Source organism: Streptomyces sp. NPDC001770, assembly GCF_053596135.1.
In genome coordinates this window covers 56,298-111,998 of sequence record NZ_JBSFFN010000031.1, presented here as the reverse complement: position 1 = coordinate 111,998, position 55,701 = coordinate 56,298, and the positions used below count along the sequence as shown (strand labels likewise).

The 55,701-nt window shown below is 72.5% G+C and carries 52 protein-coding genes (2 of these 52 running past the window's edge); 28 read left to right on the top strand and 24 right to left on the bottom strand.

Translation table 11 applies throughout. The features are described 5' to 3' along the window. Window positions 1-168 carry the final stretch of a Zn-ribbon domain-containing OB-fold protein gene (locus ACWCSV_RS25510; RefSeq protein ID WP_450778487.1) on the top strand. Its footprint begins 216 nt before the window's first position, so only the last 168 of its 384 coding nucleotides appear in the window; the start codon falls outside the window, past its left edge; the stop codon is at window positions 166-168. A 93-nt stretch (window positions 169-261) separates the two neighbouring features. Here ACWCSV_RS25510 and ACWCSV_RS25505 read toward each other — a convergent pair whose 3' ends face one another. Continuing rightward, the gene (locus tag ACWCSV_RS25505; RefSeq protein WP_451145916.1) at window positions 262-957 is read right to left on the bottom strand and encodes a type 1 glutamine amidotransferase domain-containing protein; all 696 of its coding nucleotides are present in this window, start codon (window positions 955-957) and stop codon (window positions 262-264) included. 525 nt (window positions 958-1,482) lie between these two features. Between ACWCSV_RS25505 and ACWCSV_RS25500 the strand changes: the two genes are divergently transcribed. After that, window positions 1,483-2,244 (top strand): GNAT family N-acetyltransferase, encoded by a 762-nt coding sequence (locus ACWCSV_RS25500; protein WP_451145914.1) that lies wholly within the window; start codon window positions 1,483-1,485, stop codon window positions 2,242-2,244. A gap of 119 nt (window positions 2,245-2,363) precedes the next feature. After that, window positions 2,364-3,236, top strand: a complete 873-nt coding sequence (locus ACWCSV_RS25495; RefSeq protein ID WP_451145912.1) for an inositol monophosphatase family protein — start codon at window positions 2,364-2,366, stop codon at window positions 3,234-3,236. An 83-nt stretch (window positions 3,237-3,319) separates the two neighbouring features. On the opposite strand, the gene ACWCSV_RS25490 is transcribed toward ACWCSV_RS25495, so the two are convergent. Beyond that, window positions 3,320-4,147, bottom strand: a complete 828-nt coding sequence (locus ACWCSV_RS25490; protein ID WP_451145910.1) for a nucleotidyltransferase domain-containing protein — start codon at window positions 4,145-4,147, stop codon at window positions 3,320-3,322. An 86-nt stretch (window positions 4,148-4,233) separates the two neighbouring features. Here ACWCSV_RS25490 and ACWCSV_RS25485 point away from each other — a divergent pair, with 86 nt between their 5' ends. The 3 genes from ACWCSV_RS25485 to ACWCSV_RS25475 all read left to right on the top strand — a co-directional run bounded on the left by ACWCSV_RS25485 (window position 4,234) and on the right by ACWCSV_RS25475 (window position 7,796). Beyond that, window positions 4,234-5,652, top strand: a complete 1,419-nt coding sequence (locus ACWCSV_RS25485) for a phytoene desaturase family protein (RefSeq protein WP_451145908.1) — start codon at window positions 4,234-4,236, stop codon at window positions 5,650-5,652. 80 nt (window positions 5,653-5,732) lie between these two features. Further along, window positions 5,733-7,208, top strand: coding sequence for an AlkA N-terminal domain-containing protein (locus ACWCSV_RS25480; RefSeq protein ID WP_451145906.1), 1,476 nt, complete (start codon window positions 5,733-5,735; stop codon window positions 7,206-7,208). Between the two features lie 63 nt (window positions 7,209-7,271). Continuing rightward, window positions 7,272-7,796, top strand: a complete 525-nt coding sequence (locus ACWCSV_RS25475; protein ID WP_451145904.1) for a methylated-DNA--[protein]-cysteine S-methyltransferase — start codon at window positions 7,272-7,274, stop codon at window positions 7,794-7,796. 134 nt (window positions 7,797-7,930) lie between these two features. On the opposite strand, the gene ACWCSV_RS25470 is transcribed toward ACWCSV_RS25475, so the two are convergent. The 3 genes from ACWCSV_RS25470 to ACWCSV_RS25460 all read right to left on the bottom strand — a co-directional run bounded on the left by ACWCSV_RS25470 (window position 7,931) and on the right by ACWCSV_RS25460 (window position 10,134). Next, the gene (locus ACWCSV_RS25470; protein ID WP_327178988.1) at window positions 7,931-8,515 is read right to left on the bottom strand and encodes a TMEM165/GDT1 family protein; all 585 of its coding nucleotides are present in this window, start codon (window positions 8,513-8,515) and stop codon (window positions 7,931-7,933) included. 264 nt (window positions 8,516-8,779) lie between these two features. After that, window positions 8,780-9,511 carry an SIR2 family NAD-dependent protein deacylase gene (locus ACWCSV_RS25465; RefSeq protein ID WP_451145902.1) on the bottom strand — a complete coding sequence of 244 codons (732 nt, stop codon included), beginning with the start codon at window positions 9,509-9,511 and terminating at the stop codon, window positions 8,780-8,782. Between the two features lie 125 nt (window positions 9,512-9,636). Then, window positions 9,637-10,134 carry an NUDIX domain-containing protein gene (locus ACWCSV_RS25460; protein WP_451145900.1) on the bottom strand — a complete coding sequence of 166 codons (498 nt, stop codon included), beginning with the start codon at window positions 10,132-10,134 and terminating at the stop codon, window positions 9,637-9,639. Between the two features lie 194 nt (window positions 10,135-10,328). Between ACWCSV_RS25460 and ACWCSV_RS25455 the strand changes: the two genes are divergently transcribed. The 3 genes from ACWCSV_RS25455 (at window position 10,329) to ACWCSV_RS25445 (ending at window position 13,063) form a co-directional block, all read left to right on the top strand. Continuing rightward, window positions 10,329-11,057 carry a hypothetical protein gene (locus ACWCSV_RS25455; RefSeq protein WP_451145898.1) on the top strand — a complete coding sequence of 243 codons (729 nt, stop codon included), beginning with the start codon at window positions 10,329-10,331 and terminating at the stop codon, window positions 11,055-11,057. 49 nt (window positions 11,058-11,106) lie between these two features. Continuing rightward, window positions 11,107-11,754 carry a class F sortase gene (locus tag ACWCSV_RS25450; protein WP_451145924.1) on the top strand — a complete coding sequence of 216 codons (648 nt, stop codon included), beginning with the start codon at window positions 11,107-11,109 and terminating at the stop codon, window positions 11,752-11,754. 193 nt (window positions 11,755-11,947) lie between these two features. Next, window positions 11,948-13,063 carry a glycerate kinase gene (locus ACWCSV_RS25445; RefSeq protein ID WP_451145922.1) on the top strand — a complete coding sequence of 372 codons (1,116 nt, stop codon included), beginning with the start codon at window positions 11,948-11,950 and terminating at the stop codon, window positions 13,061-13,063. Between the two features lie 225 nt (window positions 13,064-13,288). On the opposite strand, the gene ACWCSV_RS25440 is transcribed toward ACWCSV_RS25445, so the two are convergent. Further along, window positions 13,289-14,050, bottom strand: coding sequence for a helix-turn-helix domain-containing protein (locus ACWCSV_RS25440; protein ID WP_451145896.1), 762 nt, complete (start codon window positions 14,048-14,050; stop codon window positions 13,289-13,291). A 348-nt stretch (window positions 14,051-14,398) separates the two neighbouring features. Between ACWCSV_RS25440 and ACWCSV_RS25435 the strand changes: the two genes are divergently transcribed. Genes ACWCSV_RS25435 through ACWCSV_RS25415 form a run of 5 tightly spaced genes read left to right on the top strand, consistent with a single transcriptional unit; the run spans window position 14,399 to window position 19,265 of the window. After that, on the top strand, window positions 14,399-15,196 hold the full coding sequence (locus ACWCSV_RS25435; RefSeq protein ID WP_451145894.1) for an ABC transporter ATP-binding protein: 798 nt from the start codon (window positions 14,399-14,401) through the stop codon (window positions 15,194-15,196). Then, the gene (locus tag ACWCSV_RS25430) at window positions 15,193-16,020 is read left to right on the top strand and encodes an ABC transporter ATP-binding protein (protein WP_451145892.1); all 828 of its coding nucleotides are present in this window, start codon (window positions 15,193-15,195) and stop codon (window positions 16,018-16,020) included. Before ACWCSV_RS25435 ends, ACWCSV_RS25430 begins: the two co-directional genes overlap by 4 nt. Beyond that, the gene (locus tag ACWCSV_RS25425; protein ID WP_451145890.1) at window positions 16,017-16,907 is read left to right on the top strand and encodes a branched-chain amino acid ABC transporter permease; all 891 of its coding nucleotides are present in this window, start codon (window positions 16,017-16,019) and stop codon (window positions 16,905-16,907) included. The genes ACWCSV_RS25430 and ACWCSV_RS25425 overlap by 4 nt, the downstream gene beginning before the upstream one ends. Continuing rightward, window positions 16,900-18,018, top strand: coding sequence for a branched-chain amino acid ABC transporter permease (locus ACWCSV_RS25420; protein ID WP_451145888.1), 1,119 nt, complete (start codon window positions 16,900-16,902; stop codon window positions 18,016-18,018). The genes ACWCSV_RS25425 and ACWCSV_RS25420 overlap by 8 nt, the downstream gene beginning before the upstream one ends. Further along, window positions 18,015-19,265 (top strand): ABC transporter substrate-binding protein, encoded by a 1,251-nt coding sequence (locus ACWCSV_RS25415; protein WP_451145886.1) that lies wholly within the window; start codon window positions 18,015-18,017, stop codon window positions 19,263-19,265. Before ACWCSV_RS25420 ends, ACWCSV_RS25415 begins: the two co-directional genes overlap by 4 nt. Before the next feature lie 95 nt (window positions 19,266-19,360). On the opposite strand, the gene uriT is transcribed toward ACWCSV_RS25415, so the two are convergent. Continuing rightward, window positions 19,361-20,809: a uridine transporter UriT gene (uriT, locus tag ACWCSV_RS25410; protein WP_451145884.1), complete on the bottom strand. Its 1,449-nt coding sequence runs from the start codon at window positions 20,807-20,809 to the stop codon at window positions 19,361-19,363. Further along, entirely contained in the window at window positions 20,806-21,798 is a 993-nt protein-coding gene (gene uriH / locus ACWCSV_RS25405; RefSeq protein ID WP_451145920.1) for a uridine-preferring nucleoside hydrolase UriH, read from the bottom strand. Before uriH ends, uriT begins: the two co-directional genes overlap by 4 nt. A gap of 484 nt (window positions 21,799-22,282) precedes the next feature. Here uriH and ACWCSV_RS25400 point away from each other — a divergent pair, with 484 nt between their 5' ends. The 4 genes from ACWCSV_RS25400 to ACWCSV_RS25385 all read left to right on the top strand — a co-directional run bounded on the left by ACWCSV_RS25400 (window position 22,283) and on the right by ACWCSV_RS25385 (window position 25,258). Next, a complete protein-coding gene (locus tag ACWCSV_RS25400) occupies window positions 22,283-23,449 on the top strand; it encodes a LacI family DNA-binding transcriptional regulator (RefSeq protein WP_451145882.1) in 1,167 nt (388 codons plus the stop codon). Beyond that, window positions 23,433-24,359 (top strand): ribokinase, encoded by a 927-nt coding sequence (gene rbsK / locus ACWCSV_RS25395; protein ID WP_451145880.1) that lies wholly within the window; start codon window positions 23,433-23,435, stop codon window positions 24,357-24,359. Before ACWCSV_RS25400 ends, rbsK begins: the two co-directional genes overlap by 17 nt. An 88-nt stretch (window positions 24,360-24,447) precedes the next feature. After that, on the top strand, window positions 24,448-24,714 hold the full coding sequence (locus tag ACWCSV_RS25390) for a UBP-type zinc finger domain-containing protein (RefSeq protein WP_451145878.1): 267 nt from the start codon (window positions 24,448-24,450) through the stop codon (window positions 24,712-24,714). Between the two features lie 85 nt (window positions 24,715-24,799). Continuing rightward, window positions 24,800-25,258, top strand: a complete 459-nt coding sequence (locus ACWCSV_RS25385; RefSeq protein WP_327178999.1) for an SRPBCC family protein — start codon at window positions 24,800-24,802, stop codon at window positions 25,256-25,258. 105 nt (window positions 25,259-25,363) lie between these two features. Here ACWCSV_RS25385 and pssA read toward each other — a convergent pair whose 3' ends face one another. From pssA to ACWCSV_RS25345, 8 genes are all read right to left on the bottom strand, one after another. Beyond that, window positions 25,364-26,227 carry a CDP-diacylglycerol--serine O-phosphatidyltransferase gene (gene pssA, locus ACWCSV_RS25380; RefSeq protein ID WP_390961881.1) on the bottom strand — a complete coding sequence of 288 codons (864 nt, stop codon included), beginning with the start codon at window positions 26,225-26,227 and terminating at the stop codon, window positions 25,364-25,366. Then, the gene (locus ACWCSV_RS25375) at window positions 26,214-26,861 is read right to left on the bottom strand and encodes a phosphatidylserine decarboxylase (protein WP_451145875.1); all 648 of its coding nucleotides are present in this window, start codon (window positions 26,859-26,861) and stop codon (window positions 26,214-26,216) included. The genes pssA and ACWCSV_RS25375 overlap by 14 nt, the downstream gene beginning before the upstream one ends. 180 nt (window positions 26,862-27,041) lie before the next feature. Continuing rightward, on the bottom strand, window positions 27,042-28,247 hold the full coding sequence (locus ACWCSV_RS25370) for an acyl-CoA dehydrogenase family protein (protein WP_451145873.1): 1,206 nt from the start codon (window positions 28,245-28,247) through the stop codon (window positions 27,042-27,044). Between the two features lie 24 nt (window positions 28,248-28,271). Then, window positions 28,272-28,775 carry a MaoC family dehydratase gene (locus tag ACWCSV_RS25365; RefSeq protein WP_451145871.1) on the bottom strand — a complete coding sequence of 168 codons (504 nt, stop codon included), beginning with the start codon at window positions 28,773-28,775 and terminating at the stop codon, window positions 28,272-28,274. Window positions 28,776-28,777: 2 nt separating this feature from the next. Next, window positions 28,778-29,749: an HpcH/HpaI aldolase/citrate lyase family protein gene (locus ACWCSV_RS25360; protein WP_451145869.1), complete on the bottom strand. Its 972-nt coding sequence runs from the start codon at window positions 29,747-29,749 to the stop codon at window positions 28,778-28,780. After that, the gene (locus ACWCSV_RS25355) at window positions 29,746-31,758 is read right to left on the bottom strand and encodes a protein meaA (RefSeq protein ID WP_451145867.1); all 2,013 of its coding nucleotides are present in this window, start codon (window positions 31,756-31,758) and stop codon (window positions 29,746-29,748) included. The genes ACWCSV_RS25360 and ACWCSV_RS25355 overlap by 4 nt, the downstream gene beginning before the upstream one ends. Window positions 31,759-31,767: 9 nt before the next feature. Beyond that, window positions 31,768-33,144 (bottom strand): crotonyl-CoA carboxylase/reductase, encoded by a 1,377-nt coding sequence (gene ccrA, locus ACWCSV_RS25350; RefSeq protein ID WP_451145865.1) that lies wholly within the window; start codon window positions 33,142-33,144, stop codon window positions 31,768-31,770. A 393-nt stretch (window positions 33,145-33,537) separates the two neighbouring features. Beyond that, window positions 33,538-34,332, bottom strand: a complete 795-nt coding sequence (locus tag ACWCSV_RS25345) for a GNAT family N-acetyltransferase (RefSeq protein ID WP_451145863.1) — start codon at window positions 34,330-34,332, stop codon at window positions 33,538-33,540. A gap of 192 nt (window positions 34,333-34,524) precedes the next feature. Between ACWCSV_RS25345 and ACWCSV_RS25340 the strand changes: the two genes are divergently transcribed. Next, window positions 34,525-35,334, top strand: a complete 810-nt coding sequence (locus tag ACWCSV_RS25340; RefSeq protein WP_451145861.1) for a restriction endonuclease — start codon at window positions 34,525-34,527, stop codon at window positions 35,332-35,334. A 58-nt stretch (window positions 35,335-35,392) separates the two neighbouring features. On the opposite strand, the gene ACWCSV_RS25335 is transcribed toward ACWCSV_RS25340, so the two are convergent. Together ACWCSV_RS25335 and ACWCSV_RS25330 are read right to left on the bottom strand one after the other, a co-directional pair. Then, window positions 35,393-36,223, bottom strand: coding sequence for a TetR family transcriptional regulator (locus ACWCSV_RS25335; RefSeq protein WP_451145859.1), 831 nt, complete (start codon window positions 36,221-36,223; stop codon window positions 35,393-35,395). Window positions 36,224-36,325: 102 nt separating this feature from the next. Then, window positions 36,326-38,107 (bottom strand): 3-hydroxyacyl-CoA dehydrogenase family protein, encoded by a 1,782-nt coding sequence (locus tag ACWCSV_RS25330; RefSeq protein WP_451145857.1) that lies wholly within the window; start codon window positions 38,105-38,107, stop codon window positions 36,326-36,328. Between the two features lie 374 nt (window positions 38,108-38,481). Here ACWCSV_RS25330 and ACWCSV_RS25325 point away from each other — a divergent pair, with 374 nt between their 5' ends. Further along, entirely contained in the window at window positions 38,482-39,150 is a 669-nt protein-coding gene (locus ACWCSV_RS25325) for a HEAT repeat domain-containing protein (protein ID WP_451145855.1), read from the top strand. A 189-nt stretch (window positions 39,151-39,339) separates the two neighbouring features. On the opposite strand, the gene ACWCSV_RS25320 is transcribed toward ACWCSV_RS25325, so the two are convergent. Further along, window positions 39,340-40,926 (bottom strand): alpha/beta hydrolase, encoded by a 1,587-nt coding sequence (locus tag ACWCSV_RS25320; protein WP_451145853.1) that lies wholly within the window; start codon window positions 40,924-40,926, stop codon window positions 39,340-39,342. 150 nt (window positions 40,927-41,076) lie between these two features. On the opposite strand from ACWCSV_RS25320, the gene ACWCSV_RS25315 reads away from it, so the two are divergent. After that, the gene (locus tag ACWCSV_RS25315; protein ID WP_451145851.1) at window positions 41,077-41,235 is read left to right on the top strand and encodes a hypothetical protein; all 159 of its coding nucleotides are present in this window, start codon (window positions 41,077-41,079) and stop codon (window positions 41,233-41,235) included. A 111-nt stretch (window positions 41,236-41,346) separates the two neighbouring features. On the opposite strand, the gene ACWCSV_RS25310 is transcribed toward ACWCSV_RS25315, so the two are convergent. Further along, window positions 41,347-42,450, bottom strand: a complete 1,104-nt coding sequence (locus ACWCSV_RS25310; RefSeq protein WP_451145849.1) for an Rv2578c family radical SAM protein — start codon at window positions 42,448-42,450, stop codon at window positions 41,347-41,349. 220 nt (window positions 42,451-42,670) lie between these two features. On the opposite strand from ACWCSV_RS25310, the gene ACWCSV_RS25305 reads away from it, so the two are divergent. Next, window positions 42,671-43,123, top strand: coding sequence for an SRPBCC family protein (locus ACWCSV_RS25305; RefSeq protein ID WP_451145847.1), 453 nt, complete (start codon window positions 42,671-42,673; stop codon window positions 43,121-43,123). A gap of 346 nt (window positions 43,124-43,469) precedes the next feature. Then, window positions 43,470-46,034 carry an MFS transporter gene (locus tag ACWCSV_RS25300; RefSeq protein ID WP_451145845.1) on the top strand — a complete coding sequence of 855 codons (2,565 nt, stop codon included), beginning with the start codon at window positions 43,470-43,472 and terminating at the stop codon, window positions 46,032-46,034. Between the two features lie 62 nt (window positions 46,035-46,096). Here the strand turns inward: ACWCSV_RS25300 and ACWCSV_RS25295 are convergent, their stop codons facing one another. Next, entirely contained in the window at window positions 46,097-47,023 is a 927-nt protein-coding gene (locus tag ACWCSV_RS25295) for a LysR family transcriptional regulator (RefSeq protein ID WP_451145843.1), read from the bottom strand. A 171-nt stretch (window positions 47,024-47,194) separates the two neighbouring features. On the opposite strand from ACWCSV_RS25295, the gene ACWCSV_RS25290 reads away from it, so the two are divergent. Then, entirely contained in the window at window positions 47,195-48,196 is a 1,002-nt protein-coding gene (locus ACWCSV_RS25290) for an aldo/keto reductase (RefSeq protein WP_451145841.1), read from the top strand. Window positions 48,197-48,621: 425 nt separating this feature from the next. Here the strand turns inward: ACWCSV_RS25290 and ACWCSV_RS25285 are convergent, their stop codons facing one another. The 3 genes from ACWCSV_RS25285 to ACWCSV_RS25275 all read right to left on the bottom strand — a co-directional run bounded on the left by ACWCSV_RS25285 (window position 48,622) and on the right by ACWCSV_RS25275 (window position 51,737). Next, window positions 48,622-49,704, bottom strand: coding sequence for a magnesium and cobalt transport protein CorA (locus tag ACWCSV_RS25285; protein ID WP_451145839.1), 1,083 nt, complete (start codon window positions 49,702-49,704; stop codon window positions 48,622-48,624). A 118-nt stretch (window positions 49,705-49,822) separates the two neighbouring features. Continuing rightward, the gene (locus tag ACWCSV_RS25280) at window positions 49,823-50,275 is read right to left on the bottom strand and encodes a VOC family protein (protein WP_451145837.1); all 453 of its coding nucleotides are present in this window, start codon (window positions 50,273-50,275) and stop codon (window positions 49,823-49,825) included. Between the two features lie 106 nt (window positions 50,276-50,381). Continuing rightward, window positions 50,382-51,737 (bottom strand): M64 family metallopeptidase, encoded by a 1,356-nt coding sequence (locus ACWCSV_RS25275; RefSeq protein ID WP_451145835.1) that lies wholly within the window; start codon window positions 51,735-51,737, stop codon window positions 50,382-50,384. A gap of 601 nt (window positions 51,738-52,338) precedes the next feature. On the opposite strand from ACWCSV_RS25275, the gene ACWCSV_RS25270 reads away from it, so the two are divergent. The 4 genes from ACWCSV_RS25270 to ACWCSV_RS25255 all read left to right on the top strand — a co-directional run. Next, window positions 52,339-53,202 carry a metallophosphoesterase family protein gene (locus ACWCSV_RS25270; protein ID WP_451145833.1) on the top strand — a complete coding sequence of 288 codons (864 nt, stop codon included), beginning with the start codon at window positions 52,339-52,341 and terminating at the stop codon, window positions 53,200-53,202. Window positions 53,203-53,292: 90 nt separating this feature from the next. Beyond that, window positions 53,293-54,126 (top strand): M55 family metallopeptidase, encoded by an 834-nt coding sequence (locus ACWCSV_RS25265; RefSeq protein ID WP_451145831.1) that lies wholly within the window; start codon window positions 53,293-53,295, stop codon window positions 54,124-54,126. Next, window positions 54,119-55,459, top strand: coding sequence for a M20/M25/M40 family metallo-hydrolase (locus tag ACWCSV_RS25260; protein WP_451145829.1), 1,341 nt, complete (start codon window positions 54,119-54,121; stop codon window positions 55,457-55,459). The genes ACWCSV_RS25265 and ACWCSV_RS25260 overlap by 8 nt, the downstream gene beginning before the upstream one ends. 20 nt (window positions 55,460-55,479) lie before the next feature. Further along, a protein-coding gene (locus ACWCSV_RS25255; RefSeq protein WP_451145827.1) for a prolyl oligopeptidase family serine peptidase crosses the window boundary here: on the top strand, window positions 55,480-55,701 show its start. The gene runs 1,827 nt beyond the window's last position; 222 of the gene's 2,049 nt are visible here — the first part of the coding sequence; the start codon lies at window positions 55,480-55,482; its stop codon lies off the right edge, out of view.

The window sequence follows — 55,701 nt, the reverse complement described above, 5'->3', positions numbered from 1 at the left end:
CTGGTCCGCTTCCCGGAAGGGTTCGTCTTCCGCTGCCAAGTCGTCGGGGCCGCACCGCACCTGGTGGAGGTGGGTGCCCGGGTGCGCCCGCTTCCCGCCGAGGAGCCGGAAGCGGGCGACGTGATCCTGGAGCTCTGCCAGCCGCCCGTCCACCGCGACTGGTACTGACGCCCCGCACAGCGGGCGCCCGAGCCGAGCCGATCCGAGCCGATCCGAGCCGATCCGGGCCGAACGGAGCCTGGACGGGACGGAACAGAACGATCAGCCGAGCCTCTTGACCAGCTCGGCGGCCAACGGCGCCGAGGAGGCGGGGTTCTGACCCGTGACCAGGTTCCGGTCGGTAACCACGTACGGCGCCCACGGGTCGCTCTCCTGGAAGTCCGCGCCCAGTTCCACCAAGCGGTCCTGCAGCAGCCAGCGCGCCTTCTCCGCGAAGCCCGCCTGGGTCTCCTCCGCATTGGTGAACCCGGTCAGCCGGTACCCGGCGAACGTGGGGGAGCCGTCCGGGCGCTTCGCGGCGAGCAGGGCGGCCGGGGCGTGGCACACCACGCCGAGCGGCTTGCCCGAATCCAGCGCGCGGGTCAGGAGTTCACCGGACACGGGGTCGACGGCGAGGTCTTCCATGGGGCCGTGGCCGCCGGGGTAGAACACCGCGTCGTAATCGTCCAGCCGGACGTCGTCCAGGGCCAGCGGCGTACGCAGCTCGTCCATGCCGGCCAGCGTCGCGGCGATCCGGTCCGCGTTCTCCTGCCCGCCGTTGACCTCCGGGGCGAGACTCCCGCGGTCCACGGTCGGCTCGACCCCGCCGGGGGTGGCGACGACGACCTCATGGCCGGCCGCCTTGAACGCCTCGTAGGGAGCGACGGCCTCCTCGGCCCAGAAACCGGTGGGGTGCTTACTGCCGTCCGCCAGGGTCCAGTGGTCCGCGCCCGTCACCACAAACAGGATCTTCGCCATCTCGCACATCTCCGGGGGTCGTGGGGGTTGCGTCGTCGGTTGCCGACCCCTCGACCGTAGGACGGACTCCGCCGGTGACGCCAACCGGCGGACGCGGGCGGGCCCGGCCGGTGGTGCGCATGCGGGAAAGCGAAGGCCGTGGGAACCGGCGGTGCGCCCGTCCCGGAACGGAGACTGAGCGTCCCGGAAAAAAGATTGCGTGCCCGGAGCCGCAGTGGCACGCTTTCCCCGCCCCACGGCGTACGGGTCCCCTCCTGGCCCGTACAGACGGATCGCGAAGGAATGAGCCAATTGTCCACGACGTCCCTCAGCGGCCGTCGTCGGTACTGACAGGTCCGCCTCGGCGGCACCTGCCGGCCGGTACCACGCCACTCGGCACGACGGCCCCACGATGCGGTGCCCGGCGCACCGCCGCCTCTCCCTGCCCGGAGCAGGCGCGACAAACAAGAACACGCGATTCCGCGCGCCCGTCACGGGCCGTGCGGCGCGTTCCCTCCCTGTCACCTTCGTGAGGTCACCAGCATCATGGACACCAACGTCCAGAGCTTCGCCGTCGTCAATCTCCGGCGCCGTCCCGTCGTCGTGGAGACCGGCGGATTCGTCGCGGGATTCGACCCGGCGACGTCCAGTCCGTACATCAACTACGCCACCCCGCTGCCCGGCGCCCGGCCGACCCCGGACGACGTGCGGGCCCTCGTCGGCGCCTTCCGCGGGCGCGGGCTGCTGCCCCGCCTGGAGTTCGCACCGGACGCCGCCCCCGCCGTGGAGGCGGCGCTGCGGGGCGCCGGTTTCACCGTCGAGGAGGTGCACCCCTACCTGGTCTGCACCCCCGCCACGCTGATTCCGAGGCCTGTCGGCAAGGGTCCGGACCTCCTCGTGGAGACGCCGGTCTCCGAGAAGGAGTACGCGGCGATCGACGCCGCCCTCTCGGAATCCTTCGACGGGGCTTTCGCCCCCACCACGCACGGCACCGCCCGGCTCCGGCGTACCCAGGAGAGCGGCGGAGGCGTCCGATTCGTCCGGGCGTCCGACGGCAGCTGCGCGGGCGGCGCCTCCTGCTCCGCCCCGGCGGTGGGGACCGCCGAACTCGCCGGCGTCGGCACCCGCCCGGCCTTCCGGGGCCGGGGCATCGCCGGCGCGGTCACGGCCGCGCTGACCGGGGCGATGTTCGACCGGGGCGCCGAGTCGGTCTGGCTGGAGTTCTCCGGTGAGGGCTCACGCCGCGTGTACGAGCGCCTCGGCTACCGGCCCCGGGGCACCCGCCTGTACATGAGGCTCGAAGCCTGAAGGGCCCCGGGGCGGGGCCTGCCCGCGTTCCGGGCGGCCCCGTCCCCGGACAGGGGGTTTCACGGGCCGGAAACCCGTCCGCCTTCGGGGGTACGGCCGGACCGTGCTTAGCTGGAGACATGATCGATGACTTTCTCGCCGAGAACGCACGGAACCCACGGAACACCGGAAGTGCCGGGAGTGTCGGGCAGGTGGCGCTGGTCGAGGAGGCGGTACGCGAGGCGGTGGCCGCCGAGATCATGCCCCGCCACCGCAAGCTCGCCGCGGACGACATCATCGAGAAGAGCGGTCCGCACGACCTCGTCACCAGCGCCGACCGGGAGGCGGAGAAGCACCTCACCGCCGCGCTGACCCGCATCCTGCCGGGTTCGGTGGTGGTCGGCGAGGAAGCCGTGCACGCCGATCCGGCCGTGTACGGCGCGCTGTCCGGGGACGCACCGGTGTGGATCGTGGACCCCGTGGACGGCACCCGACAGTTCGTCCGCGGCGAGTCCGGATTCTGCACCCTCGTCGCCCTCGCCCACCACGGTGAGCTCATCGCCTCGTGGACGTACGCTCCCGTGCTCCAGGAGATGGCCGTCGCGGTACGCGGCCGGGGCGCCACGCTCAACGGGGCGCCGCTCCGGTCCGGCTCGCCCGAGCCCGGCGCCGTACTGAGGGTCGCGATGTCCCACCCCGACTTCACCACCGACGAACAGAAGCGCGCCCTGCTCGGACTGCGGACCGAGGGCATCGACGCACGCGCCTGCGGTTCGGCCGGACTGGAGTACCTGGCCGTAGCCCGGGGCGACCTCGACGCACTCGCCTTCAACTGGGAGTTCGCCTGGGACCACGCGGCGGGGCTGCTGCTGGTCGGCGAGGCCGGCGGGTCCCACGCCACGCTGTCCGGCGCGCGGTTCAGGCTGGCCGGCGACAACGACCTGCCGTTCGCGGTCGGCCGGGACGAGGCCACCGTCGCCCGCGTCCGCGAGGCCCTCCTCAGCAACGTCTGACGCCACGGCGCCGCAAGGTCCCACGGCGTCCCGAGATCCCACAGCGCCCGGTGGCGCGGCCTCGCCGCACCGTGCGCCCCCGCTCAGGCCCTCCCGCGCGCCAGTACCGCGCGCACGTCCCGCACCACGTCCCGGGCCGTCTCCACCGCCCCCGGGCCGAGATCGCGCAGCGCGCGGGCCACCCGTTCCGCGAAGCCGGGCGGAGTCTCCGGCAGCGCCGCCGCGGCGGCCAGCGCGCCCTTCTCGTTCAGGCACCAGATGCGGTGGTGCCCGTGCAGCGCCTGGGCGAGAATCCCGAACGCCCGGGACAGGCAGAGGGACACGTGGAGAGTGTCGCCCGCCGGGGCGGACTTCGCGGCCGAATCCACCAGGAACTCCGCCTCCCACGCCCCGTCCGCCAGGGCCCGCCGCAACGGCTCCGGGTAGTTCCGGATTTGCTTCTGAAGTGCCGTCAGTTCGCCTGCCGGATCGGCGAGTACGCGCCCGAGAGCGACCTCGCCCGGATAGCACGGCGACCAGAAGCCCAGCGGATGCCCCGGCTGCACCCCGACTTCGTACCGCCCCTCCCGGCAGTCGGCCCAGACCGCTTCCACCCGGTCCAGGTCCCGCAGGATCCAGTCCACGGCGACGCCGCCGACCCGCAGCCAGCCGCCCCCGTTCACCCAGGGACCCCAACTGCCCGGCCCCTCGACCGTCGCAGGCGCTCCCTGGACCTCGGAGGCGAGCGCGGTCAGCGCGCCGGGATCGGGCGAACCCCGGTAGTAGAGGCCCAGATCCCAGTCGGAGCCGGGGCGATGGGTGCCACGGGCCCGGCTGCCGCCGAGGGCGACGGCACGGACCCCGTCCACGTCGACCAGGCGGGCGGCCATGGCGGCGACGGCGGAGGCGGTCTTCTGCGCGGAGTCGGTCATCGGAGCGGAGGGTACCCACGCGTACGCCGCCCGCGCGCGGGAATATCCTGGGTCTCCTGCCCGCCGCCCCGCGAAGGAGTCCCAAGGTGTCGCAGATGCTTGACGCAGTCGTCGTGGGGGCCGGGCCCAACGGACTGACCGCCGCCGCCGAACTGGCCCGCCGGGGCTACGCGGTGGAGGTCTTCGAGGCGGCCGACACGGTCGGCGGCGGCGCCCGTACCCGGGAGCTGACCCTCCCCGGCTATCGCCACGACCCCTGCTCCGCCGTCCACCCGCTCGGCATCGGCTCCCCGGCGTTCGCCGGGATGCCGCTCGCCGACCACGGGCTGGAGTGGATCCAGCCGGAACTCGCCCTCGCCCACCCCTTCCCGGACGGCACGGCCGCCGTGCTCAACCGGTCGGTGGGTGAGACCGCCGCCTCGCTCGGCGCCCGGGACGCGGGCACCTACCGACGGCTCGTCGCCCCCTACCTCGGACACTGGGAGACCCTCGCCCAGGACTTCCTGCGCACCCCCTGGCTCGGCCTGCCCCGCGACCCGTACCGCTGGGTGCGCTTCGGCCTCGACGCCCTCCAGCCCGCCACGCTGCTCTCCCGGCGCTTCCGCGACGAGAAGGCCCGCGCGCTCCTCGCCGGGCTCGCCGCGCACGCCATCGCCCCCACCTCCGGGGTGGCCACCGGCGGGATCGCCCTGATCTTCGCGCTCGCCGCGCACGCCAACGGCTGGCCGGTGCCCCGGGGCGGCTCGCAGTCGATCTCCGACGCCCTCGCCTCGTATCTGCGCAGCCAGGGCGGCACCATCCGTACCGGCATCGAGGTCAAGCGCCTGGACGAGCTGCCGCCCGCCCGCGCCTACGTCTTCGACACCTCGCCGACCGCGCTCGCCAGGATCGCCGGACTCGGCAACGCCTACCGCCACTACCGCTACGGCGCCGCCACCTTCAAGATCGACTACGCGCTCTCCGGCCCGGTCCCCTGGACGGCCGAGGAGGCCCGGCGCGCCGGGACCGTGCACGTCGGACCGACCGCCCCCGAGATCGACGCCGCGCTCCGCGCCGCCGTCGACGGCCGCGACCCCAGCGTCCCGTTCCTGATCACCGCCCAGCCCAGCCTGGCCGACCCCACCCGCGCCCCCGAGGGGCGCCACGTCTTCTGGGCGTACGGACACGTGCCGGCGCGCTGGGAGGGCGACGCCACCGAGGTCATCGAGCGCCAGCTGGAGCGCTTCGCACCCGGATTCCGCGACCTGGTGCTGGCCCGGGCCGTCGCCGGACCGCGGGAACTCGCCGCGCACAACGCCAATTACGTCGGGGGCGACATCGCCTGCGGCGCCTTCGCCGGACTCCAGACCGTCATCCGCCCCAAGCTCGCCCGTGTCCCGTACGCCACTGCCCACCCGGCGGTCTTCCTCTGCTCCTCGGCCACACCGCCCGGCCCCGGCGTCCACGGCATGTCCGGCCACCACGCCGCCCGGGCGGTCTGGCGCAGCCTGCGCACCGCACGGTGAACCCGGGCGGCGGAATCCCGCGCGACCTCCATGTCGGATTTCCGCCAGCCCCGGGCTCCCGGGTGACCGATGCTTGAAGCATGCACACCGACACCGAGCGCTGCGTGCGGGCCGTCCAGTCCAAGGACGCCCGCTTCGACGGATGGTTCTTCACGGCGGTCCTGACCACCCGGATCTACTGCCGTCCCAGCTGCCCCGTCGTGCCGCCCAAGGTCGAGAACATGACCTTCTACCCCAGCGCGGCCGCCTGCCAGCAGGCCGGGTTCCGGGCCTGCAAGCGCTGCCGGCCCGACACCAGCCCCGGCTCCCCGGAGTGGAACGCCCGCGCCGACTCCGTCGCCCGCGCCATGCGCCTCATCCAGGACGGGGTCGTCGACCGCGAGGGCGTCCCCGGGCTCGCCGCCCGCCTCGGCTACTCCGCCCGCCAGATCGAACGCCAGCTCCTGGCCGAACTCGGAGCCGGCCCGCTCGCCCTGGCCCGCGCCCAGCGGGCCCAGACCGCGCGGGTCCTCATCGAGACGACCGCACTGCCGATGGCCGAGGTGGCGTTCGCCGCCGGGTTCTCCTCCATCCGCACCTTCAACGAGACGGTCCGCGAAGTCTTCGCCCTCGCCCCCGGCGAGCTGCGTACCCGCGCCGAACGCGGCAGCAGGACCGCCACCACACCCGGTGTGATAGCGCTGCGTCTGCCGTACCGCGCCCCGCTCAACCCCAGCAACCTCTTCGGCCACCTCGTCGCCACCGCCGTCCCCGGCGTGGAGGAGTGGCGCGACGGCGCCTACCGGCGCACCCTCTCCCTCCCGCACGGACACGGCATCGTTGCGCTCTCCCCGCGCCCCGACCACATCGCCTGCCGCCTCCAGCTCACCGATCCCCGCGACCTCACCCTCGCCATCAGCCGCTGCCGCCGCCTGCTCGACCTGGACGCGGACCCGGTCGCCGTGGACGGCCAGCTGCGCACCGACCCGCTGCTCGCCCCCCTGGTGGACGCCGCGCCCGGACGCCGGGTGCCGCGCACGGTGGACGGTGCCGAGTTCGCCGTACGCGCCGTACTGGGCCAGCAGGTCTCCACCGCCGCCGCCCGCACCCACGCGGCCCGCCTGGTCACGGCGTACGGGAAGCCCGTGGAGGACTCCGAGGGCGGGCTCACCCACCTCTTCCCCACACCGGAGGCGCTGGCCGGGCTGGACCCCGAGGCGCTGGCCCTGCCGCGCACCCGGCGCACCACGCTGACCACCCTCGTCGGCGCGCTGGCCGACGGCTCGCTCCGGCTGGACGCCGCCGACACCGACTGGGACGAGGCCCGCGCCGCGCTGACCGCGCTGCCCGGGTTCGGGCCGTGGACCGTGGAGGTGATCGCCATGCGGGCCCTCGGCGACCCGGACGCCTTCTGCCCGACCGACCTCGGCATCCGCCGCGCGGCCGAGCGGCTGGGGCTGCCGTCGACCCCGGCGGCGCTCACCGCACGGGCGGCCGGGTGGCGGCCCTGGCGGGCCTACGCCGTGCAGTACCTGTGGACCGTCGACGGGCACCCCATCAACCGACTGCCCGAGTGACCCCGGCCCCTGACCCCGGCCCCGACGAGCGTCCCGACCTCCGAACCCCGAAAGAAGCACCCCATGCGCACCACCGTCCTCCCGCACACCAGGACCCACACGCTCCTCGACAGTCCCTACGGCCCGCTCACTCTCGTCGCCACCGACGGCGTCCTCAGCGCCCTGTACATGACCGACCACCGCCACCAGCCGGCGCGCGAGACGTTCGGGGAGGAGGTGGACACCGGCTCCTTCGCCGAGGCGGTCCGCCAGCTGGGGGAGTACTTCGACGGGACCCGCACCGAGTTCGACCTGCCCCTGCACCTGGAGGGCACCCCGTTCCAGCGGACCGTCTGGACGGAGCTCCAGCGCATCCCGTACGGCGAGACGCTCTCCTACGGCGAACTGGCCGGCCGGCTCGGCAAGCCCGGCGCCTCCCGCGCGGTGGGCCTGGCCAACGGCCGCAACCCGGTCTCGATCATCGTCCCCTGCCACCGCGTGATCGGTGCCTCCGGGAGCCTCACCGGATACGGCGGCGGGCTCGACCGCAAGCAGCGCCTGCTGGCGTTCGAACGCGGCACGGAGAACGCCACCCTGGCGCTGTTCTGAGAGCCGAGGACTGAGGGCTGAGGGAGCTGAGGACTGGGTCCGAGGGCCGGGGCCGAGGATTCCCGGCACGCATGAGCCCGGTGACCGTCTCGGCGGTCACCGGGCTCCCGCGCGTACACGCCCGTAAGGGGACGTCAGCCGGTGAAGATCTCGGTCACCGTCCAGATCGCCAGCCCGAGCATGCAGATTCCGCCGACCCGCTGGACGGTCTTGAGCGGCACCCGCTTGGCGATGAACCGGCCGGCCAGCAGCGCCAGGGCCGAGACGGACATCAGCGCGGCGGCGGAGCCGATCGCCACCGACCAGGCGCCGTTGCTCGCTGCGAGGTTGGCCGTGGTGATCTGGGTGAGGTCGCCCCACTCGCTGATGAAGACGGCCATGAACGCCGTTCCGTAGACCGGCCAGAAACCGGTGACGGTCTTGACCTCCTCGTCCTCGTCCTCGTCGTCGCCCCCGCCGCGCAGCAGCATGAAGGCGCCGAAGGCGAAGAGCAGGGCGGAGACCAGTTTGACGATCCAGTCGGGCAGCAGCCCGAGGAGACCACCCGCGCCGACCGCGATGGCCACGTGGACGATGAACGCGGACGACGTACCGAACCAGACGTACAGGGGCTTCATGCGCGTGCCCATGGCGAGCGACGCGAACATCGTCTTGTCCGGCAGTTCGGCGAGGAAGATGAGCCCGAAGGCGGTGATGATCGCCAGGGGGTCGAGGTGCATTCCGGGTGGCTTTCTGTGAGAGCCGGGCCCCGGGCCTTCGCGAAGCGCCGCACGGGCTCTCGGAGGACCACTCGGCCCGGCACGACGCAGCACCCGCAGGGCGCGGGTGTGTCATACCTGACCGAAGGTCTCGCCCACCCGCCATGATCAACGATCAACGGGCCCGGCCACCGGGAATCCGGAGACTCCAGTGTGTCGACGACCGGTTTTCGGGGCTACTCCCCTTCGCAGCCCTCAACACTACCCCACCCCCACCGGCGGGGCTCAACCGGCACCGCCCGCCGCCAGCCGTTCCAGCAGGGCCGGGAGCGCCGCACCGATCGGCTCCCGCACCACCTCGTCGGCCCGGTCGTCGTACGGGGTCGGCTCCGCGTTCACGATGATCAGCCGGGCTCCGTGGTCGGCGGCCAGACCGGCGAGCGAGGCCGCCGGGTGCACCTGGAGCGTGGTACCCACCGCGACGAACACCTCGCACCCCTTGGCGATCGCCACCGCCTGGGCCAGCACCTCCGGGTCCAGCCGCTCGCCGAACATGACCGTCGCGGACTTCAGGACGCCCCCGCAGCCCGTGCACGCCGGATCCGGCTCGCCCGCCTCCACCCGGCGCAGCGCGTCGGCCATGGGGGAGCGGGCGTGGCACCGGGTGCAGACCACCTCGCGGGCGGTGCCGTGGAGCTCGACGACCTTGCGGGCGGAGAGGCCCGCCTCCTGGTGCAGGCCGTCGACGTTCTGCGTGAGGACCCGCACCGCCGTACCGGACCGCTCCAGACCCGCCACCGCGCGGTGAGCCGCGTTCGGCCCGGCATTCCACGCCGCGCTGGTGCGGTGCATCTGCCAGGCGCGGCGGCGGATCTCCGGATCGGCCATGTAGAAGTCGTAGGTGACGAGCTTCTCGGCCTCCGGGTCCCGCGTCCACAGCCCGTTCGGGCCCCGGTAGTCGGGGATGCCGGAGTCCGTGGAGACGCCGGCACCGCTGAGGATCGCGACGAGAGTCATGCGGGGAGCCTACGGAGCGGCGGTCCGTCCGACGACCGGATTTCCCGGCCCTGCCGGGCCGCCTCCCGCGCCACGTGCCCGCCTCGTTCTCGACGGCGACCGGTTTCCCCGGCGCGGACCGCCCGTCAGAGGGCGGGCGGCCGTCCGTCCTCCAGCTCCACCGCTCCGTCACCCGAGTCGAGAGCCGCCAGCGCGGCCTCCACCCGCAGCCCGAGCGACCCGAGGAGGTGCTCGGGGAGAGCGGAACGCTCCACCAGCTTCCAGGACAGGAGTTCCTCCTCCTGGAGGACGATCGCCGCCAGCTGCGCCTCGCTCAGCACCCCGCCGTCGAACAGGTATGCCGCGATCGGCGGACGGGCCGCGCCGCGTACCCAGTCCACCACCAGGAGCCGCCCCGGCTCCAGGTCGAGGCCGATCTCCTCGGAGGTCTCGCGCCGCGCCCCCGCCCGGGGGCCCTCGCCGGTCCCGGACTCGATCGTCCCGCCGGGCAGCGCCCAGCCCTCACGGTAGTTCGGCTCGACCAGCAGGACCCGGCCCGTCGTGTCGCGGAAGAGACAGGCGGCGCCGGCCAGGATCCGGGGCAGGCCGGCGATGTAGGTGGCGTAGTCGTCAGTTGTGGTCACCGCGCCAGATTAAGGGCTGTCCCGCAGGTGGTGTCCGCGCGTCGTGGGAGCTTTTGCCCCGCCGCCTATGGGCCGGTGGGGGGATTTCTGACGGGTTGTCGGTCACGCCGGTCCCATCCTGTGGATCACCTGTGACATCCCTTGGGTGCCCTTCCCATTAGTACGACAATCGTTCTGGCTTCGAGGAGTCACGCATGTCCATCTCCGCCTCCACCCGCACCCACGCCCTCCGCGCCGGCACCCTCGTGGCGGCCGCCGGCATCGCTCTCACCTGCGCCCCCGAGGCCTTCGCCATCCCCGGCGACAGCGGCGACCTCAACATCGTCGAGATCCGCAACGCGGGTCGCGACGGCCGTGCGAACGGCGGCTCGATCTGCCAGTTCAGGCTGTCGGCCAACAACTTCGAGACCCTCCAGTCGGTCGCCTGGACCATCACGGAGCTGCCGCTGACCGTCCCGCCCGGGAACGTGCTGGCCGGCACGCTCCCCCTCTCGCAGGGCAGGGCCCGCAGCCCGCAGTACCAGCTGCCGGACGGCACCTACCAGCTCCAGTGGATCGTCCCGGGCAGCCTGACCAAGCAGCGGACCTTCGTCGTCAACTGCCCCGACGACGGCCGCGGCGGCCGAGGTGGCGAGCGCAACCAGACGGCTGGTGGCCAGGCCGCCGACAACCAGGCCGCTTCCGGCACCACGGCTGCCGACACCGGGATCGCCGACACCCCGGCCGCAGCCTCGGGCAACCGGCCCTCCGGCGGAGTCCCCGCGGGCGGCGGTGGCGTTCCCACCCTGGAGACCGCGAGCTACGACGGTGACTCGGGCCCGGGTGCGGGGACCACCGCCGCCGTGGCGGCGGGGGTGGCCGGACTCGGCGGCCTCGTCCTGGCCCGCCGGGCGGCTCGCCGACGCGCCCGTGGCGAGGCGTAACACTCCGCGACGGCGGCGCCGAGGGCCGAGTCGCGCATGCCGTCTCACCCTGACGCTGTGCGCGACCTTCTCCCTCGTGGCAGGCATCGTCCACGTATGCGGTGATGCGTCCGGCGATACGACGGCGCATGCCGCCGCCCGCGGCTCCGATGCCGCGGGCGGCGGGTCGCCGCCGTTCCGGAGGGCTCCGCACCGCATGCCCGAGCGCATCCCGGAATCCCACCCCCCGTTGAGCCCCTCCCGGGCGGTGAAGGTCGCGATCCCCGCGATCTACATCGAGGCCCCGCTCGTCGGCCTGAAGCTCGACGCCAAGGGCCGGCTGGGCGCCCCACCGGTCAACCGGCCCAAAGTGGCGGGCTGGTACCAGGACGGGCCGTCGCCGGGGGAGGCGGGCACGGCCCTGATCGTCGGTCACCGGGACACCGCGACCGGCCCCGCCATCTTCCTGAACCTGAACGCCCTGCGCAGGGGCGATGCCGTCAAGGTCCAGCGCGCCGACCGGCGGACGGCCGTCTTCACCGTCGACACCGTCAAGACCTACAAGAAGAGCGAGTTCCCGGACGACAAGGTGTACGGGACGACGAACCGCCCGGAGCTGCGGCTGCTCACCTGTGGCGGACGCTTCGACAAGAAGACCGGCTACTCCGCCAACGTCGTCGTCTTCGCCCATCTCACCTCTCTCTCCGAAGTCGCCTGAAAGAAGAGACATCCACGGGCTCCCCACGACGGGCCGCGCGCCTCGCGCGCGGCCCGTCGGGCGTGTTCCGGGACGGCCGCGGGTCCTACGGGGACCGGAGCATGGGCAGATCAGGCGGGCTGCGGATAGGGTCGAGCGGCACGAGAGTCTGTTCGACAGTGAGGGATGCAGGGTGGCGGACGGAGCAGCAGAGATGGTGACCGCGCGGGTGCTGGTCGCGGCGGACAAGTTCAAGGGTTCCCTCACGGCGGCGCAGGTCGCGGAGCGGGTGACCACCGGACTGCGACGCGTCGTCCCCGGACTGGACGTGGAGACGCTGCCCGTGGCGGACGGCGGCGACGGAACGGTCGCCGCCGCGCTCGCCGCCGGATTCGAGCGCCGGGAAGCCCGGGTGACCGGTCCGCTCGGTGAGCCGGTCGACGCCGCGTACGCGCTGCGCTCCACCACGGCCGTGGTGGAGATGGCCGAGGCGTCCGGGCTCCAGCACCTGCCGCCGGGCGTGTTCGCCCCCCTCACCGCGACCACCTACGGCTCCGGCGAACTGCTGCGGGCCGCACTCGACGACGGCGCCCGGACCATCGTGTTCGGCGTGGGCGGCAGCGCCACCACGGACGGTGGCGCGGGCATGCTGACCGCGCTCGGAGCCCGGTTCCTGGATGAGGACGGCGCACCGGTCGGCCCCGGCGGCGGTGGCCTCGCGCGCATCGCGGAAGCCGACCTCTCCGGACTCGACCCCCGCCTCGCCTCCGTGGACCTCGTCCTCGCCAGCGACGTGGACAACCCGCTGACCGGGGAGAAGGGCGCCCCCGCCGTGTACGGACGCCAGAAGGGCGCCACCGACGAGGACATCGCGGTCCTGGACGCGGCGCTCGCCCGCTACGCCGCCGTGCTCGGCCCGGAGCAGGCCGCGCTGCCCGGTGCCGGAGCGGCCGGCGGTATCGGCTACGGCGCGCTGGTCGGGCTGGGGGCCCGTTTCCGCCCCGGTATCGAGGTGATGCTCGACGTGCTGGGGTTCGCCCCGGCGCTGGCCCGCGCCACGCTCGTCGTCACCGGCGAAGGATCGCTCGACGAGCAGACCCTGCACGGGAAGGCCCCGGCCGGTGTCGCGGCCGCGGCCCGCGCCGCCGGTGTGGAGGTCGTCGCGGTGTGCGGCCGACTGGCGCTGACAGCGCAGGAGCTGGAGAAGGCGGGCATCGCGCGCGCCTACGCCCTGGCGGACCTGGAGCCCGACCCCGCCGTCTCCATGGCCCAGGCCGGACCCCTGTTGGAGCGTGCGGCGGAGTCCATCGCCCGCGACCACCTCGGCTGACCGACGGGCTGTCACCGCGGCCCGGTGCGGCGCCATGTGCGCGCCGCACCTGGCCCGCCCGCAGGGGCGACCGAGCCACGGGCCGTCCCGCGATCCGTGGCGGGTGCGCGACGACAACTGCGGCATCCCGCCGCGTCGTCGGGACGTCCGCATGCATCCCGTATGCGGATGTCCCTTCGCCGTGCGATGCACCGCATCCGCCGTCGCGTACTGATCCACCACGGATCACCGGGCAGCCCTCAGCCTGAACGCGTCCAGCGCCAGGGTCAGTTCGACCAGCTCGCGCGGCCGTGACAGCGACCGCGCCGTCAGCCGCTCCAGTCGTCGCAGCCGGTTGAGCACCGTGTTGCGATGGCAGTGCAGCCGGACCGCCGCCCGCCCCGCCGAGCCGCCGCACTCCAGCCATGCGTCCAACGTCCCCATCAGTACCTCGCGTTCGGCCTCGGGGAGCGCCGGCAGCAGACCCAGTACGTCCGTGACCAGCAGGTCCGCCAGCTCCGGCTGACTCGCCAACAGTGCTGCGGGCAGCCGCTGCTCCAGTGTCACGGCGGTGGTCCCGCCCGGTGGACAGGTCAGCAGGGCCGCCTCGGCGAGCCGCCGGCCCACGGGCAGCCCGGCCAGGCCCTCGACGGCCGGGCCGACCCCGGCCCGGCCCGCGTGCAGTTCGTTCAACCACCGCGCGATTAGGGCGGGTTCGCCCTCTCCGAGGGCCACGACGGCGAAGTCCCGCTCGGGCCCCGGACACCAGAGCCACCGGAGCCGGTCGGCCACCTGGCCCGTACCCCGGCCGTCGGCCCCCGGGCGCGGGCCGTCGCCCCCCGGGCGCGGACCGTCGCGCCCGGCGGCGGGCAGCACCACCACCGCGTACCTCCCGAGCTCCGGCAGGTCCAGGGCGGCCGTCGCCCGCCCGGCCAGCTCCGGCGTCACGGGCCCCGCCAGCAGTACGCCGAGCAGGGCCCGGACCGGCTCCTCCTCGCACCGCGCCATCCGCTCTCCCCTTCCCGCGGGCCGGGAGGCCGCGCGTCGTGGCGAGGATGGCACCGGCCCCCGCCTCCCGCCGACGGGGGAGCGCCGCCTCTGTGCGCGCGCACAACCCGGCGCCGCCCTCACTGGTCGCCCGCATCGAGTCCGCCGTACGCCGTGGACGCACGGCGGGGCCGGTGCTGGTCTGTGGAGCCCAGGGGCTGCCCGTAACCCCTGCCGGATGCGCCGCACAGGTCCGCCACGGACCCGCGCGCGGCCTTCGGTCACGACGGACCCGGCCGGACCCGGAAACGGCCGGGCCGCAGGACGGCCCGGCTCCACCACGACGAGCAGGCGGAAGGAGGAGGACGCATGGCAACGCTGGAGATCCGCTCGCTGTCCGTGGGCTACGGCCCGGTACGGGCCCTGCGGGACGTCTCGGTCGACGTGCCGGCCGGCACGATCACCGCCGTACTCGGCGGCAACGGCGCCGGCAAGACCACGCTGCTGCGGGCCGTCTCGCGGACCCTCGGCTTCCACCGCGGAAGCGGCACCGGCACCATCCACTTCGACGGCCGCCCCCTGGACGGGCTGCGGCCCGCACAGGTGGTCGCCGCCGGAGTGGTCCAAGTACCGGAAGGGCGGCAGGTGTTCGCCCGGATGACGGTGGCAGACAACCTGCGGGCCGGTGCCCTCGGAGCCCGCGGCGGACGCAAGGAGACGGCGAACACCCTCGCCCGCGTCCACGAGCTGTTCCCGGTGCTCGCCCAGCGCGCGCACCAGAAGGCCGGACTGCTGTCCGGCGGCGAACAGCAGATGCTGGCGATGGGACGCGCCCTGATGGCCGGCCCGCGCCTGCTGCTGCTCGACGAGCCCTCCCTCGGCCTCGCCCCCCTGATGGCAGCGAAGATCGCCGAGACCGTCCAGGAGATCAACGCGGGCGGCACCTCCGTGCTGCTCGTCGAGCAGAACGCGGCCATCGCCCTGCGCCTCGCCTCCACCGCGTACGTCCTCGACGTCGGCGAGGTCGCCCTCGGCGGCCCGGCCGACGAACTCGCCGCCACCGACGAGGTGCGCCGCCGCTACCTCGGCGTCGTCGACGAGACGGCGGCCGAGGACGCGGACGCGGTGGCAGGCGCCTCCCGCACCCTGCGCAGGTGGTCGGCGTGACCACCGCATCCACCCCCGCAACCACCCCCGCCCCCGGGGCGCCGGGCACCACCTCGCCCGCCCCGCTCACCGTCCGCGACGTGACGGTCAGGTTCGCCGGGCTCACCGCCCTCGACGCGATCTCCTTCACCGTCGAACCCGGCAGCGTGCACGCGGTCATCGGCCCCAACGGCGCGGGAAAATCAACCACGTTCAACGTGCTCTCCGGCGTCTACCGGGCCACCTCCGGCACCGTTCACCTCGGCACCACCGAACTCACCGGGCTGCCGGCCCACCGGATCGCCGCCCTCGGCGTCGCGCGCACCTTCCAGAACCTCGCGCTCCCGCCGCACGCCACCGTCGCCGAGAGCCTGCTGCTCGGACGGCACCGGCTGATGCGCACCGGATTCGTCGCCGCCGGACTCCGGCTGCCGTCCGCCGCCCGGGAGGAGCGCCGTCACCTCGAACGGGTCCACGAGATCGCCGCGTTCATCGGCCTCGAAGCCGAGCTGGACCGGCCCGCGGGCTCCCTGCCTTACGGAGCACAGAAGTTGGTCGAACTCGGCAGAGCGCTCTGCATGGAACCCGAGGTGCTGCTCCTGGATGAACCCGTCGCCGGCATGACCGCCGACGAACGCCGCCGGACCGCCGCCGTGGTGGCCGGAGTCCGCGACAGCCTCGGCATCTCCGTCGTACTCGTCGAACACGACATGGGCGTGGTGATGCGGCTCGCGGACGCCGTGACCGTACTCGACTTCGGACGCGGGATCGCCGACGGCACCCCCGCCGAGATACAGAACGACCCCGCCGTCGTCCGCGCCTACCTGGGAGAAGAACAGGAATGACCACCTTCGTCGAACTCCTCCTGGGCGGCCTCTCCATCGGCTCGGTCTACGCCCTCATCGCCCTCGGCTTCGTCGTCATCTTCAAGGCCACCGAGGTCGTCAACTTCGCCCACGCCTCCCTGCTGCTCGCCGGCGGATACGTGACCGCGGTGCTCCACGACGACATCGGCTTCTGGCCCGCGCTCGCCGCCGGCACAGCGGGCGCGGCGGTCGTCGGCGCCGCCGTCGAGTTCCTCGTCATGCGCCGCTACCGGGGCAGCGACCACAGCGTGCTGGCCATCGTCACCATCGGCGTCGACATCCTCCTCACCACCGAACTCACCCGGCGCATGGGCACCGACGTGCTGCCGCTCGGCGACCCCTGGGGCAGCGGCGTCGTCACCGTCGGCGGGGTCACCCTCGCCCAGACGAGGATCGCCGCCTTCGTCGCCGCCGCGCTGCTCATCACCGTGTTCCTGCTCGCCTTCCGCTTCACCTCCTGGGGCGTCTCGATGCGCGCCGCCGCGGAGAACCCGCGGACCGCCGCCCTCATGGGCATCCGGCTCGGCCGGGTCTCGCTCGCCGCGTGGGCGGTGGCCGGGGCACTCGCCGCCGTCGCCGCCCTCTTCCTCACGGTGTTCCCGACCCCCGGACTCGAACGGGCCACCTCGCTCGCCGCGCTCAAGGCGTTCCCCGCGGCGATCCTCGGCGGCCTCGACTCGACCACCGGGGCCCTCGCCGGCGGACTCCTCGTCGGTGTCACCGAGTCCTTCGCCACGGGCTACCAGAGCGATCTCTCCTTCCTCGGACGGGGAATCGGCGACCTCGCGCCCTACCTGGTGATGCTGATCGTGCTGCTGATCAGGCCCGCCGGACTCTTCGGCACGAAGGAGCCGGCCCGTGTCTGAGACCACGTCCGAGCGGACCCCCACCCCGACCACCCGGGCCCTCTCGGCCCGTACGTACGGCGAACGCCTGCGCCGCCCGCGCCCGTACCTCTGGCTCACCGGCTCGGTCCTGATGCTGGTGCTGCCGTTCTACCTGGACCGCTTCTGGCTCCAGGCCGGACTGTTCGCCATGGCCGCCGCGATCGGCGCGATCGGGATCAACCTGCTGACCGGGGCGACCGGCCAGCTCTCCATGGGACACGGCTTCTTCCTCGCCGTCGGCGCGTACGGCTACTGCGTCTTCGCGGGGGAGCCGAGCGAGGCGAACGGCCACAGCCTCACCGGACTCGGCCTGCCCACCTGGCTCGCCGCGATCCTCGCCGTGGCGCTGGCCGGGCTGGCCGGCGGGATCTTCAGCCCGATCGCGGCCCGGCTGCGCGGCGCCTACCTCGGCATCGCCACCCTCGCGCTCATCTTCATCGGCCAGCACGTGCTGTTCAACGCGGGATCGCTCACCGGCGGCTTCAACGGCCGTGCCGTTCCCCCGCTGTCGGTCTTCGGGTTCACCTTCGACGAATCCGAACTCGTCGTCGCCGCAGTGCCGTTCGGTTCCTCCGAGAAGCTCTGGTACGTGGCCCTCGCCGCTCTCGTGCTCAGCGGGCTCTTCGCCCGCGGCGTGCTGCGCGGCAGGCCGGGCCGGGCGCTCAACGCCATCCGGGACCACCGGATCGCCGCCGGGGTGATGGGCGTCCCGGTGGCCCGGTACCGCGCCGGGGTGTTCGTCCTCTCGTCCATGTACGCGGGCCTCGCGGGCGTCCTGCTCGCCCTGGTCTTCCAGCGGACCGTCCCCGAGTACTTCGGCATGGCCCTCTCGCTCGAATACCTCGCCATGATCGTCATCGGTGGTCTCGGCACCGTCGCCGGCGCGGTCGTCGGCGCCGCCTTCGTCTCCCTGCTCCCGCAGGTGCTCACCCACTACAGCGAGTCCCTCCCGCTGGTCTCCGCCCCCGGTACGGGCGGAATCGCACCCGGCGAGGCGTCCCGCTATCTCTACGGCGCCGCGGTCGTCGCGGTGGTCCTGTTCATGCCCGGTGGCCTTACGCGTCCGAAGAAATCAGGGGAGAAGAAATGAGAAAGCGTGTCATCGGAGCCGTCGTCGCGGCTCTTGCCCTCACCCTCGCCGGGTGCAGCGGAAAAGCCACCGAGGGGAAGGACAGCGAGTCCGACAAGGGCGGCATCAAAACCGGCCAGGGCGTCAGCGACTCCACCATCACCCTCGGCGCGCTGACCGACATGACCGGGGTGTACGCCTCGCTCGGCAAGAGCGTCACCCAGGCCCAGCAACTCTGGGTCGAGCAGACCAACGCCGCCGGCGGGATCTGCGACCGGAAGATCGAGCTGACCGTGCGCGACCACGGCTACGACCCGCAGAAGGCCATCGCCGGCTACACCGAGCTCGCACCCGAGGTCCTGGGCTTCACCCAGTTCATCGGCTCGCCGTTCGTCGCCGCCGTCGAGCAGCGCATCGACGGCCAGGACCACGGAGTGGTGCTGCCACAGGCCTGGTCGGCCAATCTGCTCGGCTCCCCGTACGTACGGGTCATCGGGGCCACGTACGACATCGAGACGATCAACCTGATCGACTACCTCCTCACCGAGAAGCGCATCGCCAAGGGCGACAAGATCGGTCAGGTGTACTTCGAGGGCGACTACGGCGAGAACGCGCTCGCCGGTGCGAAGTACGCGGCCGGACAGTCCGGCCTCACCGTCGTCGAGCAGAAGATCAAGCCCACCGACAACGACATGACCGCGCAGGTCTCCGCGCTCAAGCAGGCCGGAGTCAAGGCGATCGTCGTCAGTGCCGGCCCCCGTCAGGCCGCCTCGCTCGTCGGGGTCGCCGCCGCGACCGGCTTCAAGGTCCCGGTCGTCGGCAACAACTCCGCCTTCGCACCGCAGCTGCTCGCGACCCCGGCCGGCCCCGCGCTGCTGGCCGACTACTACGTCGCCGCCTCCACCCTCCCCATCGGCGACCCCGGCGCCGGACCGGCGAAGCTGGCGAAGGAGTACGCGGCGGCCTACCCGAAGGACGGCCTCGACAACGGCGTCGTCGCCGGGTGGACCGCCGCCTCCGTCTACGGCGAGGCGCTGAAGAAGGCCTGCGACGCCAAGGACCTCACCCGCGACGGCGTCGACAAGGCCCTGCTCACCATCAAGGGCTTCGGCTCCGACTTCGGGATGTCCCACGACTTCACCGACCCGAAGGCACCCTCCACCCGGCAGAGCGTCATCATGAAACCCGACACCAAGGCCCCCGGCGGCCTCAAGGTGATCCGCCCGGCGGCGGTCTCCCCCGCGGCCGAGTCGTACACCGTGAAGTAGTCCCCGCGTGGAGAAGTCCGCGGCCCCCGGCCCGGCGCACGGCATCGGACCGTGTACGAGCGGGGGCCGCGGACTTCTCCGGGTACGGGGCGGAGCTACCCGCCGACCTCGGCCCGCGCGGGCTTCGGGATCAGGAAGGACACCGCGAGAGCGATCACGATGAGCACGATCCCGGCGATCATCGCGGACGAGTAGCCGGCCGTCGAACCGGCCGACGACGGACGGACCGCACTCTGGACGGCGTCCAGAACGACGAAGCTGAGGCCCGCGCCGAGGTTGAACGCCCCCGCGTTCAGGCCCGGCAGGAAGCCCGGGTTGTCGTCGGGTGACAGGACGATGCCCAGCCCGTTGAGGATGATGTTCCCGATGCCCGCGTACGTGATGCCGACCAGCAGGGAGCCGATCAGCAGCCAGGCACGCGAACCGGTGTGCAGGGTGCTCGCGAGGACCGCGACGGAAATCACGGAGCCGATCAGACCGACCCGCAGGACGCGGCCGTACCCCCAGGTGGCCGCGGCGCGGCCGGCCAGCGGGCCCATCGCGAACCCGGCGAGGGCGTAGGGGGTGAGCGTCCACCACGCGGAGCCGGTGGCGGACATCCCCAGGCCCGCCTCGGCGTTCTGGGCGAAGGCGGGCACCAGGCCGTTCATGACGGCGAAGACACCCGTCATGGTGAGCAGGGTGCAGGCGAGCAGCGACCAGGTGGCGCGGCGCCGCAGGTGGTGCAGGGCGACCAGCGGGTGGGCGGCCCTGCCCTCATTGCGCCAGAAGAGGGCGAACGCGGCGACCCCGACGACCGCCATGATCACGGCGTATGCCCAGTCGGCGTCGCCCAGCTTGCCCGCCTCGTCGAGCGCGAGCAGCACGGTGCCGACCGAGACCGCGAGGAACAGAGTGCCCGGCCAGTCCATGCGGGTGTTGCCCGCGGTGGCCTTCGACTCGGGGGTGAGGGTGGCGACGAGTACGGCGCCGAGCGCGGCGACCACGGCCATGGTCCAGAAGACGGAGCCGAAGCCGAAGTGGTCGGTGAGCGAGCCGCCGGCCACGGAGTCGAGGCCGGCGATGCCGCCGTTGACCGCGGTGATGACGCCGAGCAGGGTGCCGTACGTCTTCGGCTCCCGGACCTCGTTGCGCAGCATGATCAGACACAGCGGCACGACCGGCCCGCTGACGCCCTGGAGCACACGGCCGACGAAGAGCACCGGGACGTTCGTGGCCAGGGCGGAGATCACGCAGCCGACGACCATCAGCGCGAGCATGCCCGTCAGTACCCTCCGGCGGCCGATCAGGTCGCCCAGGCGCGGCAGGAAGAGCGAGAAGACGGCCGCGGAGGTGAAGAACGCGGTCTGGGTGCTTCCGATGGAACTCGACGTGGTGTGCAGCGACTCGGCCATGTCCGTCAGCGCGGGGCTGAGCATGCTGGCGTTCAGCTGGAAGGCGAAGCAGGCCACCAGCAGGGCGGCCATCAGCGCGCCGACGCGTGCCGGACGGCCGTGGCCGTGGCCCTTCGCGCCGAGCGTGACGGGTGCGGTGGAGGCGGTCACGCCCGCTCGCCCTCGGGAGAGGGAGCGGGCCGGTCGCCGTCCGGGTCGCCGCCCTCGCCGATACGCTCCAGCGCGTCGACCACCAGGCCCCAGAAGCGGTCGCGGTCGAGCGTGACGGCGACCTGGGTACGGCAGTCCTCGGGTGCCGGCCGGCGGAAGTCCGCGACGGTCATGCCGAGGGTGAGCGAGCCGTGCAGCTCGATGTCGACCGGGACCCTGCGCGTCGTCATGACGTCGGGGTCGATGACGTAGGCCACGGCGCACGGGTCGTGCACCGGCGGGTGCTCGAAGCCCTGCGCCTCCAGGTACATGTCGCCGAAGAAGTCCAGCAGCTCACCGACGAACCGGGCCGGGCGGGTGTCGACGGCGGCGATCCGCTCGCGGACCTCCGGGGTGGCCAGCGCCTGGTGGGTCAGGTCGAGGCCGACCATGGTGACCGGCCAGCCCGCGTTGAAGACGATGTGCGCGGCCTCGGGGTCGATGATGATGTTGAACTCGGCGACCGCGCTCCAGTTGCCCTCGTGGTAGCCGCCGCCCATCAGGACGACCTCGCGGACCCGTTCGGCGATGCGCGGTTCCTTGCGGACCGCCATGGCGATGTTGGTCAGTCCCGCGGTCGGCACGATCGTGATCTCGCCCGGCTCGTGCGACATGACGAGGTCGATGATGAGGTCCACCGCGTGCCGCCGGTCCAGTTCGGTCCGGGGCTCGGGCAGCACCGGGCCGTCCAGGCCGGAATCGCCGTGGATGTCGGGGGCCGTCTCGATCTCGCGGACCAGGGGGCGGGGGTTTCCCGCCGCGAACGGCACGCCGGTGATACCGGCGATCCGGGCCACCGACAGGGCGTTGCGGGTCACCTTCTCCAGCGTCTGGTTGCCGACCACGGTGGTCACGCCGACCAGCTCCACGCCGGGGCTGCCGTGAGCCAGCAGCATGGCAATCGCGTCGTCGTGTCCGGGATCGCAATCGAGGATGATCTTCCTGGTCAACATGAGCCCCTTTGCTCGGCTGTGACGGTGTGCGGGTGCGCGCCGGACGGACCGGCGGCAGAACCTTGGGAACGATCACCGGCCCGTCCCGGGCACCGGGCCCCGGCGGGGCCGCACGGCCGGTCCGAGAAGCACGTCGTGCCCGCCGGTGTCCGTACCGGCCGGGCGGGGACGACGGGGAGTGCGTCCGCCCGGCCTCTCCCGGCGTCGGAGCCGGGTCGGCACCACCCTGCGGGAGGACGGTGCGCACGCTCGGGTCGCAAGGTCGGGAAGACGTTGGGAAATCGTTCTCCCAAGAGACTGCTCAACCCCGACCCGAATTGTCAATGCATGAGGCACGCATCACAGTCACTGCTGGTCGGAGCGGGCTGAGGGCGTTTCAACAGCCCTTCACCGGGGCGTTTTCGAGTGATAACGTTTGCCCTCGTCAACGATGACGAGGGTTCGCCGCAGGGCGGGCCGTGGCCGGCAAGGAGGCTGCCCGGTGGGCGAGGTGACCCTCAAGGACGTCGCGGCGCTGTCCGGTTGCTCGGTGGCGACCGTCTCCCGTGTCATGGCCGGAACGCGGCCGGTCGGTGAGGAGATCGCAGCCCGCGTACGGGCCGCCGCCGAGACCCTCGGCTACGTGCCCAACCAGGTCGCGCGCTCCCTGCGCAGCCGGTCCACGGGCACCGTGGGACTGGTGCTGCCCCAGATCACCAACCCGTTCTACCCCTCGCTGGTGCGGGAACTCACCTACGCCCTGCACGGCTACGGGCGAGCGGCACTGCTCGCCGACTGCGACGACGACCCCGGTGTGGAGGCCGGCCGGATCGCCGACCTCCTGGGCAGGCGGGTCGACGCCATGCTGGTGGTTCCCGTCGACGAACACCTCAGCCGGACCGCGGTCGCCGACGCGGCCGCCAAGGTGCCGCTGGTGCTGCTGGACCGCGGCTGCGGGCCCGGCGTCGCGGACCTGGTCGCTGTCGACAACACCGCCGGCATCGCCCTGGTCCTGGACCACCTGGCGGCCACCGGCAGGCGCCGGCCCTGTTTCATCGGCGCCGCGGGCACCGACTCGGCCGCGGCCGAACGCCGGGCCGCCTTCGGGGCGAGCGCCGGCACTCTCTTCCCCGGCGGCGAGCGGGCCCCGGTCGAACTCGGGGACTTCTCCGTCGCCTGGGGCCGGACCGCCGTCGACCGGCTGTGGCCGTACCGCCCCGACGCCGTGGTCTGCGCCAACGACCTGATCGCCATCGGGGCGCTGCAGCGCCTTCGCGAGCTGGGCGCCGACGTGCCCGGCGACGTCGCGGTGACGGGCTTCGACGACGTGCCGATGGCCTCGCTCACCGCCCCGGCGCTGACCACCGTCCGTCAGCCGGTCCACGAACTGGCCGCCGAGGCCGTCGCGTTACTGGCCGGAAGGCTGGACGCCGGCCGCGTGGACGGCCCGGCCGCCGCGCGTACCCCCGGTGTCCGAAAGGTGCGCACGGTACGACTGGCACCGGAGCTGGCGGTACGGGGCTCCAGCGTCCCGGCGGCCGGGGGGACACCCCCGGCCTCCGCACCCCGCCGGCCGCACACGCCCAGCCGGGCCGCGGCACCGGACTCCCGCCCGGTGACCCCCGTGCCCCCGCAGCGGCCCCGTGACCGCAATGACCCAACACCGTGAGGAACAAGCAGTGATCGCCGTCGTCGGAAGCCTGAACCTCGACCTTGTCGCCCCCGTGCCGCGGCACCCCGTGCCCGGAGAGACCGTGCTCGGCGGGGACATCGCCCAGCACCCCGGCGGGAAGGGCGCCAACCAGGCCGTCGCCGCGGCCCGCCTCGGTGCCGGTGTCTCCTTCGTCGGCCGGGTCGGCGACGACGACGCAGGCCAGGTGATGACGAGCGCCGTGGGCGGCCAGGGCGTCGACATCACCCACGTGCGCACCACCGCCGGCACGGCCACCGGCCGGGCGATGATCGCCGTCTCCCCGGCCGGAGAGAACAGCATCATCGTCAGCCCTGGAGCCAATTCCCGTCTCGGTGCCGCCGACTGCGAGGCCGCCGCCGACGTGCTGCGCCGGGCGGCCGTCACCGTCCTCCAGCAGGAGGTACCGGACGAGGCCAACCACGCCGCCGCCCGTCTCGCCGGCGGGACGGTGCTCTACAACCCGGCGCCCGTGACACCGGGCACCACTCCGCCGCCCCACGTCGACCTGCTCGTGCCCAACCGCACCGAGCTGGCGGCGCTCACGGGGACGGACGTCCCGCGCACCACCGAGGAGGTCGTCGCGGCCGCCCGCCGGCTGCGCGGAGCCGGAGCGGTCGTCGTCACCCTGGGCGGCGACGGCGTCCTGCTGCTGGAAGGCACCGCGCACCTGCACCTGCCCGCCTTCCGGGTGCACCCGAAGGACACCACGGCGGCGGGGGACTGCTTCTGCGGCGCCCTCGCGGTCGGACTCTCCGAGGGCCGCTCCCTCACGGAGGCCGTCCGCTGGGCCTCGGCCGCCGCGGCGCTGAGCACCACCCGCGCGGGAGCCCAGTCCTCCCTTCCGGCACGGGACGAGGTCGAGGAGTTCCTCAGCCGCCAGAAGTGATCGGTACCGGCCGCCCGGGGAGCTTCGACCGGCACGCACCGTACCTCCCCGGCCTGCCGCCCCGCGGCCCCGGTCGTACGCTCGACGTATGGCTCTCTGCGAAGAACTGGACCGAGCGAGCCCGGACCCCGCCCCCGCCCCTCCCGCCGACGCCTGCGCCGACTGCCTGGCCGTCGGCCGGGACGACTGGGTGCACCTGCGGCTCTGTCTGACCTGCGGCCGGGTGGCCTGCTGCGACAGCTCGCCGCTGCGGCACGCGACCGCCCACTACGAGGCCTCCGGGCACCCCGTCATGCGCTCCCACGAGCCGGGCGAGGACTGGCGCTGGTGCTTCCGCCACGAGGTGCTCGGCTGACCGCACAGGCACCCGGAGGCGGGCGTTCCGGGTGCGCCGGGGGAGCGCGCACCGAAGACTGGGCGCATTCCCCGAGGAGGAACTCATGGCCACGCAATTCGAGGCGATCGTCGAGATCGACCGTCCGATCGACGACGTCTTCGCCTATCTCGCCGACGGCGAGAACGACAGGGACTTCAGCCCGCGCGTGCAGAAGATCGAGAAGACTCCGGCCGGCCCCACGGTCGTCGGCACCACGTTCCGCTCGACGGTCAAGGACGCCGGAATGACCACCCAGCGGGAATTCGCCATTACGGAACTGGTGGCTCCGACCCGGGTCCGCTGGCAGGAGAAGTCCAAGAACATCGTCGCCGCGGCGGACGGCGGGTACGACCTGGAGGCCACCGGGAACGGCGGGACCCGGGTGCGGATCTACAACGTCCTCGAAGGCCACGGCATCGGCAAGCTCCTGGTCGGCTTCGCCGTCAAGGCCGCGCGCAAGGACGCCCCCGCCTTCGGGCTCCGTATCAAGAAGGCCGTGGAAGCCGCCGTCCCGGCCTCGTGAGCGCGGCGGGAGCGTCGCGTGAGCCGCCTGGAGCGCCCCGGACGTGCGAGAGGCCCGGATGCCATGGGCATCCGGGCCTCTCCGCGTACGTGCGTACGGCGACGGCTACGGCAGCTGCGCCGCGCGCGCCTCCCGACGGTTGCCGCGGAAGGTGTTCACGCGCCGCGCGGTCGCGAAGAGCGGAATCACCGCACCCAGCACGACCTGGAGCGCGCAGCCGGTCTGGAGGAGCAGCTGACCGCCCGGGGCGTCGAACGCCCAGGCGACGAGGAGCCCCATCGCGGCCACGATCCAGCCGAGCATCGCCACCGCGAGCACGCCCCGCGGCTTCGGGTACTCGACCCGGCTGACCATCAGCCACGCCACCCCGACGATCGCGAGGAGGGTGGGCACGAAGGGCAGCTCCAGGAGCACGATCGAGACGACCGTGAGCGCTCCGAAGGGGCTCGGCATGCCCTGGAACATGCCGTCCTTCAAGGTCACGCAGGAGAACCGCGCAAGCCGCAGCACCACCGCGAGCAGCACCACGATCGCCGCGAGCGCCGAGACCCGCTGGTGCGCGTCGTCCGCGACCATCCCGTAGACCAGGACGAAGTACGCGGGCGCGAGACCGAAGCTGATGAGGTCGGAGAGGTTGTCCAGCTCCGCACCCATCGGCGACGACCGCAGCTTGCGGGCCACCAGACCGTCGAAGAGGTCGAAGACGGCTGCCATCAGCATCAGGATCACCGCGGTGGCCGCGGAGTGACGCGCCATGCCCGACTCGTCACTGCCCGTGAGGTGCGGGATCAGAATGCCCGTGGTGGTGAAGTACACCGCCATGAACCCGCAGGTGGCGTTGCCGAGCGTGAGGGTGTCCGCTATCGACAGCCGCAGTGAGAGGGGCATGTCCTGGGTGCCGTCGCCGTCACCCTCGTCGGCGGCCTCGGGCACCCAGTCGGCCTGGGTGTCCGGATCAACCACGGTCAATTCGAGTCACCCCCGCGGTGGTGGCCTGGCCGACCTCGACCGCGACCTCGACGCCTTCCGGCAGGTAGATGTCGACGCGCGAACCGAAGCGGATCAGGCCGATGCGCTCGCCCTGCTCGACCTTCGTGCCCTGGGGGATGTAGGGCACGATGCGACGCGCGACCGCGCCGGCGATCTGGATCATCTCGATGTCGCCGAGCTCGGTGTCGAAGTGCCAGACAACGCGCTCGTTGTTCTCGCTCTCCTTGTTGAACGCCGGGACGAACCCGCCCGGAACGTGCTCGACCGACGTCACGGTACCGGCCAGCGGAGCGCGGTTGACGTGGACGTTGAGCGGGCTCATGAAGATCGCGACGCGGGTGCGCCCGTCCTTCCACGGCATGATGCTCTGCACCACGCCGTCGGCCGGGGAGATGACCCGGCCCTGCGCGATCTCGCGCTCGGGGTCGCGGAAGAACCAGAGCATGCCCGCCGCGAGCGCGGTGGTGGGCACGGCCACGGCGGCCCAGCGGCCGGACTTGCGCGCCCGGGCGAGGCTGAGCGCCGCGGTGGCGACGGTCGGGAGGAGCCACGGCGATGCTCCGCGAGCGATGCGGACCCCGCCGCGGTGTGCGGAGGTAAGGCTGTCGGGCATGAATGACCTTCGTAGCGGATGATGCCGCGCTGGCAACGGGGGACGGCGGCTTTCCGTCGATGCTATCGGTTGGTGGCCACAACTGGGCAAGCCAGCAGCCGAGTCGGACGGCTGGTAGACCCCGCCCCAGGATCACTGGATGTGATCTTCTTCGCGGCCAAATCGCCCCGAAAGGGACGATCAACCCTGCAAGCGGTACTCCTCCAGGAGTCGGCGGCCAATGATCATTTTCTGGATCTCGGCGGTACCCTCACCGATCAGCAGCATCGGTGCCTCGCGGTAGAGGCGCTCGATCTCGTACTCCTTGGAGAAGCCGTAGCCGCCGTGGATACGGAAGGCGTCCTCGACGACTTCCTTGCAGTACTCGGAGGCGAGGTACTTCGCCATCCCTGCCTCCAGGTCGTTACGTTCCCCGGAGTCCTTTTTGCGGGCCGCGTTTACCATCATCGCATGCGCCGCTTCGACCTTGGTGGCCATTTCAGCCAATTTGAACTGGATGGCCTGGTGCTGGGCGATCGGTTTTCCGAAAGTTTGACGCTGCTGAGCGTACGAAACGCCCAATTCGAATGCACGTTGAGCGACGCCGCAGCCACGCGCCGCCACGTTCACCCGGCCGACCTCGACTCCGTCCATCATTTGGTAAAACCCTCGCCCGGTGGTGCCACCAAGGACCCGATTGGCCGGAATGCGTAGTCCGTCCATGATGAGTTCGGTCGTGTCGACCCCCTTGTAACCCATCTTGTCGATCTTCCCGGGAATGGTGAGCCCGGGCCTGACCTCCCCGAAGCCGGCCTCCTTCTCCACCAGGAAGGTCGTCATCGACTTGTGCGGCGGCGTTCCCTCGGGGTGTCCTTCGTCACTCCGGCACAGGACCGCCACCAGGGTCGACGTCCCCCCGTTGGTGAGCCACATCTTCTGGCCGTTCAGGACGTACTCGTCGCCCTCGCGCACGCCCCTGGACGTGATCGCGGACACGTCCGAGCCCAGAGCCGGCTCCGACATCGAGAAGGCGCCCCGCACCTCGCCCAGTGCCATGCGCGGCAGGAAGGTGTCCTTCTGCTCCTGCGTGCCGTGCTGCTTGAGCATGTACGCCACGATGAAGTGCGTGTTGATGATCCCCGACACGCTCATCCAGCCGCGCGCGATCTCCTCCACGCAGAGCGCGTACGTGAGCAGCGACTCACCCAGCCCGCCGTACTCCTCCGGGATCATCAGCCCGAACAGGCCCAGCTCCTTGAGCCCTTCGACGATCTCCGTCGGGTACTCGTCGCGATGCTCCAGCGCGGTCGCGACCGGGATGATCTCCTTGTCGACGAAGTCCCTTACGGTGGAGAGGATTTCCTCTTGGACGTCGGTCAGACCGGCGGTCCGGGCGAGTCGGCTCATGACGGCTTCTCCTGTGACTTCGCTCTAGTTGACGGGGGTCGGGCGGCCGGGCTGTTCGCCGCCGCGCGCCTCGATGTACTCCTGGGTGGGAACCATCACCTTGCGCCGGAAGACGCAGACGACGGTCCCGTCCTGCTTGAAGCCCCGGGTCTCGACGTACACGATGCCCCGGTCGCTCTTCGACTTCGACGGGGTCTTGTCGAGCACCGTGGTCTCGCCGTAGACCGTGTCGCCGTGGAAGGTGGGCGCGATGTGCCGCAGCGACTCCACCTCCAGGTTGGCGATGGCCTTGCCCGAGACGTCCGGCACCGACATGCCGAGCAGCAGCGAGTAGACGTAGTTCCCGACGACCACGTTCTTGCCGAAGTCGGTCGTGTTCTCGGCGTAGTTGCTGTCCATGTGCAGCGGATGGTGGTTCATGGTCAGCAGGCAGAAGAGGTGGTCGTCGTACTCGGTGACCGTCTTTCCGGGCCAGTGCTTGTAGACCGCGCCGACCTCGAACTCCTCGAAGGTGCGTCCGAACTGCATGGTCAGGCCTCCGGGGCTTCGAACTTCGAGGTGCGCTGCATCCCGGCCGCCCGCCCCTTGCCGGCGATGACCAGCGCCATCTTGCGGCTGGCCTCGTCGATCATCTCGTCGCCGAGCATCGCCGAGCCCTTCTTGCCGCCCTCCTCCGAGGTGCACCAGTCGTAGGCGTCGAGGATCAGTTCGGCGTGGTCGTAGTCCTCCTGCGACGGCGAGAAGACCTCGTTGGCCGCGTCGACCTGGCCCGGGTGGAGCACCCACTTGCCGTCGAAGCCCAGCGCCGCGGCACGGCCGGCCACCTCGCGGTAGGCGTCCACGTCACGGATCTGCAGGAACGGTCCGTCGATCGCCTGGAGGTCGTGGGTACGGGCCGCCATCAGGATGCGCATCAGGATGTAGTGGTACGCGTCGGCGCCGTAGCCGGGCGGCTGCTGACCGACGACCAGGGTCTTCATGTTGATGGACGCCATGAAGTCGGCCGGCCCGAAGATCAGCGTCTCCAGCCGGGGCGAGGCCGCCGCGATGGTGTCGATGTTCACCAGGCCCTTGGCGTTCTCGATCTGCGCCTCGATGCCGATCCGGCCGACCTCGAAGCCCATCGTCTTCTCGATCTGGGTGAGCAGCAGGTCCAGCGCGACGACCTGCTCGGCGTCCTGGACCTTCGGCAGCATGATGCAGTCGAGGTTCGGCCCGGCGCCTTCGACGACCGTGATGACGTCCCGGTACGTCCAGTGCGTGGTCCAGTCGTTGACCCGTACCACCCTGGTCTTGCCGGTCCAGTCGCCCTGGTTGAGCGCGTCGACGATGGTGTGCCGCGCACCTTCCTTGGCGAGCGGCGCGCAGGCGTCCTCCAGGTCCAGGAAGACCTGGTCGGCCGGGAGGCCCTGGGCCTTCTCCAGGAAGCGCGGGTTGGAACCGGGCACGGCCAGACACGAGCGGCGGGGACGCAGCCGGTTCACGGGCGTGGGCGTGGTCATGCGGGGACCTCCAGAGGGTCGAGCTTGTTGGCTTTGCGGATCTCGTCGACGATACGGCCGATGATCTCCGTGATACCGAAGTCCTTCGGGGTGAAGACGGCGGCGACCCCGGCCCGGACGAGGGCGGCGGCGTCGGCGGGCGGGATGATCCCGCCGGCGATCACCGGGACGTCGTCCGCGCCGGCCTCGCGCAGCCGGTGGAGCACGTCGGGGACGAGCTCGGCGTGCGAGCCGGAGAGGATCGACAGGCCCACGCAGTGCACGTCCTCGGCCAGCGCGGCGGAGACGATCTGTTCGGGCGTCAGCCTGATGCCCTGGTAGACCACCTCGAAGCCGGCGTCGCGCGCGCGTACGGCGATCTGCTCGGCACCGTTGGAGTGCCCGTCGAGACCCGGCTTGCCGACCAGCAGCCGCAGCCGTCCGCAGCCGAGGTCCTCGGCGGTACGGGCCACCTTCGCGCGGACCGCCGCCAGTGGGGTGCCCGGCTCGGCGGTCACGGCCACCGGCGCCGAGGAGACCCCGGTCGGGGCCCGGAACTCACCGAACACGTCCCGCAGCGCCCAGGACCACTCGCCGGTGGTCACCCCGGCGCGGGCGCACTCGACGGTGGCCGCCATCAGGTTCTCCGTACCGGCGGCGGCCTTCTTCAGAGCGGCGAGGGACTCGGAGGCGCGCGCCTCGTCGCGGCCGTCCCGCCAGGCGTGCAGGGCTTCCACCACCCGCGCCTCGTTCTCCGGGTCCACCGTCATGATGGCGCCGTCCAGGTCGGCGGTGAGCGGGCTGGGCTCGGTCGCCTCGTGGACGTTGACGCCGATGATCTTCTCCTCGCCGCTCTCGATCCGGGCCCGCCGCGCGGCGTGCGAGGCGACCAGCTCGGACTTGAGATAGCCGGACTCGACGGCCGCCATCGCGCCGCCCATCTGCTCGATCCGGTCGATCTCCTCCAGCGACTCCTCCACCAGGGCGTCCACCTTCGCCCCGATCACCCGCGAGCCGTCGAAGATGTCCTCGTACTCCAGCAGATCGCTCTCGTGCGCGAGGACCTGCTGGATGCGGAGCGACCACTGCTGGTCCCAGGGGCGCGGCAGCCCCAGCGCCTCGTTCCACGCGGGGAGCTGCACCGCACGGGCGCGGGCGTCCTTGGAGAGGGTGACGGCCAGCATCTCCAGCACGATGCGCTGGACGTTGTTCTCCGGCTGCGCCTCGGTGAGGCCCAGGGAGTTGACCTGGACCCCGTAGCGGAACCGCCGCTGCTTGGGGTCGGTGATGCCGTACCGCTCGCGGGTGATCCGGTCCCAGATCCGGCCGAAGGCGCGCATCTTGCACATCTCCTCGACGAAGCGGACACCCGCGTTCACGAAGAACGAGATGCGACCGACCACCGCGCCGAACTTCTCCGGGGGCACCTGCCCGGAGTCGCGCACCGCGTCCAGCACGGCGACGGCCGTGGACATGGCGTAGGCGATCTCCTGGACGGGCGTGGCCCCGGCCTCCTGGAGGTGGTAGCTGCAGATGTTGATCGGGTTCCACTTGGGGACGCGGTTGACCGTGTACGTGATCATGTCGGTGGTCAGCCGCAGGGAGGGCCCGGGCGGGAAGACGTGCGTCCCGCGCGAGAGGTACTCCTTGACGATGTCGTTCTGCGTGGTGCCCTGGAGCCTGCCCGGGTCGGCGCCCTGTTCCTCGGCGACCACCTGGTAGAGCGCCAGCAGCCACATCGCGGTGGCGTTGATCGTCATCGAGGTGTTCATCTGCTCCAGCGGGATGTCCTGGAACAGCCGGCGCATGTCGCCGAGGTGGGAGACGGGCACACCGACCCGGCCGACCTCGCCGCGGGCGAGGACGTGGTCGGGGTCGTAACCGGTCTGGGTGGGCAGGTCGAAGGCGACGGAGAGTCCGGTCTGGCCCTTGGCGAGGTTGCGCCGGTAGAGCTCGTTGGACGCCTCGGCCGTCGAGTGGCCCGCGTACGTCCGCATGAGCCAGGGACGGTCCTTGTGACGTTCGGTCATCGGGAGACCTCAGACGTTGTCGCGGGAAGGGGTGGCGGCCGGTTCCGCGGGGGCGCCGCGGAACAGGTTGATGGAGTCCAGGTGCTTCGCGCGCAGTTCCTCGTCGCGCACGCCCAGACCCTCGCGGGGGGCCAGCGCGAGGACGCCGACCTTGCCCTGGTGGACGTTGCGGTGGACGTCGTGGGCTGCCTGGCCGGTCTCCTCCAGCGTGTACACGCGGGAGAGCGTCGGGTGGATCTTCCCCTTCGCCACCAGCCGGTTCGCCTCCCACGCCTCGCGGTAGTTGGCGAAGTGCGAGCCGACGATCTTCTTGAGCGACATCCACAGGTAGCGGTTGTCGTACTCGTGGGTGTACCCGGAGGTGGAGGCGCAGGTGACGATGGTGCCGCCCTTGCGGGTCACGTAGACGGAGGCGCCGAAGGTCTCGCGGCCGGGGTGCTCGAAGACGATGTCGACGTCCTCGCCACCGGTCAGTTCGCGGATGCGCTTGCCGAACCGCTTCCACTCCTTCGGGTCCTGGTGGTGCTCGTCCTTCCAGAACGTGTAGCCCTCGGCGCTGCGGTCGATGATCGCCTCGGCGCCCATCCGGCGGCAGATCTCCGCCTTCTGGTCGTTGGAGACCACGCAGATCGGGTTGGCGCCGCCGGCCAGCGCGAACTGCGTGGCGTATGAACCGAGTCCGCCGCTGGCGCCCCAGATCAGGACGTTGTCGCCCTGCTTCATGCCCGCGCCGTTGCGCGAGACGAGCTGGCGGTACGCGGTCGAGTTGACGAGGCCGGGGGCCGCCGCCTCCTCCCAGCTGAGGTGGGCGGGCTTGGGCATCAGCTGGTTGGACTTCACGAGGGCGATCTCGGCGAGCCCGCCGAAGTTGGTCTCGAAGCCCCAGATGCGCTGCTCGGGATCGAGCATCGTGTCGTTGTGGCCGTCGGACGACTCCAGTTCGACGGAGAGGCAGTGCGCGACGACCTCGTCGCCCGGGTGCCAGGCGTTCACGCCGGGCCCGGTGCGCAGCACGACGCCCGCCAGGTCGGAGCCGATGACGTGGTACGGCAGGTCGTGGCGCTTGGTCAGCTCGCTGAGCCTGCCGTACCGCTCCAGGAAGCCGAAGGTGGACACCGGCTCGAAGATCGAGGTCCAGACGGAGTTGTAGTTCACCGAGCTGGCCATGACGGCGACCAGGGCTTCTCCCGGGCCGAGTTCGGGCACCGGGACCTCGTCGAGGTGGAGCGATTCGCGCGGATCCTTGTCGCGGGTGGCCCGCCCCTCGAAGATTCCCGCTTCGTCCTTGTGCACGGTCACCGCGCGGTACGACTCGGGGAGGGGCAGCGCCGCGAAGTCGGCTGCGGTGCTTTCCTGCGACTGGATCGCGTCCAGGATGTCCTTCACGGTGATGCCTCCGGCGGGTGGTGTCTCCCCTGCTCGAACGGGCCGAGAGCCAGGGGAACGCTGGTGAGGAACGCTTCGGTGGTCCCTGCGGACAGGGAGCGGTGCGGTCTGGAGGTGTGCCGTCGGTTCGGCGGGTGGTGCGCGGCGTGCTCGGTGGAGCGGAAGGGTGCCTGTGACGCAGGCGTCCGGGCGCGCGGGCACGGTAGGCCCCCGGGGACAGCCGGCGTACGTCGATTTCCCGGTACGCCGGCCGCCCGGACACCTTCAACGTATGGCACTGCGTGACAGCTGACAAGGCACCGAGTGCCAGAAATTTCTCTCAGCTGTCATCCGGTCGGCACGCATGAGCAACACGATGGGCGTTCTGATCCGGTCTGTCCCGCAGGAGAACGGCTACGGCGCGATGCGGTACACGTACGGCGTCGTGGTGGCGAGCGCCGTGAAGCCCAGCCGCGCCAGGATCGGCGCCGAGTCCGCGGACGCGTCGACCTGGAGGTGTCCGACCCCGTGCGCGGCGGCCGTACGGGCCCGGTGCGCCACCAGGGACCGGTAGATGCCGCGCCCCCGCCACTCCGGGTGCGTCCCCCCGCCCCAGAGCCCCGCGAAGGAGGTGCCCGGGTACAGCTCCATCCGCGCCGAACTCACCGGAATCCCGTCCGCCACGGCCACCAGCCCGAAGAACTCCTCCGGCGCCGCCGCCAGCCGCGCCAGCAGATGGTCGCGCAGCCACGAGGAGTCCGTGCCGAACGCCGCCTCGTGCGCCTCGGCCATCAGTCGCACCCCCGCCTCGTCGTGGACCTCGCGCAGCTCGACCCCGGCGGGCGGCCCGGCATCGGCCGGCAGGTCCGCCACCGCCGCCACCATCAGCGTCTCGGGCGGCTCCGGGACGAACCCCGCCGCCCGCAGCCGGTCGCCCAGATCGGCGGGCCGGTCGTAGTCGTAGAGCTTCCACTCGAAGGAGGTGACACCGCGTGCCAGGCAGTACGCGACCTGCGCCGCGACGGCCGCGTCGGCGCCGTCCTCGTCGAGCGCCGGCGAGGACCACACGACGGCGCTCCAGGTGTCGTCGCCGCCGCTCTGGCGGACCACCGGACCGTCCCGCTCCACCCGCGCACCGGGGCCGTCGGGGCGGGCGTGTTCCCGCATCTCGTGATCGAACAGGGCAAGAAGCCGCTCAGGTGTGGACATCGGCGTACCCGATCACATCGCGAGGGCACCGACCAGCGAATTTCGGCCGCGCCTGCGTCGATCGCCCCATCCCGGGCAGATGCCGGACCGGATGATCTTGCACCTCGCGGGACGCCCGGCCCGCGGAACACATGACGCGCGGGGCGTACGGCTTCAGGGAACACAGGGACGGGACGAGGGGTGGCGGACGGGATGCCGACAGCGATACGCGGGCGCACACGGATGCGCCGCGGGGACTTCAGCCTCCGGCGCACGGCGGTGGGGTTCGCCCTCGCCGCGCTCCTGCTCGTGGTCGGCGGGGTGCTGCTCCGCACCGCCTGGCAGGGCGTCGGCGGCCATCCCGTCGTCCGGGGCGCGCTCCTCGTCCTCGTCCTCGCGGGCGTGGTCCTCCTGCTGCGCCGACGCCGCCGGCGCAGGCGCGCCGCCCGGCTCGCGGCGGCCGTGACCGAGGCGGCGGAGGAACTGGTGGACACCGCGCTGGCGGAGATCGACGAGGCGGTGGCGGCGGAGGTGCGGGCCGAGCCGGTGCTCGCCCCCGAGCCCGTGTACGAGCCCGAGCCCGTGTACGAGCCTGCTCCGGTGGACTTCGCGGCTCTCGACCCGTACGCCTTCGAGGAGGCGGTGGCGGACCTCTGCCGTCGTGACGGCTGCCGGGACGTCGAACGGGTGGGCGGCGCCGGGGATCTCGGCGCCGACGTGCTCGCCACCGCGCCGGACGGCCGCCGCCTCGTCGTCCAGTGCAAGCGCTACGGCCCCGCCAACAAGGTCGGCTCGCAGGACCTCCAGCGGTTCGGCGGGACCTGCTACGCGGTCCACGGGGCCGACGCGGCGATCGTGGTGACCACCGGTGAATTCACCGCGCCCGCCGCCGAGTACGCGGCGGCCTGCGGCATCGTGTGCATCGACGCGGACGCGCTGGCGGGCTGGAGCGAGGGGGTGCTGCCGCCGCCGTGGGAGTCCCCGGCGGTCGTCGGCGGGCCCGGACTGCCCGAGCCCGCCTGAGGGGCTGTCGGGCCGGGCGGTCTCCTGGGCCGTGTCCGACGGGCGGCCGGCCCGCTTCTCAGCGCTCCTTCAGTGCCTGCTGGATCGTCCGCATGACCTCGTCCAGCGGGGCGTCCGTCCGTGCCACCGCGACCAGCACCTCACCGTCCGCGGTCACCGAAGCGGCGGGCGGCGCCGCGGGCTTCGCCGGCTCGGCGCCGGCGATCCGGCCCGCTCCGAAGCCCGTACCGGTGCCGAAGGTCTCCCGGACGATGGCGAAGGCGTGGTCGAGCTGGTTCTCCACGTCGCCGTTGCCGTCCGCCCGCAGCCAGCGCCGCAACACGTGGTTGTGGGCGGTCACCACGGCCGACGCGGCGACCTCCGCCAGCAGCGGGTCGTCGTTGCCGACATGGCTGTCCCGCTCGTCGAAGTGGCCCAGCAGATAGCGCGTGAACAGCCGCTCGTAGCGGGCCACCGACGCGATCTCGGCCTCACGGAGGGCCGGCACCTCGCGGGTGAGCTTGTAGCGGGCCACGGAGACGGCGGGCTTGGCCGCGTACATCTTCATGACCTCCTTGATGCCCCGGCACACCGTGTCGAGCGGGTGCTCGTGGGAGGGCGCCGCGTTCAGGACCGCCTCGGCCCGCACCAGGGTGTCGTCGTGGTCCGGGAAGATCGCCTCCTCCTTCGACCGGAAGTGCCGGAAGAAGGTCCGCCGGGCCACGCCCGCGGCGCCCGCGATCTCGTCGACGGTGGTGCCCTCGTACCCCTTCGTCGCGAAGAGCTCCATGGCCGCGGCGGCCAACTCGCGGCGCATTTTCAGCCGTTGGGCGGCAGCGCGGGTGACGGCCGTGCTCTCCGGGGCGTCGGAGGCGGCGGTGGCACGGGGTGACCTGGCGGGCTGGGACATGGTGTGAACGTACTCCATGGGTGCGGGGAAGCGCGCCCGAGGTGGTGTGCTGCCGATCAAGGGCGCGCATGACCCGCAGGACACCACCTCGGAGGCCCGGGATCAGCGCCGCGTGTGCTCGCGGAAGCCGCGCCCGGTCTTGCGGCCCAGGCAGCCCGCCGCGACCAAGTGCTCCAGCAGCGGCGCCGGGGCAAGCCCCGGGTCGCGGAACTCCTGGTGCAGCACCTTCTCGATGGCGAGGGAGACGTCCAGCCCGACCACGTCCAGCAGCTCGAACGGGCCCATCGGATAGCCGCCGCCGAGCTTCATCGCGGCGTCGATGTCGTCCAGCGTCGCGTAGTGCTCCTCGACCATCTTGATCGCGTTGTTGAGGTACGGGAAGAGCAGCGCGTTGACGATGAACCCGGCCCGGTCGCCGCAGTCCACCGGGTGCTTGCGCACCTTCGCGCAGACCTCCCGCACGGTGGCGTGCACGTCGTCGGCGGTCAGCACCGTGCGGACCACCTCGACCAGCTTCATCGCCGGCGCGGGGTTGAAGAAGTGCATCCCCACCACGTCCTGGGGCCGGGACGTGGCCCGCGCGACGGACACGACCGGCAGCGAGGAGGTGGTGGTGGCGAGCACCGCGCCCGGCTTGCAGACCTTGTCCAGGGTCGCGAAGAGCTGCTGCTTGACCAGCAGGTCCTCGGCGACCGCCTCCACGGCGAGATCCACCTCGGCGAACGCGTCCAGCGAACCGGCCGGGGTGATCCGGGCGAGCGTCTCGTCCCGGGCCTCGGAGGTCAGCCGCCCCTTGGCGACCGAGCGCTCCAGGGACTTCGCGATCCGGCCCTTGGCGGTGTCCGCCTTCTCCTGGGACCGGGCGGCCAGCACCACCGTGAACCCGGCCTTCGCGAAGACCTCGGCGATGCCCGACGCCATCGTGCCCGAACCCGCCACCCCGACCCCGGAGACCGGGCGCCCGGAGACGCCTGCCGCGCCCTCGTGCGGCGTGAGCGCGTCCGGGACGACGTCCTGGCTGCCCGGTGCCGCGTACGAGTAGAAACCCCGGCCCGCCTTGCGGCCGGTCAGCCCGGCCTCGCTGAGCTGGCCGAGGACCGGGGCGGGCGCGTGCAGCCGGTCGTGCGAGGCCGCGTACATGGCCTCCAGGACCGTGCGGGCGGTGTCGATACCGATCAGGTCGAGCAGCGCCAGCGGCCCCATCGGGAGCCCGCAGCCGAGCCGCATCGCGGCGTCGATGTCCTCCCGGGAGGCGTAGTTCGCCTCGTACATCGCGGCGGCCTGGTTGAGGTAGCCGAAGAGCAGGCCGTCCGCCACGAATCCTGGGCGGTCGCCGACCGCGACCGGCTCCTTGCCCAGCTCCCGCGCCAGTGCGGTGACCGCCTCCACGGCGGGCGGGGCCGTCAGCACCGAGGAGACCACCTCCACGAGCTTCATCGCCGGTGCCGGGTTGAAGAAGTGGAGCCCGAGCACCCGCTCCGGCCGCAGCGACTCGGCGGCCAGCCGGGTCACCGACAGGGCGTTGGTACCGGTCGCCAGGATCGTGCCCGGCGCGACGACGGCGTCCAGCTCCCGGATCACCTGCTGCTTGATCGCGTACGACTCCGGCACCACCTCGATGACGAGTTCGGCGTCGGCGGCCGCCGACAGGTCGGAGAAGGTACGGAAACGGGCGAGGACATCACCGCGTTCCCGTTCGGTGAGACGCTCCCGGCGCACGGCGCGGGCGGTGGAGGCCTCCAGCGAGGCAACCGCACGGCGGGCCGCCGACTGATCGATGTCGATGCCGATGACCTCGCGGCCCGCGCGGGCCAGGACCTCGGCGATGCCGGTGCCCATGGTGCCGAGGCCGACGACGGCGATGGTGGTGAACGGGGTGTCCATCACGGGACTCCAGGGTGAGTGACGACTGTGAGGGAGCACGGCGCGCACGAGGGGCGAAGGAACGCGCGCGTGCGGAAGGCGTGTTGAGGCGTACGAGGTGTACGGAGCCGGGCTGCGGGACATGCGTCTCGGCCCGGAGAAGGGGACGGACCCTGTCCCGGGTCGCGTCACACACGGAGGTTTTCGCGTCTCGCGAAGACCGCCGAACCGACATGCACTCCGGATGGCTGCGTCACCAGGCCACCGGAGCCTGCGGGGGAGTGCCCCGCTCACATGAGAGTAACCGGCGGGTAATGAGCGCGCCAGCCCGGAACCCTTGTGCCCTGGCTCACAGTTGACCGAATGTGCGAACGTGCGCACCCTCCGCACGGAACGTGTCCGAAGATACGCTGAGCGTCATGAATGAGGAGTCGAGACCGCTCACGGACGCGCCCGCGAATCCGCCCAGCCGGTCGCCGGATCCGCTCACGGACCGGCTGCGGGGTGAAGCGGGCGCGGCGGGGGAGGCGGAGTGCGCGCGGCTCGGCGCCACCGCCGACCGGGAGGAGCTCGCCCGGGTGCTCGTCGAACCCGGCCGCCCCCTCTGGGCCCGGGAGCTCGCCGCCTTCCGGCTCGGGTGCGCCGGGGACCGCCGGGCCTTCGAAGCCCTCGTGCTGCTGCTCAACCACCGCGACCCCGAACGCTGCGCCACCGCCGCACACGCCCTCGCCGAGCTGCGCGACCCACGCACGCCCCGCGCGGCCGCCGCGCTCGCCACCAACTCCCTGCGCTCCGCGTACGCCCTCCACTCCGTGCGCCTGCTGACCGCCCTGCGCGCCCCGGAGTCCGCTCCCGCGCTGATCGCCACCCTGGAGGGGCTGCTCGCGCCCGGAGAACCGCACTGGCGGGTGGCGCTCGCGTGCGTCGAGGGGCTCGGGCGGCTCGGGGACGCCCGGGCCCGGGCCGTCCTGGAGTCGGCGCTGCCGCACCCCAGGCTCTCCGGCGCCGCCGCCCGCGCTCTCGGCCGGCTGCCGGTGGCCGGGGAGCCGACGGCCACACCCTGACCACCCGTAAGCCCGCCCGCGCCGGTCGGCCGAGAGGCGTGCGGCCGGCTGACGGCGCGCGAGCCCGGCAGGATCCGGACGAAAGCCCCTGGCAGGACCACGGGCCCGGGGGAGCGCCGGGGCGTGCCGTGTCGTCATGACGGCCGTCCCGGACCACACCCAGCCCGCCCGGCCGGGCCCGCGCGCCGGTCAGCCCCGGAAGCCGAGCAGCCCGTGCAGGGTTCCGCCGGCGCCCGGAGCGGTCCCGCCGTCCGTCGTGCGCAGCGCCTTTCCGGCGGGCAGCGGCTTCGGGTCCGGGCGGGCCGTGCAGACCGCGTCCGCGTCGCCGGTCCCGGTCGGTACGGCGCCGGTCGCGAGGTACTCCGACAGATAGGTGTCGAGGCAGGTGTTGCCGCTCAGGGTGATGCCGTGGTTCCCGCCGCCCTCCTCCACCACGAGGCGGGAGCCCTTGAGCTTGCGGTGCATGCTCAGGCCCCCCTCGTACGGGGTGGCCGCGTCCTCGGTCGCCTGGAAGAGCAGCACGGGCGGCAACGCGTCGTTGGAGATCCGGACGGGGCTGAGCGGCTCCACCGGCCAGCTCGCGCACGGCGCGTTGTACCAGGTGTTGTTCCAGGTGATGAAGGGAGCGTTCGACGCCACTCCCCGCGCGTCGTTGCGCCAGGTGCTCCAGTCCTCGGGCCAGGCGGCGTCGCGGCACTGGACCGCCGTGTAGACGGAGTAGCCGTTGCTGTCGTCGCCGGTCTCGCCGAACCGTTCCCAGGCGGCGAGCAGCGCCGCCTCGTCCGCGTCGTTCACGTACGACGCGAACGCCTCGGCGAGGTGCGGCCAGTAGCCGTTGTAGTAGCCCCCGGGCAGGAAGGTGTCCTCCAGCTCCCCGGGCCCGACCTTCCCGCCGGCCGGCTTCTCGGTGACCGCCGCCCGCATCCGGTACCAGGCGGCCTCGACCGCGTCGGGGTCCGTGCCGAGGCGGTACGTCGCGTCGTTCTTCGCGACCCAGGCGGTGAAGGCCTTGTGGCGGGCGTCGAACGCGTAGTCCTGGGCGATGTTGTCCGCGTACCAGACGCCCTCGGGGTCCACGACGGAGTCGAGCACGAACCGCCGCACCCGGTCCGGGTGGAGCTGGGCGTAGACCGCGCCGAGGTAGGTGCCGTAGGAGTAGCCGAAGTAGTTGACGCGTCGCGCCCCGAGGGCTTCGCGGATCACGTCCAGGTCATGGGCGGCGCTCACGGTGTCCATGTACGGCAGCAGGTCGCCGTACTTGCTTCCACAGGATGCGGCGAACGAGGCGGCCCGGTCGCGGACGGTCCGCTCGGCGGCGGCGGTCGCGGGGACCGACGCGGGGCGCACCGGCCGGAAGTACCCCGGCACGCAGTCGAGTCTCGGGGTGCTCTTCCCGACACCGCGCGGGTCGAAGCCGATCACGTCGTACTGGGCGGCGACCTTCGCGGGCAGGGCGGTGGCCACGAACCCGGCCAGGTTCAGCCCGCTGCCGCCGGGGCCGCCCGGGTTGACCAGCAGCGGCCCCTGGAAGGTCTTCGCGGTGTGCGGGACGCGGGTCAGCGCGAGCGTGACCTGGCGGCCGTCCGGACGGGCGTGGTCGAGCGGGGCCCGGACCGTGGCGCACTGGAGCGTCGGCCGGGCCTCCGTGGCGCACGAGGTCCACTTCAGGGGTGCGGGCGCGGCGCCGGTGTCGGCTGTCGCCGGAGCGGGCACGCCGGTCACCAGACCGGCGACCACCGCACCAGCGGCGACCAGGATTCTTGCACGGTTCGTCATACGGCCTCCCGGGGCGAGGGATCGCGGCTGCTTCAGGGTGCAGCCTCGGCCGGATGCTCCCCGCGATCGGCGGGGGAGGGACACGGCGCGGCAGGAGTTGACCCGTACGGGCGGCCGGTCGGCGTCACGCCGGGGCCGCCGGGACCTCGGATGGTGTCCGGTCTCGACGCCGGGCCCGCCGCGGTGCGGGACTGGAACCGGGGGCCGGCGGTCTGCTTCCTGCTGGTGGGCGTCGCGTACGTCGCCGCGGCGGTCGCGGCCTGGCGGCTGATCATGCGGTCTGAGCGCCATGAGGCAGCCGCCGTCTGAGGGGGTGCCGCCGTCCGGAACGGCCCTCCACGAGCGCCGGCCGGCGTCACGCCACGCCGAGGGCCCCGTGGGCGCGGCACTGTCCGAACGGAAGGCACCGGACATCCCGCCTCAGAGAAGCGTGAGCTGGGTGGGGCCCGGGGCCGTCCCGGTCGTGCCACCGGCCGGAGGCGCGGGCGGGGTGATCCGCCGGGCGGCGCCCCGGGTGGGCGGGCCGATGCCGAACTCGGCGGCGATCCCGTGCACCTGCCGGGTGATCTGCCGCTGGTACCAGTGCGGGGCGTACGAGCCGCCCGCGTACATCCGCTCGTACCGCGCGACGAGGTGCGGGTGGTGGCGGCCCAGCCACGCCATGAACCACTCCCGGGCGCCCGGCCGCAGATGCAGTACGAGCGGGGTCACCGAGGTGGCGCCCGCCTCGGCGATGGCCCGGACCGTGGCCCGCAGCTGGTCGGGGCTGTCGCCGAGGAACGGGATGACGGGAGCCATGAGGACCGAGCACCCGATGCCCGCCTCCGTCAGGGTACGAACGGCCTGCAGCCGGCGCCGGGGGGCCGGGGTGCCGGGTTCCACCGTGCGCCACAGTTCGCGGTCGACGAACCCCACCGAGACGGAGACCCCGACCTCGGTCACCTCGGCGGCCTGCCGCAGCAGGTCCAGATCGCGCAGGATCAGGGTGCCCTTGGTCAGGATCGAGAAGGGGTTGGCGTGGTCGCGCAGGGCGCCGATGATCCCGGGCATCAGGCGGTACCGGCCCTCCGCGCGCTGGTAGCAGTCGACGTTGGTGCCCATCGCGAGGTGGTCCCCGCGCCAGCGCGGTGAGGCCAGTTCGCGCCGGAGCAGTTCCACCGCGTTGATCTTGACGACGATCTGCGAGTCGAAACCGGCTCCGGTGTCCAGGTCCAGATAGCTGTGCGTCTTGCGGGCGAAGCAGTACACACATGCGTGACCGCACCCCCTGTAGGGGTTGAGCGTCCACTCGAACGGCATCCGGGAGGCCCCGGGCACCCGGTTCACGAGCGTGCGGGCGCGGATCTCGTGGAAGGTCATCCCCCGGAACTCAGGAGTGTCGAAGGTGCGGCTGGTGACCGCGTCGGCGGCGAAGAGGGCGGCGGGACGCGGCCCGTTCGCGGCTGCCCGTCCGGCGTCCTGGCCGGTGGTGTCTCCGGTGTCCGTGGCGTTCGCGGTGTTCTCGGCCAGGTGGTCCCAGCGCATCGGCACCTCCTCGGTGGCTCGAATCCGACAATAGAACATATGTTCCCTTGATCGTGCGGAGCGTCCTTCCGGCGAGTGCCCGGAGGACTCCGGGCCGGCTCGTGGCCGGTGAGGGAGGGCATGGTCTGGCCGGAGGTTCACCGGCCCGATTTTGAGCGGACCCTCCCGGGGTGGTTGGCTCAGTCAGGGTCTTCATCAACCGAATGCTGGAGGAACAGCCATGGCGCAGGTCGAAGCCACGACGGAGCGGACCATCGCGGCGGACGCGGAGACGGTGTTCGACGCGCTGGCCGACTACAAGGAGGTGCGGGGCAAGGTGCTGCCCGGGCACTTCAGCGAGTACGAGGTCCGCGAAGGCGGCGACGGTGAAGGCACCCTCGTCCACTGGAAGCTCCAGGCCACCAGCAAGCGGGTGCGCGACTGCCTCCTGGAGGTGACCGAGCCGACCGACGGTCAGCTGATCGAGAAGGACCGCAACTCCTCGATGGTCACCACCTGGATCGTCACCCCCGCCGGGGAAGGCCGCTCCAAGGCCGTCGTCTCCACCGTCTGGAACGGCGCCGGCGGCATCGGAGGGTTCTTCGAGCGGACCTTCGCCCCCAAGGGGCTCGCCCGCATCTACGACGAGCTGCTCCAGAACCTCGCCACCGAGGTCGAGAAGACCGCGAAGTAGCACCCGTCGCCGGACGGTGGGCCCGCCCGCCACCGTCCGCGCGCCGGTCTCCGGTTCCCGGCCCGCGTTCCCCGTGTGCCGGGCCCGGTCCCCGTGCGCCGGTCCCCGTACGCCGCTCGCCGCCGTCCGTGCGCCGGGCCCGTTCCCCGTAGGCCACCCGCCACTCGGCGCGTCGGCCGCCTCACCGGAACGAGTGGTTTTCCAAGGCAACCTGTTGTGCGCCCCGCCCCGCTCTCACCGGCGGATACGCCTCCGTGCACGCCGTACACGCCCCTCGAAGTCGTTTGCCCCGCCTTCCCGCCTGATGCGAGAAATGTGCGGCGCAGTGCGACGAGGGGAGCGTTCCGTGGTGGGTGGCAGCACGCTGGTCGAAGGCGGGCCGGACGGGTCGGGGGACCGGGAGGACCAGGCAGGGCGTCCGCCCGCGGTCCCGCCGGACGACACCCCGACCGAGGAGTTGCCCGTACAGGCCGGGCCACCCGGACGCGGGACCCCCGGGCCACCGGATGCGCCCGCATCGGCGGCGGCCGAGGGCGAGGTGAATGCCCGTCAGGTCCGTACGGTCTTCCTCGGGCTGATGCTCACCCTGCTGCTCGCCGCTCTCGACCAGATGATCGTCGCCACCGCGCTGCCGAAGATCGTCGGCGAACTGCACGGGCTCGACAAGATGTCCTGGGCGGTCACCGCCTATCTGCTGGCGTCCACGATCGTGCTGCCGCTCTACGGCAAGCTCGGCGACCTCTTCGGCCGCAAAGGCGTCTTCCAGTTCGCGATCATCGTGTTCGTCGTCGGCTCCGCCCTCGCCGGCTGGTCGCGCACCATGGACCAGCTGATCGCCTTCCGCGCCCTCCAGGGCATCGGCGGCGGCGGACTGATGATCGGTGTGCAGGCGATCATCGCGGACATCGTGCCGCCCCGGCAGCGGGGCCGGTACATGGGGCTCATCGGCGCGGTCTTCGGGCTGGCGTCCGTGGCGGGGCCGCTCCTCGGCGGGTTCTTCACCGACCACGTCACCTGGCGCTGGTGCTTCTACATCAACGTGCCGTTCGGACTGGCCACCCTCGCCGTCATCGCCGTCGTGCTCAAGCTGCCCCGGCCCAAGGTCCGCCCGAAACTCGACGTGCTGGGCGCCGCGCTGCTCGCCGTCGCCTCCACCTGCCTGGTACTGCTGACCAGCTGGGGCGGCACCGAGTACGCCTGGGGATCGCGGACCATCGTGCTGCTGGCCATCGGAGCGGTCGTCACCGCGGTGCTCTTCGTCGCCGTCGAGGCCCGCGCAGCAGAACCGATCATTCCGTTGCGGCTCTTCAGCGACTCCGTCTTCAACGTCAGCGGACTGGTCGGCGCCGTCATCGGCGTGGCGCTGTTCGGCGCGGCGAGCTACCTGCCGACCTACCTCCAGATGGTCGACGGCGTCAGCGCCACCGAATCGGGGCTGCTCATGCTCCCGATGATGGGCGGCATCGTGGGCGCCTCCGTCGTCTCCGGGCAGATGATCTCCCGCTCGGGCCGCTACCGGGCCCACCCGATCGCCGGCAGCGCCCTCTCGGCGGTCGGCATGTGGCTGCTCTCCCGGCTCGAACTCGGCACCTCCCGGCTGGAGTACAGCCTCGCCCAGGCCGTGCTCGGCATCGGGATCGGGCTCGTCATGCCGGTGCTGGTGCTCGCGGTGCAGAACTCCGTACGCCCCACCGACCTCGGCACCGCCACCAGCGCCAACAACTACTTCCGGCAGATCGGCGGCAGCGTCGGAGCGGCGATCTTCGGGACGCTCTTCGCCGGACGCCTCGCGGATGCCCTGGCGGTCCGTCTGCCCTCCGGCGCCGGACTGCCCGACGCGAAGTCCGTCACCCCGCAGCTGATCCGCACGCTGGACCCGGCACTGCGCGACGCGTACATCCAGGCGTACGTGGACGCGATGCCGCGGATCTTCCTCTACCTGGTGCCGGTCCTGCTGACCGGTCTCGTCCTCGCCTTCTTCCTCAAGGAGAAACCGCTGGTGTCCCACCACAGCCCCGAAGCCGCCGCCGAGCCCGCCGCGATCCCCACCGCCCGCACCGTCCCCGACGCCGGTGCCGCTCCGGCCGCCGTCCCCGTATCCGCCGTGCCCGTTCCCGTTCCCGCGACCGCTCCCGTCGTGGTCGCCCACGTCGCCGGGGTGCCGGTGCGCGGCCGCGTCCAGCACCAGGACGGGAGCACGGTGCCCCGGGCCGCGCTCACCCTCATCGACGTGCAGGGACACCAGGTGGGCCGGGGCACCGGCGACGGCGACGGGCGGTACGCGCTGAGCGTGCCCGGCTCCGGCAGTTACGTCCTGATCGCCGCGGCCGGAGGGCACCAGCCGCAGGCCGTCAGCGTCACCGTCGGCGAGCGGCCGGTCTCCCTCGACATCGTGCTCGGCGGCGCCGGACGCCTCACCGGCCGGGTTCTCACCCCGGACGGCGCCCCCGTCCGCGAGGCTGCCGTCACCCTCACCGACGTACGCGGCGAGGTCGTCGCCTCCACCCGGACCGGCCACGAGGGCGGCTACACCATCGCGGAACTGGTGGCGGGCGAGTACACCCTCGCCGCCAGCGCCGCCGCCTTCCGGCCCGCCGCACTGCCGGTGAGCGTGCAGGCCGCCCGCGAGACCCGCCAGGACATCGAACTGGCCGGCGGCGCGGTGCTGCGTGGCGTCGTACGCGCCCCCGGCGGGCGACTGGTCGAGGACGCCCGGGTCACCCTCCTCGACGCCGCCGGCAATGTGGTCGCCACGCTCACCACCGGCCCGGACGGCGCGTTCCGCTTCGTGGACCTCTCCTCCGGCGAGTACACCGTGATCGCGGCCGGCTACCCGCCGGTGGCCACCGTCCTCCAGGTCGCGGGCGGCGGACGCACCGAGCGCGACCTCCAGCTCGGCCACGAGGACTGAGGGCCCGCCGGACGGGGCGGTCGCCCCGCCCCGGGCGGCTGCCCGGCGGACGGGGCGACCGGCTACTCCTCGCCCCGCTGCCGCGCCGACGTCACCAGCGACACCAACGCCCGCGCCCCCGGGCTCGTCGCACGCTGCGGCGGGAGGACCACCACGCTCTCGTACCGCACCGGCCGCGTCCCGGCCCCGGGGCCGGACGCCTCCGGCGCCACCAGGTCCAGGGCGACCAGCCGGGCCGCCTCCGGTTTGCGCGCGAAGTGGCGCGGGACGACCGCGATGCCCAGCCCCTCCTGGACCAGTTCCAGCAGGCTGTGTACGTCGTTCACCTCCAGGGCCACCGTCCGGCGCACCCCTGCCGAGGCGAAGGCCGCGTCGGCGGCCCGCCGGGGGCCCCAGTCCGGGTGGAAGTCGATGAACGACTCCTCGGGCAGCGCACCCCACTCGACCCCGGGCAGCCCGGCGAACCGGTGCCCGGCGGCGCACAGCACCACCATCTCCTCGGTCGCCAGTGGAATCAGCTCCCCGCGCCACTCCACCGGGCTCACCGTCGCCGCGAACGCCAGGTCCAGGCGACCGTCCGCCACCCCGTCCAGCAGGCTCATCGTGCCCTCCTGGCGGAGCCGGATCTCCATGTGCGGATGCTCCCGGTGGAACGCCGCCAGCAGCCGTGCCGGGCTGACCCCCGCCACGCACTGCTCGACCCCCACCGTCAGCGTGCCCCGCAGCAGCCCCCGTACGGCGTCCACCGCGTCCCGGGCCGCGCGGGCCCCGGCGAGCGTCCGTACCGCCTCCACCAGCAGCGCCCGCCCCGCCTCCGTGAGCCGTACCGACCGGGTCGTCCTGCTGAACAGCGGTGTCCGCAGCTCCTGCTCCAGCGCCCGTACGGACGCCGACAGACCCGACTGGGAGACGGCGAGCCGCTCGGCGGCCCGGGTGAAGTGCTGCTCCTCCGCGACGGTGACGAAGTGCTCCAGCTGACGCAGTTCCATGATTGATCACTGTAGGTGATGAATCCCAGAGGTACTTTCCGTTGGACTGCTGGATCTTTCTCCGTCAGCCTGGGGGCGGACCTCCTGCGCGGACACCCGCCGCGCAGCGAGCCCCCTGGCACCCCGGACCGGAGTGCCTCGTCCGAGAACCGACCTCGCGGAGCCTTTCGTATGTACCTTCCGTCCGCCGACCGCTACTCCGCCATGCCCTACCGGCGCACCGGACGCAGCGGCCTGCTGCTGCCCGCGCTCTCCCTCGGCCTGTGGCACAACTTCGGTGGCGACCGGACGCCGGACACCCAGGCCGCCATCCTGCGCCGGGCGTTCGACCTCGGTGTCACCCACTTCGACCTGGCGAACAACTACGGCCCGCCGCCCGGCTCCGCCGAGACCGCCCTCGGCCGCTCGCTGGCCACGGACTTCGTGGGGCTCCGCGACGAACTGGTCATCTCCACCAAGGCCGGCTACCTGATGGGCCCGGGGCCGTACGGGGAGTGGGGCTCCCGCAAGTACCTGCTCTCCTCGCTCGACCAGAGCCTCGGGCGCCTCGGCCTGGAGTACGTCGACATCTTCTACTCCCACCGGCCCGACCCGGACACCCCGATGGAGGAGACGATGGGGGCGCTCGACACCGCGGTCCGCTCCGGCCGGGCGCTCTACGCCGGCATCTCCAACTACTCGCCGGAGCAGACCCGCGAGGCCGCGGCCATCCTCAAGGACCTGGGCACCCCGCTCCTCATCCACCAGCCGCGCTACTCGATGCTGGACCGCTGGGTGGAGGACGGCCTCCTGGACACGCTGGACGAGGTCGGCGCCGGTTCCATCGCGTACTCGCCGCTCGCCCAGGGCATGCTGTCCGACCGCTACCTCGACGGCATCCCGGAGGGCTCCCGGGCGGCGGGCTCCAGTCCGTTCCTGACCCCGGACGCCGTCACCCCCGCACTGGTCGAGAAGCTGCGTGCCCTCGACGCGGTGGCCAAGGAGCGGGGACAGTCACTGGCCCAGCTGGCGCTCTCCTGGGTGCTGCGCGGTGGGCGCGTCACCTCGGCGCTGGTGGGAGCCAGCAGCGTCGCCCAGCTGGAGAACAGCGTGGAGGCCAGCCGCAACCTGGACTTCGACACGGACGAGCTCGCCCTCATCGAGTCCATCCTCACGGGCGCCGACGCCGCTTGAGCCGTGTCGGACGGACCAGAACCCTGAAGGTCTGACGGTCGAGCCCGGCTTTCCCCGCTTCGTAGCGATACGCCTGTACCGGCGATCCGGGGTGGGCCGGGCTTGTCCGTACGGAAGGCCCGAGGTTCTCAGTGCGCCTCCCGGTGCCGCGCGGGGCGGAGTGCGGGTTCGGCCTCCATCAGGGCCTCGCGCAGTCGACGGGCTCCCCGGGCGGTGCGCTCGTCGGCCTCCCGCACCAGCTCCTCGCAGAGTCGTACCGCCTCGGCGAACCTCTCAGGCCGCCGCCCGGTCGTGCCAGTCGTCGCTCCGCCCGAGTGCGCCGAGGGCCAGCACGGCCGCACGCCGCAGGTCGCTGCACACCTGTCCGCTCACCTCTTCCACATCGTCGGCAGGAACGACGCCGGGACCGCCACTCGTACCTCCGGTCAGAGCCAGCCGTTGCGCCGGAAGCCACGGTGGATCACGAAGCACGCCAGGGCCATCAGCCCCAGTGCGAACGGGTACCCGTAGGTCCACCGGAGCTCCGGCATGTGCGAGAAGTTCATGCCGTACATTCCGCACACCATCGTCGGTACGGCGACTATCGCGGCCCACGCCGTGATCTTGCGCATGTCCTCGTTCTGCCCGACCGTCACCTGGGCGAGATGAGCCTGGAGCACCGAGTCGAGCAGCGAGTCGAAGGACGCCATCTGCTCGTTCAGACGGGTCAGCCGGCCCGCGACATCGCGGAAGTACGGCTGTATCTCCGGCGGTACGGTCGGCATGGGACGGGTCGCGAGCGCCTGCAGCGGGCGGTCGAGCGGGGCGACCGCCCGCTTGAACTCCAGAAGTTCGCGCTTCAGTTGGTAGATCCGGCCCGCCTCGCCGCGTCCGGCGTCCACGCTGAACACGGCGGTCTCCACCGCGTCGATGTCGTGCTGCACGGAGTCGGCGACATCCAGGTACGCGTCGACCACCTGGTCCGCCACGGCGTGCAGCACGGCGGCCGGCCCCTGCCGCAGCCGGTCCCGGTCGGCCTCCAGGGTCTCGCGCAGCGGGCCGAGGGAACCGTGGCTGCCGTGCCGCACCGTGATCACGAAGTCGTCCCCGGTGAAGACCATCAGCTCACCGGTGTCCACCACGTCGCTGGTGGCGGTGAACTGCTCGTGGTCGACGTAACCGCACGTCCGGAAGACCGCGAACAGCCCCTTTTCGTACGGCTCCGCCTTGGGGTGCTGGTGCCCGCGCAGCGCGCTCTCCACCGCCACCGGGTGCAGGTCGAACAGCGCCGCCACACGCGCGAGTTCCTCCGCTCCCGGCTCGTGCAGGCCGAGCCAGACGAAGCCGCGCCCGGACCGGCGGACCCGGCGCAGAGCCTCCTCCGGTGAACCGGTCAGCGGCTGCCGGACGCCGTCCTCGTACGAGACGCAGTTCACGACCGAGCTGCCGAGCGGGGAGCGGGCCGGGTGGCTCAGGTCGACCTTGCGGCGGATCGCACGGCTCATCGCCCGACGGATGGAACGGATCATCGGCACAGCGGCCCCCTCGGCATGGAATACGCGCGGTCAGTTTGCCACTCGACCGATGCGTTCTCCCAGGCCGGTCGGGGTCCGGGGTGCGGAGGGAGCGCGGGAACGGCCGTGCGGACTACGCTGCGCAGAACTCGTTGCCCTCGGGGTCCCGCATGATCCACCAGTGTCCGGCCGGTCCCTGGTCGACCTCGCGGACCGGAGTGGCGCCGAGGCGCCCGAGGCGTTCGACCAGCTGATCGAGGCCGCCGGGCTCGCTGTGGATGTCGACGTGCAGACGGTTCTTGCCGGACTTCTCCTCGGGAACGTCCTGGAAGAGCAGCCGCCGCCCGGCGCCCACGCCGCTGGTCTCGTCGAACGGGTCGTCGGGGTGGCGGATCGCCGCGTAGCCGCGGAAGGTCTTGCGGCCGTCGTGCTCGGTGACGGCGTCCTCCCCGAGCTGTCCGGCGGCCAGTAGCCGTTCGACGAGCGGGCTCGGGTCCTCCACCTCGTAGCCCAGCGCGGCGGCCCAGAAATCGGCGAGAGCCGGCGCGTCCCTGCTGTCGATGACGAGCTTCCAGTGCAGTGCCATGACTCCACTCTCCCGCATCCTCGGGGGCGGCGCCGCCCGCGAGAGCCCCGGCGGACCGTGCTGCGGGCGGTGCCGCCCCTGTGCGGGGAGCGGCACCGCCCACCCGTCAGGGGGCCACCGACCAGCTCAGCGTGTCGGTCGCGGCGGTCTTGGCCGCCGGGTCGCGCAGCGCGGCCGTGGAGTCCGTGACGCGCGCCTGGAGGGTGTGCGCCCGCCCGTCCGCCGTGACACCGAGCTGCTGCGGAACCACGCTCGTCAGGCCGTGAGCCTGGGTGGCCTCGGTGCCGTCGACGTACCACCGCAGGTCGAGCTGGGAGAGGCCCGCCGTCAGGGAAGCGACGGTCACGGTGACCGTCTGGCCGCGGCTCACCGTGGTGGCGGTGGTGGCCGTGGTGAGCGAGGAGGCGTACCGGTAGAAGCCGTTGATCATGGCCTCCCGGCCCGGCAGATTGAACTGGGTGGTGGAGAGCGACCGCATCAGGGAGTCGGCGGTCGGCCGGTAGACGCCCTGCGGATAGTACGAACTGCCCGTGTACGTACCGACGGTGCCGCCCGACGGGTCCGTCTCGCCGAGCCAGCGGTACCACTTGGCCTGGGCCGACATCAGCTGCGCGGCGGTGCGGACGGTGGAGTTGGGCTCGACGGGCTCCGCTCCGGTGTACGTGCCGTAGGTGTCGTACGTGTACTCGTCGGCGAGCAGGCCGATGGAGTGGCCTATCTCGTGCGCGGCGATCAGGCTGGACTGGCTGTTGTCGGACGAGAGGGTGGAGACCCCGGCGAAGCCGTACGAGGAGCCGAGCCCCGAGTAGCCCGCGCCGCCGTACTTCGCCGAGTTGGAGACCACGACGACGAGATCGGCCGCGGGGGCCTTGGCGGCGTACGTCCTGACCTTGGCGAGGTCCGCGCAGATGAGCCGCTCGGTGCCGGAGCACCAGAAGTACGAGCCGAGCGCGGTGTCCTTCACGACGTCCGCCGAGGGGTCGCCGGAGATGCCTGATTCGGCCGAAACGGCCCCGACCGCCCATACGTTGAACAGGCCCGCGTAGCTCCGGTAGGGCTCGATGGCGGCGACGTCCGCCCACCGGGCGCGGGCGTCGGCGAGGAAGTCGGCCTGCTGGGAGGCGGTGTAGCCGTCGCCGATGATCGCCACGTCCATGCGGGCGGAGCTCGGACCGGTCTGGGACAGGACGGTGACCGCCCCGTCAGCGGCCGTCGCGGTGTCGGTGGAGCGCCCCGCCGAGGAGGCGGCCGGAGCCGCCGCCGCGTACGGCGACACCGCGGGCACCTGGACCCGGTGGCCCTCGCCCGCCGGGTCGGGGAAGTACTCGGCCTGGACGGTGGGACCGTGCAGCGGGGCGGAGCCGGAGACGTCGCCCGCCGCGGCCGTACCGGTGGTGGTGGACAGTGCGGCGGCGAGGACGAGTCCGGCGGCGATCGCGGTTCCGCGCATGCGTGGGCGCACGGGATCTCCTTCATGGGCGGGCCCGCGTTCCGGCGACGGGGCGGCGGCGCGGGCGCTGGTGGGGGGAGGCGCCGTGCGGGGGTGGGGGTGGGAGGCGCCATGCGGTGCGGTGCGGGGGTGTCGTAGCGCGCGAATCGGTACGTAAGCCAGTGGGTAAATGTGATTAACGGTGCGATGAAGCTAGGGCCTGCGGGGGGCTCTGGCAAGACCAGGGGCGGAAGTTGACGATGTGTCTGGAGTTGCGCGGGTGATCGCCCGGCCGCCGGGTCGCCCCGCACGTGCTCGTCGGGTGCTCGCCCGGCCGCCCCGCACGTCCCCGAAGGCCGGACGCCGAGCCGCCCCGCGTAGGCCGGCCGCCGGGTCGTCCCGCGTAGGCCGGCCGCCGGGTCCCCCCGCACGTCCGCGTCGCCCTCGCGGCGTTCGAACCCCGCGACACGCCAGACAGGGGTTACGTCCGGCGGCCGGACGTGCCAGCCTTCGATGGCGGCACGCCCCCGCGACTCCGGCCTGATCCGAACGGGAGGCCCCGGGGACCCGGCCACCGGTGGATGGCACCGGCACGCACCGCCTCCGCACCCGGAGGCCGACGAGAGGAAGCGACTTGCCGCAGATTCCGGGCAATCTCCTGGCCATCAGCGACCTTCACGTGGTCCACGAGGAGAACCGCCGGATCGTCGCCGGTCTCCGGCCGGAGACGGAGGAGGACTGGCTCCTGGTCGCCGGGGACGTCGGCGAGATGTCCGAGGACATCGCCTGGGCCCTCGGCGTCCTCGCCTCGAACTTCGCCAAAGTCGTCTGGGTACCCGGCAACCACGAGCTGTGGACGCCCCCGAAGGACCCCCTGCGGCTGCGCGGGGTCGAGCGCTACGACCACCTCGTGGAACTCTGCCGGAGCCTCGGGATCGTCACGCCGGAGGACCCCTACCCGGTCTGGCAGGGGCCGCGGGGACCCGTGACCGTCGCCCCGCTCTTCCTGCTGTACGACTACACCTTCCGCACCCACCCCGGGCTCAGCCGAGAGGAGGCGCTGGCCGCCGCCCACGAAGCGGGCGTGGTGTGCACCGACGAGTACCTGCTCCACCCGGACCCGTACGAGAGCCGCCACGCCTGGTGCGAGGCGCGGGTGCGCCTGACCGAGGAGCGGCTCGGCGCGCTCGACCCGGACATGCCGCTCGTCCTGGTCAACCACTATCCGCTCGTCCGCACCCCCATGGACGTCCTGCGCTACCCCGAGTTCGCCCTGTGGTGCGGCACCGAACGGACCGCCGACTGGCACCGCCGCTTCCCCGTCGCCGCGATGGTCTACGGGCACCTCCACATCCCCCGGTCCACCGTGTACGACGGGGTCCCCTTCGAGGAGGTCTCCGTCGGCTACCCGCGCGAGTGGAAGCGCCCCGGACACCCCCGCACCGTGCCGCCCCGGCGCATCCGCCCGGTCGTCCCGGCGGTGCGGGGAGGACGGTGACGCGGGGAGGACCGTGACGCGCCCGGCGCCACGTGATGCTCCCCTCAATGCCGTGGTCGGCGCGGACCGGGGCGCGTACCGTATGGCCGCATGAAGATCCTCATCAGCGCCGACATGGAGGGCGCCACCGGTGTGACCTGGCCCGGTGACGTCCTGCCAGGGGCTCCCCAGTGGGAGCGCTGCCGCCCCCTGTTCACCTCGGACGTGAACGCGGCGGCCCTCGGTTTCTTCGACGGGGGAGCCGACGAGGTCCTCATCAACGAAGCCCACTGGAGCATGCGCAACCTGCTCCTGGAACAGCTCGACGACCGCGTCCAGATGATCACCGGACGGCACAAGACCCTCTCCATGGTCGAGGGAATCCAGCACGGGGACGTCGACGCCGTCGCCTTCGTCGGCTACCACACCGGCGCCGGCACCGAGGGCGTCCTCGCCCACACCTACCTGGCCAACTCGATCACCGGCGTCTGGCTGAACGGCGCACGCGCGAGTGAGGGACTGCTCAACGCGCACGTCGCCGCCGAGTACGGCGTCCCGGTCGTGCTGGTCACCGGCGACGACCTGACCTGCGTGGACGCGCAGGGGTACGCCCCCGACGCCCGCAAGGTCGCCGTCAAGGACTACGTCTCCCGGTACGCGGCGGTCTGCCGCACCCCCGCCCGAACCGCCGCCGACATCCGCGCGGCGGCGGCCGAGGCCGCGCCGCTCGCCGTCCGGTACGACCCCGTGACCGGGGGAACCTACGCCGTGGAGCTGGAGTTCGACGCCGAGCACCTGGCTTCCGCCGCCACCGTCGTCCCCGGCGTGGCCCAGACCGGCGAACGGCGCGTCGCGTACACCAGCGCGACGATGTACGAGGGGATCCGCACGTTCAAGGCGGTCACGACGATCGTGTCGGCCGCAGTGGAGGAACAGTATGGCTGAGTCGCCCGCCCCCGATTCCGTGGACCAGCAGGCCCTCGACGAATCGGTGACGTTCACCTCGGAGCTCATCCGGATCGACACCACCAACAGCGGTGACGGCACCTGCCAGGAACGCCCGGCCGCCGAGTACGTCGCCGAACGCCTCGCGGACATCGGCCTGGAACCGGTCCTGCTGGAGCGCACCCCGGGCCGGACCAACGTGGTGGCGCGCATCGAGGGCACCGACCCCTCGGCCGACGCCCTCCTCGTCCACGGCCACCTCGACGTCGTCCCCGCCGAGGCGGCCGACTGGACCGTGCACCCCTTCTCCGGCGAGGTGCGCGACGGTGTCGTCTGGGGCCGCGGCGCCGTCGACATGAAGAACATGGACGCGATGGTGCTCGCCGTCGTCCGGGGCTGGGCCCGCGCGGGCGTCCGCCCCCGCCGCGACATCGTCATCGCCTACACCGCCGACGAGGAGGCCAGCGCCGCCGACGGCTCGGGCTTCCTCGCCGACCGGCACGCCGGCCTCTTCGAAGGCTGCACCGAGGGCATCAGCGAGTCCGGCGCCTTCACCTTCCACGCCGGCGACGGCCTTTCGCTCTACCCGATCGCCGCGGGCGAGCGCGGTACGGGCTGGCTGAAGCTCACCGCCCACGGCAGGGCGGGCCACGGCTCCAAGGTCAACCGCGACAACGCGGTGACCCGGCTGGCCGCCGCCGTCACCAGGATCGGCGAGTACGCCTGGCCCGTCCGCCTCACCCCGACCGTGCGCGCCGGGCTCACCGAGATCGCCGCGCTGCACGGCCTCACCGTCGACCTCGACGCCCCCGGCTTCGACGTCGACGAACTCCTCGGCAAGCTGGGCCCGGCCGCCGCCCTGATCGCGCCGACCGTCCGCAACAGCAGCAACCCGACCCAGCTGGACGCCGGATACAAGGTCAACGTCATCCCCGGCCACGCCACCGCCGTCATCGACGGACGCGTGGTCCCGGGCGGCGAGGACGAGTTCCACAGCACCATGGACCTGCTCACCGGACCGGGCGTCGACTGGGAGTTCATCCACCGCGAGGTGCCGCTCACCGCACCCGTGGACTCCCCGACCTTCGCCAAGCTGCGCGCCGCCGTCGAACTCTTCGACCCCGGCGCGCACGCCGTCCCGTACTCCATGTCGGGCGGCTCGGACGCCAAGCAGTTCTCCCGCCTCGGCATCACCGGCTACGGCTTCTCACCGCTCAAGCTGCCGGCCGGCTTCGACTACCAGGCGCTCTTCCACGGTGTCGACGAACGCGTTCCCGTGGACGCCCTGCACTACGGGGTCCGCGTCCTCGACCACTACCTGCGCAGCGCCTGACCACGACGGGGGAATCAACCATGGCGTCCACCCAGCCCAGCACGACCGCCCAGCCCACCATCACCTCCGCCCCGGCCCCGGCCCCGTACGGCACCTGGTCCACCCCCGTCGACGCGGCGCTCGCCGCCTCGCACGACGGACGCCCCGAGTACGTCGGCACCGTCGGCGAGGAGGTCTGGTGGACCGAGCCCCGCCCCGCCGAAGGAGGCCGGCGCGCCTTGGTGCGCCGGAGCGCGGAGGGG

Bases quoted from the DNA above. Each gene is read 5' to 3' on its own strand.
- ACWCSV_RS25505 (WP_451145916.1), bottom strand. From the start codon at position 957: ATGGCGAAGATCCTGTTTGTGGTGACGGGCGCGGACCACTGGACCCTG.
- ACWCSV_RS25500 (WP_451145914.1), top strand. From the start codon at position 1,483: ATGGACACCAACGTCCAGAGCTTCGCCGTCGTCAATCTCCGGCGCCGT.
- ACWCSV_RS25495 (WP_451145912.1), top strand. From the start codon at position 2,364: ATGATCGATGACTTTCTCGCCGAGAACGCACGGAACCCACGGAACACC.
- ACWCSV_RS25490 (WP_451145910.1), bottom strand. From the start codon at position 4,147: ATGACCGACTCCGCGCAGAAGACCGCCTCCGCCGTCGCCGCCATGGCC.
- ACWCSV_RS25480 (WP_451145906.1), top strand. From the start codon at position 5,733: ATGCACACCGACACCGAGCGCTGCGTGCGGGCCGTCCAGTCCAAGGAC.
- ACWCSV_RS25475 (WP_451145904.1), top strand. From the start codon at position 7,272: ATGCGCACCACCGTCCTCCCGCACACCAGGACCCACACGCTCCTCGAC.
- ACWCSV_RS25470 (WP_327178988.1), bottom strand. From the start codon at position 8,515: ATGCACCTCGACCCCCTGGCGATCATCACCGCCTTCGGGCTCATCTTC.
- ACWCSV_RS25465 (WP_451145902.1), bottom strand. From the start codon at position 9,511: ATGACTCTCGTCGCGATCCTCAGCGGTGCCGGCGTCTCCACGGACTCC.
- ACWCSV_RS25455 (WP_451145898.1), top strand. From the start codon at position 10,329: ATGTCCATCTCCGCCTCCACCCGCACCCACGCCCTCCGCGCCGGCACC.
- ACWCSV_RS25445 (WP_451145922.1), top strand. From the start codon at position 11,948: ATGGTGACCGCGCGGGTGCTGGTCGCGGCGGACAAGTTCAAGGGTTCC.
- ACWCSV_RS25440 (WP_451145896.1), bottom strand. From the start codon at position 14,050: ATGGCGCGGTGCGAGGAGGAGCCGGTCCGGGCCCTGCTCGGCGTACTG.
- ACWCSV_RS25435 (WP_451145894.1), top strand. From the start codon at position 14,399: ATGGCAACGCTGGAGATCCGCTCGCTGTCCGTGGGCTACGGCCCGGTA.
- ACWCSV_RS25425 (WP_451145890.1), top strand. From the start codon at position 16,017: ATGACCACCTTCGTCGAACTCCTCCTGGGCGGCCTCTCCATCGGCTCG.
- ACWCSV_RS25415 (WP_451145886.1), top strand. From the start codon at position 18,015: ATGAGAAAGCGTGTCATCGGAGCCGTCGTCGCGGCTCTTGCCCTCACC.
- rbsK (WP_451145880.1), top strand. From the start codon at position 23,433: ATGACCCAACACCGTGAGGAACAAGCAGTGATCGCCGTCGTCGGAAGC.
- ACWCSV_RS25390 (WP_451145878.1), top strand. From the start codon at position 24,448: ATGGCTCTCTGCGAAGAACTGGACCGAGCGAGCCCGGACCCCGCCCCC.
- ACWCSV_RS25385 (WP_327178999.1), top strand. From the start codon at position 24,800: ATGGCCACGCAATTCGAGGCGATCGTCGAGATCGACCGTCCGATCGAC.
- ACWCSV_RS25375 (WP_451145875.1), bottom strand. From the start codon at position 26,861: ATGCCCGACAGCCTTACCTCCGCACACCGCGGCGGGGTCCGCATCGCT.
- ACWCSV_RS25370 (WP_451145873.1), bottom strand. From the start codon at position 28,247: ATGAGCCGACTCGCCCGGACCGCCGGTCTGACCGACGTCCAAGAGGAA.
- ACWCSV_RS25365 (WP_451145871.1), bottom strand. From the start codon at position 28,775: ATGCAGTTCGGACGCACCTTCGAGGAGTTCGAGGTCGGCGCGGTCTAC.
- ACWCSV_RS25360 (WP_451145869.1), bottom strand. From the start codon at position 29,749: ATGACCACGCCCACGCCCGTGAACCGGCTGCGTCCCCGCCGCTCGTGT.
- ACWCSV_RS25355 (WP_451145867.1), bottom strand. From the start codon at position 31,758: ATGACCGAACGTCACAAGGACCGTCCCTGGCTCATGCGGACGTACGCG.
- ACWCSV_RS25345 (WP_451145863.1), bottom strand. From the start codon at position 34,332: ATGTCCACACCTGAGCGGCTTCTTGCCCTGTTCGATCACGAGATGCGG.
- ACWCSV_RS25340 (WP_451145861.1), top strand. From the start codon at position 34,525: ATGCCGACAGCGATACGCGGGCGCACACGGATGCGCCGCGGGGACTTC.
- ACWCSV_RS25335 (WP_451145859.1), bottom strand. From the start codon at position 36,223: ATGTCCCAGCCCGCCAGGTCACCCCGTGCCACCGCCGCCTCCGACGCC.
- ACWCSV_RS25330 (WP_451145857.1), bottom strand. From the start codon at position 38,107: ATGGACACCCCGTTCACCACCATCGCCGTCGTCGGCCTCGGCACCATG.
- ACWCSV_RS25320 (WP_451145853.1), bottom strand. From the start codon at position 40,926: ATGACGAACCGTGCAAGAATCCTGGTCGCCGCTGGTGCGGTGGTCGCC.
- ACWCSV_RS25315 (WP_451145851.1), top strand. From the start codon at position 41,077: ATGGTGTCCGGTCTCGACGCCGGGCCCGCCGCGGTGCGGGACTGGAAC.
- ACWCSV_RS25310 (WP_451145849.1), bottom strand. From the start codon at position 42,450: ATGCGCTGGGACCACCTGGCCGAGAACACCGCGAACGCCACGGACACC.
- ACWCSV_RS25305 (WP_451145847.1), top strand. From the start codon at position 42,671: ATGGCGCAGGTCGAAGCCACGACGGAGCGGACCATCGCGGCGGACGCG.
- ACWCSV_RS25295 (WP_451145843.1), bottom strand. From the start codon at position 47,023: ATGGAACTGCGTCAGCTGGAGCACTTCGTCACCGTCGCGGAGGAGCAG.
- ACWCSV_RS25290 (WP_451145841.1), top strand. From the start codon at position 47,195: ATGTACCTTCCGTCCGCCGACCGCTACTCCGCCATGCCCTACCGGCGC.
- ACWCSV_RS25285 (WP_451145839.1), bottom strand. From the start codon at position 49,704: ATGATCCGTTCCATCCGTCGGGCGATGAGCCGTGCGATCCGCCGCAAG.
- ACWCSV_RS25280 (WP_451145837.1), bottom strand. From the start codon at position 50,275: ATGGCACTGCACTGGAAGCTCGTCATCGACAGCAGGGACGCGCCGGCT.
- ACWCSV_RS25265 (WP_451145831.1), top strand. From the start codon at position 53,293: ATGAAGATCCTCATCAGCGCCGACATGGAGGGCGCCACCGGTGTGACC.
- ACWCSV_RS25260 (WP_451145829.1), top strand. From the start codon at position 54,119: ATGGCTGAGTCGCCCGCCCCCGATTCCGTGGACCAGCAGGCCCTCGAC.